The following is a 55,528-nucleotide window of genomic DNA, read 5'->3' as shown; positions in this document are numbered from 1 at the left end:
GCATCGAGCAGGTGATCACCAACCTGCTGACCAATGCGCTGCGCTACGGCCAGGGCAAGCCCGTCGCGGTCGCGGTCGGCTTGCGCGAGGAAGTCCCCGAGGCCTTCGTGTCCGTCCGCGACCAGGGCATGGGCATCGCGGCGGCCGACCAGGAGCGCATCTTCGAGCAGTTCGAGCGCACGGAGGGCGCGGCCCAGGTCGCCGGCCTGGGCCTCGGGCTGTACATCGCGCGCCAGATCGCGCAGGCGCACCACGGACGCCTCGAGGTGCGCAGCGCGCCCGGCGAAGGCGCCGAATTCGTGCTCTCGCTGCCTCTGGCCGCACCGGACGCGTCCGCATGAGAAAATCACGGACAACTCAAGGACACGACACACCATGGACGCAGAACGCATCAACCTGATCGGCACCTCCCTGCAGGACCTGCAGGCCCGGACAGTCGATCTCCGGAGGTATCTTTGACTTCGATGCCAAGTCGGAGCGCCTGAGGACCGTCACCGCCGCGCTGGAAGATCCCACGGTCTGGAACGATCCCAAGAAGGCCCAGGAGCTGGGCAAGGAAAAGAAGCAGCTCGATGGCATCGTCCTCGTGCTGCAGGACCTCGAGCGCGAGCTCGCCGACAACCTCGAGCTCTACGAGATGAGCAAGGAGGAAGGCGACGAGGCCGGGCTGCAGACCATCGAGGCCGAGAGCCAGAAGGCAGAAAACATCGTCAAGGACCTGGAGTTCCGGCGCATGTTCAACCAGCCCGCGGACCCCAACAACTGCTTCCTCGACCTGCAGGCAGGCGCGGGCGGCACCGAGGCCTGCGACTGGGCCAGCATGCTGCTGCGCCAGTACATCAAGTACGCCGAGCGCAAGGGCTTCAAGTACACCATCGAGGACGAGACGCCCGGTGACGTCGCCGGCATCAAGAGCGCCACGATCAAGATCGAGGGCGACTACGCCTTCGGGCTGCTGCGCACGGAAACGGGCGTGCACCGGCTCGTGCGCAAGTCGCCGTTCGACTCCTCGGGCGGGCGGCACACCAGCTTCGCCAGCGTGTTCGTCTACCCCGAGATCGACGACTCGATCGAGATCGACATCAACCCGGCGGACGTGCGCGTGGACACCTTCCGCGCCTCGGGCGCGGGCGGCCAGCACATCAACAAGACCGACTCGGCGGTGCGCCTGACGCACATTCCGACGGGCATCGTCGTGCAGTGCCAGGACAGCCGCAGCCAGCACAGCAACCGCGACGTCGCCTGGCGGCGCCTGCGCTCGCGCCTGTACGACTTCGAGATGCGCAAGCGCATGGAGGCGCAGCAGGCGCTGGAGGCGACCAAGACCGACGTGGGCTGGGGTCACCAGATCCGCAGCTACGTGCTGGACCAGAGCCGCATCAAGGACCTGCGCACCAACGTCGAGATTTCCAATACCCAGAAGGTGCTGGACGGCGACCTCGATCCCTTCATCGAGGCCTCGCTGAAGCAGGGCGTGTGATGGCGCAGGCACTCGCCGGCCCGCGCGTGCCCGCATCGCGGGATTTCGAAGAGCTGATGAAGAACGATTTACCGGAGAGCCTCCATGCGTGAAGGGACTTCCAAGGTGATCCACCGGGCGGACTACCAGCCGCCCGCGTTCTGGATCGACACCGTCGAACTGTGCTTCGACCTCGACCCCGCGAAGACGCGCGTGCTCAATCGCATGCGCATCCGCCGCAACCCCGACGTGGTGCCGCAGCCGCTGCGCCTGGACGGCGAGGAACTGAACCTGGCCCGCGTGCTCGTCGGCGGCCAGGGCACCTCCTTCAAGATGGAGGACGGGCAACTGGTGCTGGAGAACCTGCCGGAGGGCAACGACCCGTTCGAGCTGGAGATCTTCACGACCTGTGCGCCCGCGAAGAACACCAAGCTGATGGGCCTCTATGTCAGCAACGACTCCTTCTTCACGCAGTGCGAGGCCGAGGGCTTTCGCCGCATCACCTATTTCCTGGACCGTCCCGACGTGATGGCCAGCTACACGGTCACGCTGCGCGCCGACAAGCAGAAGTACCCCGTGCTGCTGTCCAACGGCAACCTGGTGGACCACGGGGATCTGGCCGAAGGCCGCCACTTCGCCAAGTGGGTGGACCCCTTCCGCAAGCCGTCGTACCTGTTCGCGCTGGTGGCCGGGCAGCTGGTCTGCCGCGAGCAGCGCATCAGCGCACGCAGCGGCAAGGAGCACCTGCTGCAGGTGTACGTGCGTGCCGGCGACCTGGACAAGACCGAGCATGCGATGAACTCGCTGATGGCGTCCATCGCCTGGGACGAGGCGCGCTTCGGCCTGCCGCTGGACCTGGAGCGCTTCATGATCGTCGCGACCAGCGACTTCAACATGGGCGCGATGGAGAACAAGGGCCTGAACATCTTCAACACGAAGTACGTTCTCGCCAGCCAGGCCACCGCGACGGACACCGACTACGCCAACATCGAGTCGGTGGTGGGCCACGAATACTTCCACAACTGGACCGGCGACCGCGTCACGTGCCGCGACTGGTTCCAGCTCTCGCTGAAGGAAGGCCTCACCGTCTTCCGCGACCAGGAGTTCAGCCAGGACCTGGCGGGGCAGCCTTCGGCGCGCGCGGTCAAGCGCATCGAGGACGTGCGCGTGCTGCGCACGGCGCAGTTCCCCGAGGACGCCGGCCCGATGGCGCACCCGGTGCGCCCCGACCAGTACCTGGAGATCAACAACTTCTACACCGTCACGGTCTACGAGAAGGGCGCGGAGGTCGTGCGCATGATGCAGACCCTGGTGGGCCGGGAAGGCTTCGCCCGCGGCCTGACGCTGTACTTCCAGCGCCACGACGGCCAGGCCGTGACCTGCGACGATTTCGCGCAGGCCATTGCCGATGCCAACCCCGAGTCGCAGCTCGCGCAACGGCTGGAGCAGTTCAAGCGCTGGTACAGCCAGGCCGGCACGCCGCACGTGCGCGTGCAGACCCACTTCGACGCCGCCTCCGGCATCTACACGCTGACGCTGTCGCAAAGCTGCGCACCCACGCCGGGCCAGCCGGACAAGCAGCCGTTCGTGATCCCGGTGGCGCTGGGGCTGCTGGACGCGGAAGGCCGCGAACTCACCAGCGGCCTGCACGTGCTGACGCAGGCCAGCGAGACGCTCACCTTCCCCGGCTACGCCGCCGAGCCCGTGCCCTCGCTGCTGCGCGGCTTCAGCGCGCCGGTGATCCTGGACTACGAGTACAGCGACCAGCAGCTGCTGGCGCTGCTCGCGCACGACACCGATCCCTTCAACCGCTGGGAGGCCGCGCAGCGCCTGGCGACCGGGCGCGCCCTGACCTTCCTGCGCAGCGACAGCGCCGTGCAGCTCGACGCTCCCTACGTCGAGGCCATGCGCAGCGTGCTGCGCCACCCGGCGCTCGATGCGGCCTTCAAGGAACTGGTGCTCACGCTGCCCGGCGAGACCTACATCGCGGAGCAGCTGGACGTGGTCGATCCGCAGCGCGTGCACGCGGTGCGCGAGTCCATGCGCGCGCAGCTGGCGCAGGCGCTCGCGCCCGACTGGGAATGGGCGTACGAGGCGCACAAGGACACCGGCGCCTACAGCCCCGACCCGGCGTCGGCCGGCCGCCGCGCGCTCACCGGCCTGGCGCTCACGCAGCTGTGCCTGGCCGCGCGCGCCTCGGGCGACACGGTGTGGCCCGGCAAGGCCTACCAGCGCTTCAAGGACGCGTCCAACATGACGGACCGCTTCAACGCGCTCGCGGCCCTGGTGAGCGCCGGCAGCGATCTCGCGGCTGCGGCGCTGCAGCGCTTCCATGCGATGTTCAGGAACGAGCCGCTGGTGCTGGACAAGTGGTTCGCCCTGCAGGCCGGCGCGCCCGACCGCGGCGGCAACGTGCTGCCCATCGTGAAGCAGCTGATGGCGCACCCGGACTTCAACATCCGCAACCCGAACCGCGCGCGCAGCGTCATCTTCAGCTACTGCAGCGCCAACCCCGGCGGCTTCCATCGCAGCGATGCGGCGGGCTACGTGTTCTGGAGCGATCGCGTGATCGAGCTGGATGCGATCAACCCGCAGGTGGCGGCGCGGCTCGCGCGCGCCCTGGACCGCTGGAAGAAACTCGCCGAGCCCCTGCGCGGCGCCGCGCGCGAAGCGATCGCCCGCGTGGCGGCGAAGCCGGATTTGAGCAACGACGTGCGCGAGGTGGTCTCGCGTGCACTCGCCGATTAGAGTTCCGACATGAGCAATACCTCCCTCACCCGTTACCTGGTCGAGCAGCAGCGCACGCACGGGCACATTCCCGGGCAGCTTCGCCTGCTGATCGAAGTGGTGGCGCGCGCCTGCAAGCGCATCAGCCATGCCGTGAACAAGGGCGCGCTCGGCGACGTGCTCGGATCGGCCGGCACCGGCAACGTGCAGGGCGAGATCCAGAAGAAGCTGGACATCATCGCCAACGAAGTCCTGATCGAGGCCAACGAATGGGGCGGCCACCTCGCCGGCATGGCCAGCGAGGAAATGGAAGGCATCTACGTGGTGCCCAACCGCTTCCCCAAGGGCGAATACCTGCTGCTATTCGACCCGCTCGACGGCTCCTCCAACATCGACGTGAACGTGAGCATCGGCACCATCTTCAGCGTGCTGAAGATGCCCGAGGGCGACCGCGGGGTCGACGAGGGCGACTTCCTGCAGGCCGGGCACAAGCAGGTGGCGGCGGGCTACTGCGTGTACGGGCCGCAGACCACCCTGGTGCTGACCGTGGGCGACGGCGTGGCGATGTTCACGCTGGACCGCGAGCAAGGCTCCTTCGTGCTGACGCAGGAAGACGTGCGCATCCCGGAGGACACCAAGGAATTCGCGATCAACATGTCCAACATGCGGCACTGGGACGCGCCGGTGAAGCGCTACATCGACGAATGCCTGGCCGGCAAGGAAGGCCCGCGCGGCAAGGATTTCAACATGCGCTGGATCGCATCGATGGTCGCCGACGTGCATCGCATCCTCACGCGCGGCGGCATCTTCATGTATCCGTGGGACAAGCGGGAGCCGGACAAGCCGGGCAAGCTGCGCCTGATGTACGAAGCCAACCCGATGTCGTGGCTGGTGGAGCAGGCAGGCGGCGCCGCCACCAACGGCAAGCAGCGCATCCTGGACATCCAGCCGAAGAAGCTGCACGAGCGCGTGAGCGTGATCCTGGGCTCGAAGAATGAAGTGGAGCGGGTGACCGCGTACCACCGGCAGTAAGGCGGAAGGGCGCGCGGCTGGCGGCGGGAGCGGGGACACTGGCCGGACACGGCCAGCACCCACTGCCGCCGGAGGTGCCAGCGTCGGGCAAACCAGATCCCCTATAATCCGAGGCTTCGCCGGAGTAGCTCAGTCGGTAGAGCAGCTCATTCGTAATGAGAAGGTCGGGGGTTCGATTCCTCTCTCCGGCACCAGACGCCACGAAAAGGGTTTGCTACCAGATGGGTAGCGAACCCTTTTCCATTTCTGCCATGTAGCCAGCATGTAGCCGGTTGCCCGGTGGAGCCACAGACAGGACCCGGGTGCGCACGACCTTCTAGACAGGGTCGTCCGGCGCCGCCGGGACCTGCCGGCCGGTTCTGCGCTCGTACAGCCTCATGGCTTTGCGCGCAATCAGATTCGCAGCGATGCGCCGCGCCAGTTCTTCGCGCTCCGGCGGCTGCAGCGGTTCCGAAGCCCTCCTGCGCACCCCCTGCACGCAAGGACCAGAAGCGGCTGGAGCGTCGCAGCCTGCCCTGTCCGACTGCATTTCCGGCTGCGTGCCGTCCTCCGATTGCATATCCTTCTCCTTGCGCGCCGTTGTACTCGCGGTGTGCGCGTGATCGCCAACATTAGCACGCAGTACGCGCGCGCAGCACGAACACCGTTTCCACGCGGCGCGCGCTCCCGCACTGAGGAGCTGAGCGTCGTTCCCCTCGGCCCCGGCGTCAGCCTGCATCCGGCGGGGCGAATGAGCGTATCCTCAAATCGATGCAGATCGGCGACTTCATAGAGCAGCAAATCGGGCCCATCGTGGAGGAGTGGGTGGAGTTCGCGAACACCAGGCTGTCGCCTTCCCACCAGTTCACCCGAGAAGAGCTTGCCGATCATGCGAGAGTGCTCCTGCTGGCCATTGCCGCGGACATGAAGCACACCCAGGGCGCGCAGGCAACGCACGACAAGGCCCAGGGCAACAAGCCGGATAACGCGCCTGACATCACGCGCATTGCGCAGAACCACGCCGCACAGCGGTTCGATCAGGGGTTCTCGCTGGACGACCTGATCTCGGAGTTCCGCGCCCTTCGTGCGTCCGTCATCCGCGGGTGGACCAGGCAGCTCCAGCAGCCACAACCCGAAAACCTGGAGCAGCTCACGCGGTTCGGAGAGAGCATGGACCAGGCCCTCTCCGCGTCCGCCTCCCTGTACTCGAAGAAGGTGGACGATTCGCGCAACCTCCTGCTCGGGGTGCTTGGGCACGACTTGCGCACACCGCTGGGTGTCGTGCACATGAGCGCGCACTACCTGCTGCGCGCGGACACTCTCACGGGTGCGCAGACGAAGGCGGTGGCGCGCATCCTGACTGCTGCAGAACGAATGAAAGGGATGGTGAAGGACATTCTCGACTTCACGCAGACCGCCCTGGGTGTCGCACTGCCCATCACGCCGGCGCCCGGCGACTTCGGCGAAATCACGCAGGACATCGTCGCTGAAGTCGCAGCGCTGCATCCGGATAGCCGGATAGAGCTCACCCGGGAAGGCGTCCTCACAGGGCGCTGGGACGCCGCCCGGGTCGGGCAGATGCTCGCCAATCTGGTCGCAAACGCGGTCCAGCATGGCGCGTCAGGGGAGCCGGTGCTCGTGACGGTCGACGGAGACACGGATGCCGTGCGCGTTCAGGTGAGGAATGGCGGCAACCCGATCCCTGCGGAAGCACGAGAGAACCTGTTCTCCCCGCTGCGGCAGAAGCCCACGACCGAGCAGGAAAGGAGCCCTGGCTCCTCGGGCCTCGGCCTCGGCCTGTACATCACGAAGGAGATCGCGGTCGCGCACGGAGGCACAGTGGACGCGACGTCGAATCACGAGGGCACCACGTTCACCGTCCGGCTGCCCCGGATACCGCCCTTGGCTGCAGACCGCAGGGCGAAGACGGTCGGCGATCGCCAACCCCGAAGCTGACGAAGCGCGCCGGCGAATTGCTCCTCTCGCGTGGCGCGACCTGATCACGCGGGTTGAGCCAGGTGGCTGGTGAGAGGACCTGAGCGGGCCGGGCCGGCGGCCGCTGTCGTAGCATGGCAGGCGTGTCACCGAATCAAGGACCGGGTCCGTCCGAGGCCACCCGGGCGGGGTCGACGACATCGAGCGCTCGATCGGGCCGATCGATACGAACGCGCTCTCCCCTCAGCGACCCAGGACTTCGAGGTTGGCGGGAGGAAACGGCGCCGGGAGCGGGCCGCCCATCACGCAGACGGCGTACGCGAGCAGGTAGTGCCCGTCCTCTCCTCCGCCCACGGCCACGCCGGGTTGCGTCGGGCCGGAGCACCCGGTGCCCGAGACCACGTTGACCAAGGACAGGGTCCTGGTGGTCTCCGTGCTGTCGAGGAGCTCACCGGCCCCGCCAATCTCCAGGATCGTCGTGTAAGCCTCGGTCGTCCGGTAGTTGGTCAAGTTGGATTCGGCGACGATGCGGAAGCCCGTCGCGGCAGGAATCACTTGCACGGAGTCGAGGAAGCTGTCGTTCCGGAAGCTCGCGCTCGCAGGAGAACTGGAGGAAGTCGCGGGAGTTCCGAGCGCGTCGAACAGCTGCCAACGCACCTGGAGGCTCGGTCCACCATCGTAATAGGCCCAGGCGAACAAGGCCGCGCCCCGGGACAGGGACGCAGCTCCCAGCAGGCTGTAGCGGTGAAGCCCGCCGGACGGCTGCAGACCCGCGGGCTGCAGCAGCTGTTCCGGTCCAGCGGCATCCAGCGCTGCATCCAGCCGCCGCGCCAGCACGCTCTCCATGCCGTCGGGGTTGCGTTGCACCCACGCGGCGAGGAAATTGCCGTCTGGCATGGGCGTGACCTGCAACGCGGCCTGCGCGCCCGCGCTGTTGCTCAAACCGACTCGGGCGGTGACCGCAGTCCCTGCAGCGCTGAAGCGACGCAGGTGGGCGCGTGGCGGGCTGGCCCCTTCGGACGCAACCCATGCGACCACGAAGCCACCATCCGCCAGAGCCCTCGCCTGGATGCCCAGTGTCTTTGTGTATGCGGTCGCGTCGGCCGACGCGGCGGCTGCGACGGGCGCGCCCGATGCGGCATAGCGCCGGAACAGCACGCTGTGATCGGCCGCGATCCAGGCGAGCAGCCAGCCGCCGTCCGCGGTCGCCACGACGGAGAGACGAGTGCTCACATCGGGGTCGCCCATGAGGACCGTGCCCGCCGCTTGCGCGGCACCGACGGCATCGCCCTCTGCGTCAAGCGGCTGCACCAGCAGGGACGTTCCGGCCACCCATGCCACCACGGAGCCTCCACCGGTCAGGCGCGCCGTGGACGTCAGATTCTTGTTGGCTGAAGCCGCGATGTTCGACGCCAGGACTGTGGGACCGAACGGCGCAAATGCCCCCGGCTGGAGGATGTCGGTCGGTGCGGGTGCGGGTGCAGGGGCCGGCGCCGGTCCCGGAGCAGGAGCGGGAGGCGGCGCATTGCTGCTGCTGGCATCCGTCGTCGGCGAACCACTCCCCCCGCCGCCGCAAGCCGATAACAGCATCGCCAGGACCAACGGGATCGCCACTGTCGCGTTCTTGTTCATGCGCAGCCCTCCGGTCGGCTGTCCACGCCGCCGACGGTTGAATGGATGACGCGGGGAAGACCACACGAGGTTTCCGGAAAAGCTCCCGTGCTCCGGCGGGAGCGCATGCCGTGCGGTTGTAGGGTTCGCGCGGGTGCACACGCGCGGAACGACCTACATCGAGACCGGTGCGCCGCGCGCCTTGTGGAGCAGCCGTATCGGGCGCCTCTCACCTGTCGAAGAACACCTTTTCAGAGTCGTCGTCCGGCAGGTTCCTGTCGCTTGTCCGCCGCAAGAAGGCGGCCGCAACGTCCGGTGGCCACTGTCGTAGCATCGCTGGCGCGCCACCGAACCAAGGACCGGGTCCCATCATGAACATCCTGCAGAAATTCGATCTCCGCGGGCGCATTGCGCTCGTCACGGGCTCCAGCGCCGGCATCGGTCTCGCGCTGGCGCAGGCACTCGGCGAAGCCGGCGCCACCGTCGTGCTCAATGGCCGCAATGCGGACAAGCTGGAACGCGCGGCCGCTGCGCTGGGCGAGAGTGGGCTGAAGGTCCACACGCGCGCCTTCGACGTGACTTCCTCCGAGGCCACCCGGGCGGGCGTCGACGACATCGAGCGCACGATCGGGCCGATCGACATCCTCGTGAACAACGCCGGCATGCAGCGCCGGGGACCGCTCGACCAGTTCGACGAGGCGACCTGGCACGAGCTGATGCGCACCAACGTCGACAGCGTCTTCTACGCGAGCAAGGCGGTGGCCGCGCACATGATCCCGCGCAAGCGCGGCAAGGTCATCAACATCTGCTCGGTGCAAAGCGAGCTGGGGCGGCCCGGCATCGCGCCGTACACCGCCAGCAAGGGCGCCGTGAAGATGCTCACGAAAGGCATGGCGATCGACTGGGGCCCGCACGGCATCCAGGTCAATGGCCTGGGCCCGGGCTACTTCAAGACCGAGCTGACGCAAACGCTGGTCGACAACGCGGAGTTCACGCAGTGGCTGGTCAACCGCACGCCCAGCCGGCGCTGGGGCAACGTGGAGGACCTCGCCGGCGCGGCGGTCTTCCTCGCGAGCCCGGCCTCCGATTTCGTCAACGGCCACATCCTGTACGTGGATGGCGGCGTCACCGCAACGCTCTGAGGACGGAACCATGGACGCTCTCGTCATCCACGCCCCCGGCGACCTGCGCGTCGAGCCGGTGGACACCCCTGCGCTGGAGGCTGGCCAGTTGCGCGTGAAGGTCAGCGCCGGCGGCATCTGCGGCTCCGACCTGCACTACTTCCACCACGGTGGCTTCGGCACGGTGCGCATCAAGGAACCGATGGTGCTCGGGCACGAAGTGGCCGGCGTCATCGCCGAAGCCGGCGCCGAGGTGCGCGGCTTCGCTGCAGGCGAGCGCATCGCGATCAGTCCGAGCCGGCCCTGCGGCCGCTGCCGCTATTGCCAGGAAGGGCTGCAGAACCACTGCCTCGACATGCGCTACTACGGCAGCGCGATGCGCACGCCGCATGTGCAGGGCGCGTTCCGGCAGGAGATCGTGGTGGAGGACTGGCAGGCGCATGCGCTGGCCGACGGCGTGAGCGACCAGGAAGGCGCGATGGCCGAACCGCTGTCGGTCGCGCTGCATGCGGTGCGGCGCGCGGGCCCGCTCCTGGGCAAGCGCGTGCTGGTCACCGGCTGCGGGCCGATCGGCGCGCTGCTGGTCGTGGCGGCACGCAGGGCGGGCGCGGCGCAGATCGTGGTGACGGACATCGGCGAGTTCCCCTTGCGCAAGGCGCTGCAGGTGGGCGCCGACGAGGCCCTCAACACCGCCGAACAGCCGGACGCGCTGCAGCGCTTCACCGTCGACAAGGGCCACTTCGACGTGCTGCTCGAAGCGAGCGGGAACGAGCGCGCCCTCACCGGTGCACTCGACGCGCTGCGCCCGCGTGCGGTGATCGTGCAGGTGGGCCTGGGCGGCGAGATGAAGCTTCCGATGAACGCGCTGGTCGCGAAGGAGTTCGACCTGCGCGGCGCGTTCCGCTTCCATGAGGAGTTCGCGATCGCGGTGGAACTGCTCAACAAGGCGCTCGTCGACGTGAAGCCGCTGATCTCCGCGACCGTCCCTTACCGCGACGCGGCGCGCGCGTTCAAGCTCGCGTCGGACCGGTCGCAGGCGATGAAGGTACTGCTGAGCTTCGACTGAAAGGATTTGTGCGGAGCTTCGTGTGGCTCACCCCGGCGCAATGAGTACCAACGATTTAATTCAAACGCTCCTTTGCGCGCGTTGCCCTCTTTTTCGTCAGTATCGTGACAGTATGAGTAGGCAGAATCCTTAACCAGCGGTCTGCCTGGAGCGAGCACTCCCGAGACCGCAGGGCGAGACCCAGTCCCCGCCGCAACCAACAAGAAGAGCAGTAGACGGTGAACTCCTTTCCTGAGCCCCAGCTAGTCGCGGAAGGCCCGCCTCGCAGCGCGAGGGCGGAGGCCGTCGAGCGCGAGCGCGAGCGCGAGCAGATCATCATGCGGTGGTCCGTCGTCGGCCACGACCGGCTGCTCGGGACCATCTTCGGTCCCCTCGGACAAGGGGGCGCTCCCAGGACCGTCATGACCTCCCCCGTGGTGCAGGTGCGCCTCGTGGGCTCGTCGGGGCGCCCAGTGGCATTCACCGAGTCGGGCAGCGCCTACCGCCTGGGCGAACCGTCCGAGATGTTCGGCCAGGCACGCGCCGAGAAGTTCGTCGTCGCCAAGGCGCGGCCGCCCGGCGCGCCCGTGGTCCCCCATCCCGAGATGACGAGCTCGTCCGTCGCGCTCGACGACTGAGCTGCGCTGGCGCCTAGCCGGGCTGCCCGAGGACTTCGCGGAAGAGGCCCAGGACGGACGAAGGCTCGCCCTTCCACACCAGGTGCGTGCTGCTGCGGCGGATGCGTGCCGGCAATTCGTGTTGCGCCACGTCCCTCGCGGCGCGCAGGGCCAGCAGCAGCGAGCGCGGAACCGCCGCGAAGCCCGTGCCCGCCGCCACGCACGCGATCATCGCCTGGTACGACGCGAGCTCCAGCGTGCGCGCCGGCGCGATGCCGGCCGCGCCCAGCCATTCCTCCAGCTTGCGCCGATACGAGCAGCCGGCGGCGAACGCGACCATGGTGGCGCCTGCGAGGTCGCCTGGCTGCTTCACGCGCGCAACGGTGCGTGCGGTGATGAGCACAAGCTCTTCGTCGAACACCCTGATCGCCTCGAAACCACGGGCATTGAACGGCTCGGAGACGAAGGCCGCCTCGAGCTCGAAGTTCGCCACGCGATCCAGCAAGGCGCCCGTGGTCCCGGTGGCCAGCTCGACCTCCACGCCCGGGTATGCGCGGTGGAAGCGTGACAGCACGGGCGCCAGCCGGCTGCCCGCCGTGCTCTCCAGTGCGCCGATGCGGAACACGCCGGCGGGATGGCCCGAGCGCAGCTGGCTCTCCGCTTCGTCGGCGAGATGGAACAGGCGCTGAACGTACGACAGCAGCACCTGGCCTTCGGCGGAGAGCGCGAGCGAGCGGCCCTGCTTGCGGAACAGGGCGACGCCAAGCTCGCGCTCGAGCTGCTTCACGCGCGTGCTCACGTTGGAGGGCACGCGATGCAGTTTCGCGGCCGCCCGGACGATGCCGCCCTCGCGCACCACCGCGCTGAAGATCTCCAGGGACTCGAGGTCGAGCGTTCTCATTCCGAGAAGGATGCAGCAAGAAAATTCAATTGTCGATGCAGGGAGATTTGGGTCCAATGAAGCCCTATGCACCATCCATGGAACGCAACCGAGGCGTCACGGTGCCGGTGGCGATGGCTGGCGCCGCCGCGGGCCTGCTCGCGAGTGCATCATGGTTGTGGCTGGCCTCGCGCACAGGCGACGCGAGCGGGCCACAGGAGAACATGACATGAACCTCGAAGAACTTCTGGGCATCGAACTGCCCATCATCCAGGCGCCGATGGCCGGCGTGCAGGGCAGCGCACTCGCCGCCGCCGTTTCCGGCGCGGGGGGACTGGGATCCATCCCCTGCGCGATGCTGGGACCGGACGGCATCCGCAAGGAAGTCGAGATCGTGCGCGCGGCAACCTCGCGGCCGTTCAACGTCAACTTCTTCTGCCATGTGGAGGCACCACCCGATGAAGCTGCGGACGCGGCGTGGCGCGAGCTGCTGTCGCCCTACTGCCGCGAACTGGGAATGGCGGAGACGCAAGCACCGGCCGGCGCCGCCCGCGTGCCCTTCAACGCGGCAGCGGCCGACGTGCTGGAGGCCTTGCGCCCGCCGGTGGTCAGCTTCCACTTCGGCTTGCCCGCTCCCGACCTGCTGGCGCGTGTGCGCCGCTGCGGTGCGCGCATCCTCGCCTCGGCAACGACCGTCGCCGAAGCGCTGTGGCTGCAGGAGCGCGGGGTCGACGCCATCATCGCCCAGGGCTGGGAGGCGGGAGGCCATCGCGGCCACTTCCTCAGCACCGACCTCACCGAACAGCCGGGCACGTTCGCGCTGGTTCCGCAGGTGGTGCGCGCCGTGCGCGTGCCCGTGATCGCTGCCGGCGGCATTGCCGATGCCGCCGGTGTCGCGGCGGCACGCGCGCTCGGCGCCGCGGGCGTGCAGGTCGGAACGGCCTACCTGCTGTGCCCCGAAGCGACGACCAGCAGCGTGCACCGCGCCGCGCTCAAGGAGCCTCGGCGCGTGCACACGGCGGTCACCAACGTGTTCACCGGCCGGCCTGCGCGCGGCATCGTCAACCGCATCGTGCGCGAGCTGGGTCCGCTGAATCCGCAGGCGCCGGCGTTCCCACGCGCTGCGGGTCCGCTCGCGCCCTTGCGCGCCGCCGCGGAGAAACAGGGCAGCGGCGAATTCTCACCGCTGTGGTCGGGACAGAACGCGTCCGGGTGCAGGGAGGTTCCGGCGGCGCAGCTCACGCGCGAACTCGCGGGAGTGCCCGCGCGCTGAACCCGCGACACCGAACCGCTATTCCTTGATGTTGGCCTTGCGAACGATCTCGCGGTAGCGCGCGTGCTCCGCCTGCACGAAGCGGCCCAGGTCCTCCGCCGATCCCGAGCCGGGCAGCGCGCCCTGCTCGCCGAACCGCGCGCGCACCTCGGGCTCCTGGAGCACCGCATTCAATTCCTCGTTGAGGCGGTGCACGATGGCAGGCGGCGTTCCCGTGGGCGCGAAGATGCCCGTCCAGCTCACCATCACGTGCCCCTTGAGGCCCGGCATTTCCGAGAACGCCGGCACGTTGGGCAACGAGTCCAGCCGCGCGGGACCCGTGACGCCCAGCGCCCGCATGCGGCCACCCAGCACCTGCGGCACGGCCGTGGTGCTCACGAGCATGGCGACGTCGACCTGGCCGCCGATCACGTCGGTGGCGATCTGGCCGCCGCCGCGATAAGGCACGTGCGTCACGTAGATGGCGCTGCGCTCCTTGAGCAGTTCCATCGCCAGTTGCAGCACCGTGCCGACGCCGGACGTCGCGTAAGTGAGCTGGCCCGGTTTCGCCTTGGCGAGCTGCACGAAGTCCGCATAGGTCCGGGCCGGCATCTTCGGGCCGGCCACGAGCACCAGGGGCGCCGTGTTCAACATCGCCACAGGCGTGAGGGCCTGCAGGGGGTCGAAGCGATAGGCCGCGGGGTTCACCAGCTTGCCGATCGCGATCGCGCTGTCCGTGCCCGCCACCAGCGTGTAGCCATCGGGCGCCGCCGCTGCTGCCTTGGCGAGGCCGACGGCGCCACCCGCGCCGCCGATGTTGTCGATCAGCACGGTCTGCTTCAGCCGCTGGGACAGGCGCTGCGCCACCAGGCGCGCGTTGTAGTCGACGCTGCCGCCCGCGGTGTACGGCACCACCAGGGTGATGGGCTTCGCGGCAGGCCAGCCGGCTTGCGCCGACGCCAGCACGGGAGCGAGGAGAGCGGCGGCCAGGAGGAGGTTCCTGGGCATGGCGGTGCTCACTTTCCGGGACCGGCGGAGCCGGCGAAGAAACGCGCACGCAGCGCGTCGAACTCGGCGGCCCAGTCCGCCTGCCAGCGCTCGCGTGTTTCCTCCGGCAGCCAGGCGCCCGCAATGCCGTTCAGCATGAAGGAGCGCAAGTCGTCGAGGCCGAAGCCGAAGTCCCTCACCATTCTGGCCCAGGTCTCCGTCGGCGTGACATGGTGCAGCGTCGGGTCGTCGGTGTTGGGGTGGATGCGCAGCCCCAGGGCCGGCATGCGCCGGATCGGATGATCGAGTGCCCAGCGTTCGGGCGGCAAGGTGCGCAGGTAATAGGAGTTGGTCGGCACCACCGTGAAAAGCACATTGCGTGCCGCGCACTCGGCCGCGAACTGCGGGGCGTCGACGACGGTGTAGCCGTGGTCGATCCGGTCGACCTTCAACACGTCCAGCGCTGCCAGCACGTTGGTCCACGGCATCCCGAACTCGCCCGCATGCGCCGTGGTGCGCAGCCCGCCCGCACGCGCGAGCGCGTACGCCTGCTCGAACAATTCCGGCGGGTGGTCCACCTCGCGGTAGTCGATGCCTATCCCCGCCACTTCCTCGCAGCGGTTGTGCAGCACCCATTCCACCATGTCGACGGCGGCTTTCGGTCCCGCCTCGCGGTCGATCGCCGCGATCAGCCGCCCCGAGATGCCGAACTGCGCGCGCGCATCACGGATGGCGCGCACGATCGCATCCTGCGCCTCGCGATAGGGGATGCGCGACACGCGCACGGTCCCGGTCGGGTTCCAGGAAAACTCGGCGTGGCGGACGTTCTGCCCTGCCGCGTCCAGCAGGTACTCGATGGCCATGCGGTACAGGTCCTCGGGGCCGCGCACCAACATGGCGTCGAGTGCACGCAAGACGCGCAGCACCCCGACGGGCTTGTCGCCGCGCGTGTAGAAGCCGTCGATCTCCTGCGCAGCCAGCGGCGAGCCCGCGCGCCGGTTCAGGTCCTCGAAGGTGGCCTTGCGCACGCTGCCGAACAGGTGGCAGTGCAGCTCCACCTTCGGCATGGCATGGAGGAAGCTCTCGAGTGCTGGCGTGGCGACGCTCATGCAGGGAATGCTACTTATGGGGGGCGATAAACTGAAGTGATTACTGCTTATGTGCTGAAAAGAAACTCTGATGAGCCTGCCCGCCTCCCGCAACCCGTCCATCCGCCAGCTGCGCGCCTTCGACGCCGTCGCGCGGCACGGCAGCTTCCGCGGCGCCGCGGAGGCGCTGGCGCTCACCCAACCGGCCGTGTCCGCGGCCGTGCGCGAACTCGAAAGCCTGCTGGGCGCGACCCTGTTCGAGCGGGACACCCACCGCGTGGCGCTCACGCCCGCGGGCTCCGCGGTGCTCGAGGAGGCGCAGTGGGTGCTGCACGGCTTCGAGCAAGGCGTGGCCGGCATGCACCGCGCGCTCGCCAGCGAGGCACAGCGCGTGCGGCTGGCGGTCATCCCCTCCGCGATGCACCTGGTCGCACCGCGCGTGGCGCGCTGGCGCAAGTGGTCTCCGGCGGTGGAGGTCGAAGTGCGCGACGTGCTACACGACGAGCTGATCGCGGCGCTGGTCGCGGGCGAAGTGGACATCGGGCTCGGGACGGAACTGGACCTGCCGGCGAGCATCGATGCCGTGTTCCTGCGCCAGGATCCCATGGTCGCGGTCATGGCGAGCGCGCATCCGCTGACCACGCGCCGCACCGTGCGCTGGCGGGATCTGCGCAGCGAGCAGTTGGCGCTGTTTGCACGCGGCGCCTTGTACGAACTGGCGCTGCAGACGCTGCGCCAGGCCGGTATTTCCGCGGACCCCGCGTACCGCCTGCTGTACAGCGAACCGCTCTACAGCCTGGCGCGGGCGGGACTGGCCGTCGGCGTCATTTCGCGCCTGTACACGGAAACTGCATTGCAGCGCGGTCTCGCCGTGGTGCCCCTGCGCGAGCCCGTGGTGCACCGCCGGCTGATGCTGCTGCGGCGCTCGCACCGGCGCCCCGCCGACGCGCTGGTGAATCGCTGCTTCGACGACCTGGTGGAGTTCATCCGGACCTGAACGGAGCCGGCGCCGCCTGACACCGGCCTCAGGACAATGCCTCGCCCGACGCGACCCGGACCACGTCCGCCCCGAGCTGCAGCGGGCACATCGGCCCCTCCACGTCCTGCTGCTGGCGCGCGGGGATTGCGTCCGTCCAGGTCTGCACGTCCTCGGGCGTCATCGTGCTGGCCGGGGTGAGGCGGCCGTCCACGTAGCCCAGGCGTTCCACGTCGTGCAGGTACTGCTCGCGCGAGAGCAGCGTGCCTGCGCACACGTGCAGGTCCTCGCGCGGCGGCTGCCGCGTTTCCGCCACCAGCCGGGCGGCGAGTTCCTGCATCACCCACTCGGGGATGCGGTGGCGCTCGCCGGGATAGATGAAGCCGAACAGCGTGAGGTGCGCGAGCAGCACGCGCCAGTGCGCACCGAACCGCCGCACCAGCTTGTGCCAGTCGATGCGCTCCGCGTTCGCCTGGATGGTGTGCGCGACATCGGCGCCGTCGTAGCGTTCGCGCTCCATGATGAAGGCCTTGGACATCAGGCCGTCTTCCATGTTGGCCACGCGAACCGGCACGCCCAGGATCTCCGCCTGCGCGTTGTCGTCGAACCAGCGGTCGTCCACGGGCGTGACGCCATTGCCCGAGTTGAAGATCAGGTCGATGAAGTCTTCGCCCGCGTAGACCTTGCCCAGCCAGTGCGGAAAGGTCAGCTCGGTGCGCCAGCCTTGCGCATCCATCAGCTGCGTCACGCGTTCGTAGTCCTGGCGCCGGATGAAGAGGTCCAGGTCCTTGGTCGAGCGCCGGATGCCCGTGAAGCACGCATGCGCGAAGGCGCCGCCCACGAGGAAGGGAACTTCCGCGTCGGCGAGCACGCGCAGGGCGCGGCGGTAGAAGTCAGCCGTCTCTGGCTCGACTTCTTCCTCGAGCGACGGGGCGAGCGGAATGGTGGAACACATGGCCTGAAGCTTAGGAAGCCCTGCAGATCGGTCCTCTCGGAAGACATGCCTTCGCGCCGGGGCAAGCAACCTCACGCAACGTCAGCACCCACCTACAGGCGTCAGCGGTCAATCGCGGCAGTATGTCCGCGTCTCATCCGGAAAGCCTCCATGCCCCGCTCCGCCAGCACCGTCCGTTTCGCCGCCGTCGGCGACCTTCACGTCACCAAGGCTTCCGCCGGAACCTTGCGCGCGCTGTTCGCCGAAGCATCGGAAAAGGCGGACGTGCTGTTGCTGTGCGGCGACCTCACCGATTACGGCACCGCCGAAGAAGCCCACGTGCTGGCCGACGAACTCTCGGTGGTGAAGGTGCCGATCGTGGCCGTGCTGGGCAACCACGACTTCGAATCCGGCACGCCCGAGACGGTGATCGAAGTGCTGACGAAGGCCGGCGTGCGGGTGCTCGATGGCGAGGCGGTGGAGATCGAGGGCGTGGGCATCGCCGGCGTCAAGGGATTCGCGGGCGGCTTCGGCCGCGGTTCCCTGGGTGCGTGGGGCGAGCCCGCGATCAAGCTGTTCGTGCAGGAGGCGCTGCAGGAAGCTCTGAAGCTCGAATCCGCTCTTGCCAAGCTGCGCACGCCGCGGCGCGTGGCGCTGCTGCACTACGCGCCGATCTGCGCGACGGTGCAAGGCGAGCCGGTCGACATCTTCCCCTTCCTGGGCAGCAGCCGGCTGGAGGAGCCCCTGCTGCGCTACCCCGTGGACGCGGTCTTCCACGGCCACGCGCACCGCGGCACGTTGGAAGGCAAGACCATCAATGGCGTGCCGGTGTTCAACGTGGCCAGGCCGCTGCTGCTGCGCACGCGCCCGGACCAGGCGCCGTTCCGGCTGTTCGAGCTGCCGCGCGAGACCGGCGACGCCGCGGAACCGGACGCCGCGCGCGCGCAGGGGGTGCACGAGCCGTCGGTGCCTTGAGCTGCCAGGGCAGCGGCCGCAGCCGGCGAACTGTCAAGAGGACATTTCGGCGCGGCCGGGGTGCTGCCTGCGCAATGCTCACCGTGGTGCGAACCCAATGCTGGCGCGGCCCTGCGCGCTTGGTCACCTGCTTGTCCACAGCCTTCTCCACCGAACCTGTGGGAATCCTCCTACGATTGGTTGCAGCTTTCCCCAAGGACGCGCGACTGTGGACCTGCTCTATCTGGATGACCGCCTGGCCGCCGTGGCCAAGCCCGCGGGGCTGCTGGTCCACCCTACCGGACTCGACGCGCACGAAGCCGTGAGCGCGCTGAAGCTGTTGCGCGACCAGCTGGGGCGGCGCGTGTGGCCCCTGCATCGCCTGGACAAGGCCACCAGCGGCGTGCTGCTGTTCGCGCTGGATCCCGACGCTGCACGCGAGTGGGGACTCGCCTTCGAGCAAGGGCGCGTGCGCAAGCGCTATCTCGCGCTGGTGCGCGGCTGGCCCGAGGCCGACGGCGAGATCGCGCAGGCGCTCGCGCGGGACCCCGAGCGGCCGTCCGAAGGACAGGAGCGCGTGCCGGCGCTCACGCGCTATCGCCGGCTCGCGCGTTTCGAGTGGCCGTTCCGCGTGGACGAACGTCATGCGACAAGCCGCTATGCGTTGATGGAAGTCGAACCCTTGACCGGCCGGCGCCACCAGATCCGCCGCCACTTCAAGCACATCGCGCATCCGCTGGTGGGCGACACCACGCACGGCAAGGGCGCGCACAACCGGGCCGTCGCAGCGTGGCTTGGCACGCCGCGCCTGTGGCTGCACTGCGAGTGGATGGAGCTGCCGACCGCGCAAGGGCCGCTGCGGATCACGGCGCCTTGCGGCCCCGAATGGGAGCCGTTGCTGCGGTGAGGTCCGGTTTGAAGCCTGGGAGGTGATCGAAGCAGTAGAACGCAGAGTGCGCAGAGGTGACGCAGAGGACGCAGAGAAGACATTCAGGAGGATTTCTTTGCGTCCTCTGCGCAACCTCTGCGTCCTTTGCGTTCTCCTTCCCGATAGCGCACCCCCCGCACTACCGGGCACTAACGCTGTCAGGCCGCGGCGGCCTTCGCCGGCGCCTGCACCGCCTCGAGTCCGCCGAGGAACAGGTCGGCCACCACGGGCGCCATGTCCTCGTAGGCGAGCGCGCCCCGCGGCTTCATCCACGTGAACATCCAGTTCACCATGCCGAACAGCAGCATGGTGAGCGGCTTGCTCATGGCGGATTCGCGCAGGTCGGGGCGCAGCAGGGCGACGACACGCGCGAAAGCCGTGACCACCTCGCGTTCCTTCGCGAGGATGCGCTCGCGGTCCTTGGCCTCCAGGAACTTCACGTCCTCGGTCAGCACGCGATGCTCGTTCTGCGCGTTCGCGTATTCCTCCACCAGCCGCGCGATCAGGGCGCGCAACTGGCCGTGCGGATCATCGGCCTGGGCCAGCGCCACAGCGACGATGCCTTGCAGGCGCGAGACGTGCGTGTCCGCGATGCTCACCAGCAGCTCGTACTTGTCGCGGTAGTAGTGGTAGAGCGTGGCCTTCGACAATCCGCAGGCCTTCGCGACCTGGTTCATCGACGTGCCCGGGTACCCGCCGCGCGCGAACAGGGCGGCGGCCTGCGCGAGGATCAACTCGCGCTGGTCTTCGTAGCCGGCGTGGCGACCTCTGCCCATCAGCGTTCGTCGAAGGAGAGGACCACCCGCTCGGTGGTCGGGTGCGCCTGGCAGGTGAGCACGAAGCCGGCGGCGACTTCCTTCTTGTCCAGCGCGAAGTTGCGTTCCATGCGGACCTGGCCTTCGACCAGCTTGGCGCGACAGGTGCCGCACACGCCGGAAGTGCACGAGAACGGCACCTCCATGCCCGCGTCGGACGCGGCATCGAGGATGCTCGCCTGCTCGCGCGAGAAACGGATCTCGCGCTGCAGGCCGTCGCGGATGATCGTGATGCGCGCCTGGGCCGCGTCGCCGGGCTGCGCCTGGTGCACGACCGCACCCACCTGTCCCGCACCCGCTTGCGCGATGCCGAAGCGCTCGATGTGGATGCGGTCCTCGGGCACGCCGGCTTGCAGCAGGGCGGCTTCGGCCTCGTCGTTCATCTGGAAGGGGCCGCAGATGTACGCGTGGTCGATGCTGCCTGCAGGCACCAGGCCGGCCAGGAACTCTTCGATCTTGGCGCGGCTCATCACGCCCCTGTTGATGTCCGCTTCCGTGTGCTCGTCGGAGAACACGTGGTGGATCACCAGCCGCGAGAGGTATTTGTCCTTCAGGTCCTCGAGCTCCTCCTTGAACATCGTGGAGCGCAGCTTGCGGTTGCCGTAGATGAGCGTGAAGCGGCTGCCCGGCTCGCGCGCCAGCACCGTCTTCATGATCGAGAGGATCGGCGTGATGCCGCTGCCGCCGGCGATGCCGAGGTGGTGGCGATGCGCCTGCGGCTCGATCGGCACGAAGAAGCGGCCCTGCGGCGCCATCACGCTGATGGTGTCGCCGGGCTGGAGCTGCTCGTTGATCCAGTTGGAGAACACGCCGCCGGAGACCTTGCGCACGCCCACGCGCAGCTCGCCGTCGTCCACGCCCGCGCAGATGGAGTACGAACGCCGCAGGTCCTGCCCGGCGATCTCCTTGCGCAAGGTGAGGTACTGGCCCTGCGTGAAGCCGAAGACGGGCCGCAGCTCCGGCGGGACGTCGAAGGACACGATGACGGCCTCGGACGTGTCCGGCTGCACCGAGCGCACGCGCAGGGGATGGAAGATGACGCTCATGCTCAGATCGGCTTGAAGTATTCGAAGGGCTCGCGGCAGGCGAGGCAGCGGTACAGGGACTTGCAGGCGGTGGACCCGAACGCCGACGTGCGCTCGGTCTGCGCGCTGCCGCAGTGCGGACAGGCGACCGCGGGCGCGCGGCGCAGGATGCGGATGGGCACGCCGGCCTCCGGCACCACCGCGTGCGGCGGGGCGATGCCGTACTCGCGCAGCTTGCGCTTGCCGTCCTCGCTCATCCAGTCGGTGGTCCACGCAGGGGCGCGGCGCAGCGTCGCGCGCGCGGGGCCCAGGCCTTCGGCTTCGATCGCGGCGAGCACGCTCTGCTCGATCACCTCGGTGGCCGGGCAGCCGGAGTAGGTCGGCGTGAGCACGACTTCCAGTTCGGCGCCGTGGTCGATCACGTCGCGCACGATGCCCAGGTCGCATACCGACAGGGCCGGCACCTCGGGATCCGGCACGCCGCCCAGCACCGCCCAGGCCCGCTCGGCACGGGTCACCACACGCCTCCGGGATAGGCGCGCTGCAGCTGCTGCATCTCGGCCAGGATGAAGCCCATGTGCTCGCTGTGCACACCGTTCTTGCCGGTGGAGAGGAAAGCCACCGGCGCGGGCAGCACGAGCCCCGCTTCGTCGAACACCTGCGCCATCTCGGCGAGCCAGGCATCCTTCAGGTCGCCCCAGCGCGGGCCCAGGCCGGTGTCGTGCGCGGACTGGTCGACGGCGTCGGAGGTGAACAGCTCGGCGTGATAAGGCCACAGCTGCGCGACGGCCTTGTCGACGCGGCGGCGCGATTCCTCGGTGCCGCCGGCCAGGCGGACCAGCCAGTCGGCCGCATGCTGCTGGTGGTAGCGCGCCTCCTTGATCGCCTTGCCCGCGATCGCGGCGAGCTCCGCATCGCGCGAGTCCACGAGCTTGCCCCACAGCAGCTTGAAGAAGGTGGCCATCATCGTGTTGCGCACGATCGTCATGGCGAAGTCGCCGCGCGGCAGTTCGACCAGCGTCACGTTCCGGTAGTCCCGCTCCTCCCGCAGGAAGGCGAGCTGGTCCTCGTCGTGGCCCGCGCCTTCCAGCGCACCGGCGTGCGTGAGCACCGCTCGGCATTGCCCGATCAGGTCCAGCGCCATGTTGGCCAGAGCGATGTCCTCTTCCAGCACCGGCGCATGGCCGGTCCATTCGCCCAGCCGCTGCGCGAGTATGAGGGCCGTGTCACCGATGCGCAGCAGGTACTGCACCTGCGGTTGCGTGCTGACCTGGATCGACGCTTGCATGGCGGCGCTCACATGTGGTCCACGGACTCGGGCAGCTGGTAGAAGGTCGGGTGGCGGTACACCTTGTCTTCCATCGGGTCGAAGTACATGGCCTTCTCGCCGGGATCGCTGGCGACGATCTGGTCGGACCGCACGACCCACACGCTGGTGCCTTCCTGCCGCCGCGTATAGACATCGCGCGCCATCTGGATCGCCATCTTCGCATCCACCGCATGCAGGCTGCCGCAATGCTTGTGGTCCAGCCCCGTCTTGCTGCGCACGAACACTTCCCACAGGGGCCATTCGTTGTTCACGTTGCTCATCTTGTGACACCTTTCTGATCGAAGAAGGGAACGCAGAGGACGCAGAGGTTTCGCAGAGGACGCAAAAGGACAGCCATCCTCATGAATGTCTTCTCTGCGAACTCTGCGTCACCTTTGCGTCCTCTGCGTTCACCTGCCAGCGCTCACGCGGCCTTGGCTTCGCCCTGCTGCTTGCGCGCATACGCCATCGCGGCGTCGCGCACCCAGGCGCCGTCTTCCCATGCGTCCACGCGGGCGGCGAGGCGCTCGCGGTTGCAGGGGCCGTTGCCGGCGATGACGTTCCAGAATTCGGACCAGTCGATGGCGCCGAAGTCGTAGTGCTCGCGCTGCTCGTTCCACTTGAGCTCGGGGTCGGGCAGCGTCACGCCCAGCACCTCGGCTTGCTGCACCGTCGCGTCCACGAAGCGCTGGCGCAGGTCGTCGTTGGAGACGCGCTTGATGCCCCAGCGCATGGACTGCGCCGTGTTGGGCGACTGGTCGTCCGGCGGGCCGAACATCATGATCGACGGCCACCACCAGCGGTTCACCGCGTCCTGCACCATCGCTCGCTGCGCATCGGTGCCCTCGCGCATCATCGTGAGCAGGCTCTCGTAGCCCTGCCGCTGGTGGAAGCTCTCCTCGCGGCAGATGCGGATCATCGCCCGCGCATACGGCCCGTAGCTGCAGCGGCAGATCGGCACCTGGTTCATGATGGCCGCCCCATCCACCAGCCAGCCGACCACGCCGACATCGGCCCAGGTGAGCGTCGGGTAGTTGAAGATCGAGCTGTACTTCGCCTTGCCGCTGTGCAGCGCTTCCAGCATCTGGTCGCGCGAGGTGCCCAGAGTCTCGGCGGCGGAATAGAGATAGAGGCCATGGCCGCCTTCGTCCTGCACCTTCGCGAGCAGGATCGCCTTGCGTTTGAGCGTGGGGGCGCGCGTGATCCAGTTGCCCTCCGGCAGCATGCCGACGATCTCCGAATGCGCGTGCTGGCTGATCTGCCGCACCAGCGTCTTGCGATAGTGGTCCGGCATCCAGTCCTTGGGCTCGATGAATTCGCCCGAGGCGATGCGCTCCTCGAAGCGCTCCTCGCCCTGCATCTCCTCGGCGGACCGAACCGGCTTGCGCGCCTCGCCGTCCTTGCCCTGCGTGTCCATGGCCTGCGTGTACATGCGGTCTCCTGGGCCGGATCTTTTACCGACCGATCGGTCGATGATAGAGTCTGGCCGCGCTTCGCGCAAGCTGGGCGCAGGGACGTCGCCCGCATCCGCCGCGTCGCGGAGCTAAGGAACGTTGCTCTGCCTTGCGGCTTCGGCGCTCAGGCGCGGCGTATCCGCCGGCGCGCCACCGGTTGCGCGCCGCCACCCTCCAGCGGCAGCCGCGTCTCCGCCTTCACTTCCTTGAGCACGACGCTGGAGCGCACGTGCGTCACCCCCGGCAGCTTGAACGCGGTTTCGTGCAGGAAGGTCTCGTAGCTCTTGATGTCCGGCACCAGCACCTTGATCACGTAGTCGGCCTGGCCGGTGGTCGCGTAGCAGCTCACGATCTGCGGCGCCGTGGCGACGGCCTGCTCGAAGCGGCGCACGTCGTCCTCGTTGTGCCGGGTGAGGTTCACCTCCGCCAGCACGCACAGCGCCAGCCCGACCTTCTCGCGGTCCACCAGCGCCGTGTAGCCGCGGATGATGCCGGTGGCCTCCATCTCCTTCACGCGTTTCCAGCAGGGCGTGCTGGACAGGCCGACGGCCTCGGCGAGTTGCTGCACGGTCTGGCGCGCGTCGCGCTGCAGCTCGGACAGCAGCAGCACGTCATGGCGGTCGAGTTGTTCCATTCCCCGATTCTGCTGGATGCGAGAAGGAAATTCTCGCGGGCCAGCGTTCCTGGAGAAAAGAGGAAGCACTTTTTCCGCCGCTCACCCTAAGCTCTGCTCCGGGAGACAAACACCATGGCCGCCACCGCAGCAGACCTCGCCGCACCCATCGTCCGACCCGACTACCAGCTGAGCGACAGCTTGTGGGCGAACGGCGGGTCCATCTACCTCACGGGCACCCAGGCGCTGGTCCGCCTCATGCTGATGCAGCGGCAGCGCGATGCGGCCGCCGGCCTGGACACGCGCGGCTTCATCAGCGGCTACCGCGGCTCGCCGCTGGGCATGGTCGACCAGGCCGTGTGGAAAGCCGGCAAGAAGTTCGAGCAGGCAGGGCTGCGCTTCCTGCCTGCCATCAACGAGGAACTCGGCGCCACCGCGGTGCTGGGCACGCAGCGCGTGGAGGCGGATCCCGAGCGCACCTGTACCGGCGTGTTCGCGCTCTGGTACGGCAAGGGCCCGGGCGTGGATCGCGCGGGCGACGCCCTCAAGCACGGCAACGCGTATGGCGCCTCGCCGCATGGGGGCGTGCTGATGGTGGCGGGCGACGACCACGGCTGCGTGTCCTCGTCGATGCCGCACCAGAGCGACCAGGCCTTCCAGGCCATGCACGCGCCCATCGTGTCGCCGGCGAACGTCGCGGAGTACCTGGAGTTCGGCCTCTACGGCTGGGCGCTGTCCCGCTTCTCCGGCAACTGGGTCGGCTTCACCGCCCTGTCCGAAGTAGTCGAAAGCGCGGCGACCGTGGACCTCGACCTGGTCAACGCGCGAGTGGCCGCCTGGCAGGACGCGGACACGGTGCGCCAGGTCACCGGGTACGTGCCGCCCGCGGGCGGCCTGCACTACCGCTGGCCCGACCTGCCCTCGCTCACCATCGAGCAGCGACTGCACGCCAAGCTGGACGCCGTGCGCGCCTTCGCGCGCGTGAACAGCATCGACCGGCACGTCGTCGCGAGCGAGGGTGCGCGCGTGGGCATCGTCACCGCCGGCAAGGCGCACTACGACTTCATGGAAGTCCTGCGCCGCCTGGACATTCCGCTCGAGACGCTCGCCGCGCACGGCGTGCGCATCTACAAGCTGGGCCTGACCTATCCCATCGAACCGACGCGCATGCAGGCGTTCGCGCAAGGCCTGCAGGAAGTGCTGGTGATCGAGGAGAAGGGGCCGGTGGTCGAGGAGCAGCTGCGCTCGCTGTTCTACAACGCGGCGGAGCGGCCCGTGATCGTCGGCAAGCGCGACGCACACGAGCGCCCGCTGGTCTCCGCGCTCGGCGAACTGCGGCCGTCGCGCCTGATCGAGATCGTCGCGCAATGGCTGGTGGGTCATTTCCCCGACCTCGACCGGCGCCACCTCGTGCGCGACTTCACGCTGCCCGGGCTGCTCTCCAACGAGAGCGACAGCGTCAAGCGCCTGCCCTACTTCTGCGCCGGCTGCCCGCACAACACCTCGACCAAGGTGCCCGAGGGTTCGCACGCGCAGGCCGGCATCGGCTGCCACTTCATGGCGAGCTGGATGGACCGCGACACCGAAGGCCTGATCCAGATGGGCGGCGAAGGGGTCGACTGGGTCTCGCACGCGATGTTCACGAAGGTGCCGCACGTCTTCCAGAACCTGGGCGACGGCACCTACTACCACTCGGGCTATCTCGCGATCCGCCAGGCCGTCGCGGCGCGCGCCACGCTCACCTACAAGATCCTCTTCAACGATGCCGTCGCCATGACCGGCGGCCAGCCGGTGGACGGCATCATCAGCGTCGACGGCATCGCGCGGCAGGTGGAGGCCGAGGGCGTGAAGAAGGTCGTCGTGCTCTCGGACGCCATCGGCAAGTACGACGCCATCCGCAACCGCTTCCCGGCCGGGACCGAGTTCCACGACCGCGCCGAACTCGACGCCGTGCAGCGGCGCTTGCGCGAGATGCCCGGCGTGACGGTGCTGATCTACGAGCAGACCTGCGCGGCGGAAAAGCGGCGGCGGCGCAAGAAGGGGGAGCTGGTGGATCCGGCGCGGCGCCTGTTCATCAATGACCGCGTCTGCGAGGGCTGCGGCGACTGCTCGGTGCAGAGCAATTGCGTCGCGGTGCAGCCGCTGGAAACGCCCCTCGGCCGCAAGCGCAAGATCGACCAGAGCAGTTGCAACAAGGACTACTCCTGCGCCAAGGGCTTCTGTCCGAGCTTCGTGGGCGTGCTGGGTGGCCAGCCGCGCAAGCGCGCCGGCGCCCTCGCGGAGAGCGCCGACGACTTCCAGAGGCGGGTCGCGGCGCTGCCCCGTCCCGCTGCGCACACCTGGACCGGCCCGTACGACCTGCTGGTGACCGGCGTCGGCGGCACGGGGGTGGTCACCGTCGGCGCGCTGGTCGCGATGGCCGCGCACCTGGAAGGCAAGAGCGCCAGCGTGCTGGACTTCATGGGCTTCGCGCAGAAGGGCGGCTCGGTCCTGAGCTTCGTGCGCTTCGCCGATCGCGCGGAGCGGCTGAACCAGGTGCGCATCGACACGCAGCAGGCCGATGCCCTGCTCGCCTGCGACCTCGTGGTGGGCGCATCGCCCGATGCGCTCGCCACCGTGCGCCACGGCCGCACGCGCATCCTCGCCAACACGCACGAAGTGCCGGTGGCCGAAAGCCTACGCAATCCCGATGCGTCGCTGAAGGTGCCGCAACTGCTGGAGAAGCTGCGCTTCGCCGCGGGCGCGGAGCGCGTCGAGACGCTGGACGCGCAGGCGCTCGCCGAGGCCTTCCTGGGCGACTCGATCTTCTCCAACATCGTGGCACTGGGCGCTGCGTGGCAGCGGGCGCTGGTGCCCCTGAGCCTGGAAGCGCTGCTGCGCGCGATCGAACTCAATGGTGTGGCGGTGGACCAGAACAAGCTGGCGCTCTCGCTCGGCCGGCTGGCCGCCGCCGAGCCGGAGGCCATCGCGGCCTTGCTGCGCGGCGAGGCGGTGCAAGCTCCTGCGCCCGACACGCTGGACGCGATCGTCTCGCGAGGCATGGCGCACCTCACCGCGTACCAGGATGCGGCCTACGCACGCCGTTATGCGGACTTCGTCGCGAAGGTGCGTACGCGCGAGCAGGCGCTGGGCGCGGACGCCAGCCTGCCCTTCACGCGCACGGTGGCCCAGGCCTTGCTCAAGCTGATGGCGTACAAGGACGAATACGAGGTGGCGCGGCTCTACACCGACGGCGAGTTCGTCCGCTCGCTCAAGCAGCAGTTCCAGGGGCAGGTGCAGCTGGAGTTCTACATGGCGCCGCCGGTGATCAGCCGGGCCCGCGCGGGACAGGCGCCGAGGAAGGTGCGCCTGGGCGGCTGGATGCTGCCCTTCATGAAGCTGCTGGCGCAAGGCCGCCGCCTGCGCGGCACGGCGCTCGACCTCTTCGGCCGCACGGCGGAGCGGCGACTGGAACGCGAACTGGTCGCGGCCTACCGCGCGCGCATCGAGGCGCTTCTGCCCGCGCTGGATGCTTCACGCATCAAGACCGCGACCGACATCGCGGCCCTGCCGCTCTCGATGCGCGGCTACGGCCACGTGAAGCTCGCCAACGTCGTGCTGGCGCGCGTGCGCGAGGCGGAGCTGCTGCACCGGTTCGACCCGGCGACCTATCCGCGGCCGGAGGCCAGGCGCGAGGCGGGGCAGATCCGCGGCATTGCCGTCACGAGCGTTGCGTCGTCATAGGCTGGCAGGGAGCGACGCGAACCCTGGCGATCCGGCGGACCGCCGCGAGCTGGGGTTCGCCTGCGGCTCACCACCAGCCTACAGTTTTCGCTTCACTCCCCGTGTCCGGGTGTCGTAGGCTGGCGGTGAGCAACGCGAACCCCAGCGATCCAGCGTAGCGCAGCGAGCTGGGGTTCGCCTGCGGCTCACCACCAGCCTACGAGAACGCCTTCGCCTTGTCGTCCCACCAGGCCGATTCGGGAATGGCTCCCATGCCCGCGTTCGCGTTCTGCGCCATGTGCTCCGGCGATCCGCTGCCGGGAATGACGCAGGTCACGGCAGGATGCGACAGCACGAACTTCAGCAGCACTTGCGACCAGGTGGTGCAGCCGATCTCCGCCGCCCACGGCGGCAAGGGCTTGCTGCGCAGGCGCCGCATCAAGCCACCGCCGCCGAAGGGCCGGTTCACGAGCACCGCGACGCCGCGCTCGGCCGCGAGCGGCAGCAGGCGGTGCGCAGCCTCGCGCTCCTGCACCGAGTAGTTGATCTGCAGGAAGTCCAGCGGCTCGCTGCGCACCACGGCCTCGACCTCCGCGTAGGCGGACGACGTGTAGTGCGTGATGCCGGCGTAGCGCACCCTTCCCGCGCGCTGCCACTCGCGCACGCTCGCCAGCTGCGTGCGCCAGTCCACCAGGTTGTGCACCTGCATCAGGTCCAGCGTGTCGGTGCGCAGCAGGCGGAGCGAGTTCTCCATCTCGCGCAGGCCCGCCGCGCGCCCGCTGGTCCACACCTTGGTGGCAAGGAAGGCGCGCGGCCGCAGGCCGGTGTCGGCCAGCACCTGTCCGAGTGCCGCCTCGGCCTGGCCGTACATGGGCGAGCTGTCCAGGACGGTGCCGCCCGCATCGAGCAGCGCCGAGACCACGCCGCGCAAGGCGGCGAACGCCGGGTCGGACGGCGCGAGATCGAAGCCGACGTAGGTCCCGCAGCCGATCACGGGCAGCGGCTCGCCGGTGGAAGGGATGGTTCGCGTGTGCATGGATTGGATTCCGGTCAGGTTTGCGGCGAATGTCTGTAGGAGCCCGCCGACTCCTCGCTGCAAGCGGCGTTCCGCTCGCGTAGCATCGCCGGGTGAGCGAAGAAGAGCAAACCCAGGCGGCCGCCGACGCTGCGGACACGGAGGCGCCGGACCTGGTCTCGGAGGGCAGCCTGCCTTCCTCGACGACGGGCCACGAAGACTCGCACTTCGGCCCGCAGGCCGCCGAGCAGCCCACGGCCGCGCCCACCGAACTGACGACCTTCACCGCGCTGTTCAGCGCGGTGATGCTGCCCATGTTCATGGGCGCGGTGGACCAGACGCTGCTGGTCACCGCCACGCCGCGCATCGCGCAGGAACTGGGCGGGCTGAGCGAGACCTCCTGGATCGCCGCGGGCTACCTGCTCGCCGCGACCATCACGGCGCCGCTGTACGGACGGCTCGGTGACCGCTTCGGCCGCCGCAACGTGATGCTGCTGGCCCTCACGATCTTCGCACTCGGCTCGCTGGCCTGCACCGTGGCGCCCACCATGCGCCTGCTGATCGCGGCACGCGTGCTGCAGGGACTCGGAGGCGGCGGCCTGATGGTGCTGTCGCAGTCGCTGATCGGCGAACTCGTTCCGCCCTGGGAGCGGCCCCGCTACCAGGGCTACTTCGCGCTGATCTTCACGGTGTCCAGCGTCGGCGGACCCTTGATCGGCGGCTTCGTCGTGCACCACGGCGACTGGCGCTGGCTGTTCCTCGCCAACCTGCCGCTCGCCGTGCTCGCCGCGTGGCGGATCACCCGCCTGCCCAAGCCCCAGCCATCGCCTGCGCGGCACGCGCCGTACGATCCCGCGGGTTTCGCCCTGTTCGTGGTCTGCGCGGCCAGCGCGCTCCTGTGGTTCGGCGAGGTGGGCCATGGCTTCCCCTTCGTGTCGATCGCGAGCGCGGCCTTCGCCGCCGTGGCGCTGGTGTCCGGCGTCCTGCTCGCGGGCCAGCAGCGCCGCCATCCGAACGCCTTTTTGCCCCTGGCCATCCTGCGCTTGCCGAGCGTGCCCTGGATCTGCGCCTCCGTCGTTGCCTTCGCAGGCACCATGTTCGGCCTGCTGTTCCTGCTGCCGATCTACCTGCAGGTGGCGCATCACTCGAACGCGCTCGACGCCGGCCTGCAGCTGCTGCCGCTCACGGGCGGCCTGGTCGCGGGATCGACCCTCAACAGCCGCGTGAGCGCCCGCACCGGCATCAGCGGCAAGCTGCCGCCCTGGGGCATGGGCGCCGCTGCGCTCGCGGTGCTGGCGCTGGCCCTGCTGCCGCCGGTGCCGTGGATCATCACCGTGGCGGCGGCCGTCTGCGGCCTGGGCTTGGGCACCGTGATGCCGAGCGCGCAGCTCGCCACCCAGATCCTCGCCGGGCGGGAGCGCCTGGGCGCGGCATCGGCCCTGCTGTCGCTCACGCGGTCCACCGGTGCGACACTCGGCACCGCGGCGTTCGGCGGGCTGGCCTTCATCCTGCTGCGCCCGCAAGGCAGCGCGATCGGCGAAAGCCTGCATCTGCAGGGCCTGGACCCCGCACACGTGGCGCACGCGTTCCGGATCGTCTTCGGCGCCCTGGCAGTGTTCGCCGGGCTGGGGGCCCTGGCCGCCGCGCGCGCGCCTTGCATGGACCTGCGCAAGCACGCCGCCCAAGCGAATCGTTGACCCTGGAGAAAAAAGAGACCATGCCCTCTGTGCAAGCTTCCACGCCCTGGCGCTATTCCACTCCTGCGATCGTCCTGCACTGGGTGCTGGCCGCGCTGATCGTCTTCATGGCCGGCCTGGGCTGGTGGATGATGACGGTGGAACACGAGCCGGGCGGCCGCGCCTGGATCAACCTGCACCAGTCCGTCGGCCTGATCCTGGCGACGCTGGTGCTGCTGCGCGTGCTCTGGCGCATCTTCCACCGGCCCGAGCCGCTGCCCGCCGGCGTGCCGCCGTGGCAGGCCAGGCTCTCGCACATCGTGCAGTGGCTGCTCTACCTGGTCATGGTGCTGCTCCCGCTGACCGGCATCATCGGTTCGGTGTACAGCAAGGCGGGCCTGCATTTCTTCGGCCCGTCGACGAACGCCGGCCTCACGCCCGTGCGCGACACGGCCGAACAGTTCTTCGGCTTCCACGAGATCCTGGTCTGGACCCTGGTGGTGCTCGTGTCGCTGCACGTGCTGGGCGGCTTCAAGCACCTGCTGGTCGACCGCGACCGCGTGTTCGATCGCATGTGGCCGCGCCGCGGCTGACCAGGCGGCGCGCGCCGGACCGCGTCGGCTTCACGACGCCGAACGCGGACGCCCTCGCCTGACGCGCGGGGCTGCCCCGGGCCGGCGCGCGCTCCCATAATGTGCGCCCTGATGCCCCATCCTTTCACAGAGCGCCCGCAGCTGACGGGAAGCCCGCGATGACGTCGAAGCCCGCGGAACGCAAGCACGCCCGCCTCTGGCCGGCCCTGCGGGCGCGGCCACGCCTGCTGTCCTCGGTGGTCTTCGGCCTCGCCGTGTACGTGATCGTCGCCATGTCGGGACGGCTCTCCGGCGCGGCATCCACGCTGATCGCCTGGAACGCCGGCGCGCTGATGAACCTGGCGCTCACATGGCAGCTGGCGCACACCACGGACATCGACGCCATCAAGCGCCGCGCCCTGACGCAGGACCAGGGACGCGTGACCATCCTCGTGGTGGTCGTGCTCGCGGCCGTCGCAGTGATGCTGGCCGTCGGCACCCAGCTCACGCTGGTGAAGAGCCAGCACGGCAGCACGCGCGTGCTGCACATCGCGCTGTCGGCGCTGACCATCGTGAGCTCCTGGCTGTTCACGCAGACCGTCTTCGCGCTGCACTACGCGCACGACTTCTACCTGGCGCGGCTCAGCGGCGCACCCGACCCGCTGGACTTCCCCGGCACGCCCGATCCCCTGTACGCCGACTTCTTCCATTTTTCCTGCGTCATCGGCACCTCCGCGCAGACCGCCGACATCAGCTTCGAGGGGTCGACCCTGCGCCCGGTCGGCACCGTGCACTGCATCGTCTCGTTCTTCTTCAACGCGAGCCTGCTGGCGCTGTCGATCAACGTCGCCGCGGGCGCGATGGGCTGATCGCAGCGCCGGCGCCGCCGGCGTAGCCTGCGCGACAGCCTGCGGGAAAACACCAGCCGCCGGCTCCGGCTTTGCGTGGAAGCATGCAGGCCTCTCCCGCCGTCCCGAGGTCCGCACATGCAGGTACACGAGGAAGCGCGTTTGGTTGCCGCCGCCCCCGCGGAAGCGCCGCTGCTTTCCGTGCGAGACCTCTGCGTGCGCTTCGGCGGCATCACCGCGCTCGACGGCGTTTCCTTCGACGTGCAGCGCGGCCAGGTCGCGGGCCTGATCGGCCCGAACGGCGCCGGCAAGACGACCCTGTTCAACTGCCTGTCGCGGCTCTACGGCTACAGCGAGGGCCGCATCCGCTTCGACGGCCAGCCGCTGGAATCCGTGGCGCGCCACCAGGTCGCCGGCCTGGGCATCGGTCGCACCTTCCAGAACCTCGCTCTCTTCGGCAGCATGAGCGTGCTCGACAACATCAAGGTCGGCCGCCATGCGCGCACCCGCAAGGGCTTCCTCGCCAACGCGCTGCGGCTGCCCGGCGTCGCGGCGGAGGAAGAGGATTCGTCCCGCCGCGCTCGCGAGCTGGTGCGCTTCCTCGGGCTGGAGCCGGTCGCCGACACGCGCGTGGCGGAGCTGCCCTTCGGCTCGCGCAAGCGCGTGGAATTGGGCCGGGCGCTCGCGAGCGAACCCCGGCTGCTGCTGCTGGACGAACCCGCGGCCGGCCTGAACCACGAGGAAGTCGGCGCGCTGGGGACGCTCATCCGGCGCATCCGCGACCAGTTCCACCTGACCGTGCTGCTGGTCGAACACCACATGGGCCTCGTGATGAGCGTGTCCGACCACGTCGTCGCCCTGAACTTCGGACGCAAGATCGCCGAGGGCACACCGGCGCAGGTGCGTGCGCACCCCGAAGTGATCCAGGCCTACCTGGGGACCGAGAGCTGATGGCCGCCCCGCTGCTCGAAGTGCGCCAGCTGCGTGCAGGCTACGGTCCCACCGAGGTCCTGCATGGCCTGGACTTCGCCATTCCCGAGGGCAGCATCACCGCGCTGCTGGGCGCCAACGGCGCGGGCAAGACCACGACCTTGCGGGCGCTGTGCGGCATGGTGCGCACCAGCGGCGAAGTGCTGTTCGAAGGCCAGCGCATCACCGGCAAGTCCACCGAGGACATCGTGCGCCTGGGCGTCGCGCACGTGCCGGACGGGCGCGGCACCTTCACCGACCTCACGACCGAGGAGAACCTGCGCCTGGGCGCCTACGCCCGCCGCGACCGTGCCGGCATCGCGCAGGACTACGAGCGCATGTACCGGCTGTTCCCAATCCTGGCGGAGCGGCGGCGGCAGCAGGCCGGCACGCTGTCCGGCGGACAGCAGCAGATGCTGGCCGTCGCGCGTGCGCTGATGCTGCGCCCGCGCCTGCTGCTGCTGGACGAGCCGTCGTTCGGGCTCGCGCCGCTGGTAGTGAAGGAGATCTTCGAGGTCATGCGCGAGATCAACCGGTCGCAGCAGGTCACCATCCTGCTGGTGGAACAGAACGCCGCCATGGCCCTGCGGCTGGCGGACCACGCGCACCTGCTGGAGACCGGCACCATCGTGCGCTCGGGCGCCAGCCGCGAGCTGATGGACGACGACGCGGTGCGCCGCGCCTACCTCGGATACTGAAGGAGCCGCATGGAAGCCTTCCTGCACCAGGTCGTCGCGGGACTCGCCACCGGCGGCATCTATGCGAGCCTGGCGCTCGCGCTGGTGATGATCCACAACGCCACCCGGCTGGTGAACTTCGCGCAGGGCGAGCTCGCGATGTTCGCCACCTACCTGTGCTGGACGATGATCCAGGCGGGCTGGCCGTACTGGACGGCGTTCTTCGCGACGGTCGTCCTCTCCTTCGTGCTGGGCGTCGCGATCGAACGCATCCTGATCCGCCCGGTCGAACGCGCGCCCGTGCTCACGGTGGTGGTGGTGTTCATCGGGCTGATCCTGATCCTCAACAGCCTGGCCGGCTGGATCTTCACGTACACGATCAAGTCCTTCCCGAGCCCCTTCCCCAGCGCGGCGCCGTTCGGGCTGCACATCGTCTCCGCCCACGAGCTGGGCTCCATCTGCGTGACCATGGTGGTGCTCCTGCTGGTGTACGCCTTCTTCCGGTTCACGCCGCTCGGGCTCGCCATGCGCGCGGCGGCGCAGAACCCGGACTCGAGCCGGCTGGTGGGCATCCGCGTCGGCTGGATGCTGGCGCTGGGCTGGGGCCTCGCCTCCGCCATCGGTGCGACGGCCGGGATGATGGTCGCGCCCGTGGTCTTCCTCGACCCGAACATGATGACGGGCGTGATCCTGTACGCGTTCGCAGCGGCGCTCGTGGGCGGCATCGACAGCCCCGGCGGCGCCGTGGCGGGCGGCTTCATCGTCGGCGTGCTGGAGAACCTGGTGGGTGCCTACGTCATCGGCACCGAGCTGAAGCTCACGGTCGCCCTCGTGCTGATCGTGGGCGTGCTGGTGGTGCGGCCCGCGGGCCTCTTCGGCCGCGTGATCGTGCAGCGGGTCTGAGATGAGCACCGTCACGCCCTCCCCCGAGCTCGCGCCGCTGGCGCCGCCACAGGCCGCGGGCGCGGTCCGCGGCTGGTCGCCTGCATGGACCGTCGTCGCCGTGCTGGTCGTGCTCGCGGCCGCGGCCCTGCCCTTCCTGGTGAGCAACTACCGGGTGTTCCAGTTCTCGATGGTGCTGACCTACGCGATCGCCTTGCTGGGACTCAACATCCTCACCGGTTACAACGGCCAGATCTCGCTGGGGCACGGCGCGTTCTATGCCATCGGAGCCTACGTCACGGCCATCCTGATGGACCAGCACAACGTGCCTTACTGGCTGTGCGTCCCCGCGGCCGGCCTGGTGTGCCTGGTGGTGGGCTTCCTGTTCGGGCTGCCCGCTCTGCGGCTGGAAGGCGTGTACCTCGCGCTGGCCACCTTCGCGCTGGGCGTGGCGCTGCCGCAGGTGCTGAAATACAAGCACCTCGAGCAATGGACCGGCGGCGTGCAGGGCATCTCGCTGATCAAGCCCGACCCGCCGATCGCCTCGCTGTTCGGACTCAAGCTCAATCCCGATCGCTGGTTCTACCTGTTCGCGCTGTTCGTCACGGTGCTGATGTTCATCCTCGGCTGGAACCTGCTGCGCGGGCGCGTGGGCCGCGCGCTGATCGCGATCCGCGACCAGCCCATCGCGGCCGCGACCATGGGCATCGACACTGCGCTGTACAAGTCGCTCGCCTTCGGGGTCAGCGCGATGTTCACGGGTGTTGCGGGCGCGCTGGGCGCGATCGCGGTGGCCTTCGTCGCGCCGGACAGCTTCACGATCTTCCTGTCCATCTCGCTGCTGGTGGGCATGGTGGTGGGCGGCCTGGCCTCCATCACCGGTGCGATCTGGGGCGCGATGTTCATCCAGTTCGTGCCCAACGTCGCCGACCAGGTCTCGAAGGCGGCGCCGTGGGCCATCTACGGCGCGCTGATGATCCTCTTCATGTACGTGATGCCCACCGGCATCGCGGGCGCCTTGCGCCTGGCCTCGCAGCGCTGGCGGCGCCGCGCGCGCCGGCATCCTCCCGCGGCGTGATTGCCGTACCCGTGTCCCAGAAAGGAAGCTCCATGTCGATCAAGAACTGCATCGCACTGGCCGCCGTCGGGCTCGCGCTCGCGGCGGCGCCGGCCTTCGCCCAGAAGCAGTACGGGCCGGGTGCCAGCGACACCGAGATCAAGATAGGCAACACCATCCCGTACAGCGGTCCGGCGTCCGCCTACGGCTCGATCGGCAAGGTCGAGGCCGCGTACTTCAAGATGCTCAACGAGCAGGGCGGCATCAACGGCCGCAAGATCAACTACATCAGCCTGGACGACGGCTACAGCCCGCCCAAGACGGTGGAGATGATCCGCAGGCTGGTGGAGCAGGACGAGGTGCTGTTCACGGTCAGCACGCTGGGAACGCCGTCGAATTCGGCCATCCACAAGTACATGAACCAGAAGAAGGTGCCGCACCTCTTCCTCGCCACCGGCGCCTCCAAGTGGAACGACCCGAAGGACTTCCCCTGGACCATGGGCTTCAATCCCAACTACCAGAGCGAGGGCCGGCTGTACGCGCAGGACATCCTGCGCAACCACCCCAACGGGAAGATCGCGATCCTCTACCAGAACGACGACTACGGCAAGGACTACCTCAAGGGCTTCATGGACGGCCTGGGCGACAAGGGCAAGACGATGGTCGTGAAGACCGTGACCTATGAAGTCACGGACCCGACGGTCGACTCGCAGATCGTGACGCTGCAGGGTTCCGGGGCCGACATCTTCTTCAACATCACGACGCCGAAGTTCGCGGCGCAGGCGATCCGCAAGGTGGCCGACGTCGGCTGGAAGCCGGTGCACTACCTGAACCAGGTCTCGGCCAGCGTGGGCTCGGTGCTCAAGCCCGCCGGCCTCGACAAGTCCGTCGGCCTGATCTCGATGCAGTACATCAAGGATCCGACCGATCCCAAGTGGGCGAACGACCCCGCGATGAAGGACTACCTGGCGCTGCTGAAGAAATACGCCCCCGACGTCGATCCCCTGGACGGCAGCGCGGCGTACGGCCTGGCGGCGGCGCAGCTCACGGCGCAGGTGCTCAGGCAGTGCGGCAACAACCTCACGCGCGAGAACGTGATGAAGCAGGCCGCCAGCCTGAACTACCAGATTCCGATGGCGCTGCCGGGCGTGGTCGCGCAGACGGGGCCGAACGACTACGCCCCGTTCCAGACCATGCAGCTGGTGAAGTTCGACGGCAAGACCTGGGAGGGCTTCGGCGAGCCCATGGCGGTGAAGTAGCAGCCGCGCAGCACCGGCCGACGCCGACGCGCTCAGCCGACGCGCACCGTGCGGAAGCCGGCGAAGACGTCGCGCCGCTGCGGCTCGAAGAAGTTGCGGTAGCGCGCATGCGCCAGCGCCGCCGCTGTCGCCGGCGCGGCGCCGCGCAGCACCCGCCGCGATCCGAACCAGGGCTGCGAGTAGTCGCGGTACGGGTGCGGCGTGAAGCCCGGGTACGGCTCGAAGCGGCTGGCAGTCCACTCCCACACCTGCCCCCAGCGGAACCCCGGCGCCTGGAAGGCCGCGCACTCCCACTCCGCTTCGGTGGGCAGGCGCCGGCCCGCCCAGTGGCACCACGCCTGCGCTTCGTGCGCATTCAGGTGCACCGCCGCCTCGTCCTCGCGCAGCGGCTGCCAGGCGCCCCCGCGAATGCGCTCCCAGCCGGTGGCGCTGCGGCGCAGTGCCGCCGGCCGCCGGTGCGCCTGCTCCTCCAGCCAGGCGCGGCCTTCGCCCGACCACCACTGTAGCTCCTCGTAGCCGCCCGCTTCCACGAACGGCAGGAACGCGCCCCAGGTCAGCGGCTCGGCGTCGATGGCGAACGCGGCGAGCTCCACGTCGTGCGCACCCAGCTCGTTGTCGAACGCGAAGCCGCCCGGCCCGCTGCCGACGCGGAACACCTGGGCCGGCACTTGCAACTCGCCGCCGTGCGGCGCGAGCGGCGGCGCGCCGCTTTCGCCGACCGGGATGCCGAGGGCCTCGGCCATGTACACCGCGGCCTCCGCATGCATCTGCTCGTGCGCGGCCACCAGCCGGAAGAAGTAGAGCTCCGCATCGTCCGCTCGCTCCGGCAAGGTGTCCAGCAGCTCCAGCGTTCCGTGCAAGGTGCTTTCCAGGTAGGCCGCCGTGCCGGCGGCATCGGGCAAGGGCAGCTCCCAGCGGGTGCGATGCGCCACCCGGCTGGAGTCGTACCAGGCATCCGCCCGGGCGAGCAGCGATGCGGCGCGCGCGACCTCGGGATTCGCAGCCGCGCCGAGGTGCCGCTCGGGATTGCGCGCGATCCACCATTCCTGGAACCAGGCGATGTGGCCCAGCTCCCACAGCGGCGGATTCAGCCCGGGCGCATACGGCACGTGCGGCTCGGGCCCGAGCGCCGCGCGATAGTCCTGCGCCAGCTGCAAGGTGCGCTCGCGCGCCGCCAGCAGGGCCTCGCGCACGGCCGAACGCGGGCCCTGGCGCAAGGCCAGGGATTCGCGCGGCCCGGGCGCGCTATAAATCGGTGATGTCCCGTTCCCCATCGGTCGTCATCGTAAGCCCGGCGCAGGCGCAGGCCAACAATGGCAACTGGCGCACCGCGCAACGCTGGCAGGCGCTGCTCTCGGAGCGCGCGGCGGTGCGCATCACGGCGGCCTGGCCCGACGCGCAGGCCGGCGAGGACACCGTGATGCTGGCGCTGCATGCGCGCCGCTCCGCTGCGGCGATCGCCGCGTGGGCGCAGGCGCATCCCGGGCGCGGGCTCGCGGTGGTGCTCACGGGCACCGATCTCTACCAGGACATCGCCTCGGACGCATCGGCGCAGCGCTCGCTGGCGCTGGCCCAGCGGCTGGTCGTGCTGCAGGAGCAGGGCCCCTCCGGCTTGCCGGCGCAGCACCGGGCCAAGGCGCGCGTGATCTTCCAGTCGACGCCGGCGCGCGAACCGCTCGCCAAGCCGGGCGATCGCCTGCAGGCTGTCATGGTGGGCCACTTGCGTGCGGTCAAGGCACCCGAAGTCCTCTGGGACGCGGCTCAACTCGTGCGGGAACGCAGCGACATCGGCATCACGCAGATCGGCGACGGCGAAGCCGAGCCCGCACTGGCCCGGCAAGCCCGCGCAACCGCCGAGGCGTGCCCCGGCTTCACCTGGGCCGGCGCCCTGCCCCACGAACAGACGCTGGAGGCGATCCGCGCCGCCCACGTGCTGGTGCACACCAGCGCCATGGAAGGCGGGGCGCACGTGGTCATGGAGGCCGTGCGCTGCGGCACGCCGGTGCTGGCCAGCCGCGTGCCGGGCAACGTCGGCATGCTCGGGACGGGCTACACGGGGTATTTCCCGGCCGGCGACGGGCGTGCGCTGGCGGAATTGCTGCTCGCCTGCCGCGACACGCAGCAAGACCCCGCACAAGGCCTGCTGGCGCAGCTCGGCGCACAATGCGCCGAGCGCGCGCCGCTCTTCGATGCGGCCGCCGAGCGCACCGCGCTCCTGTCGCTGTTGGACGAACTGGAACCTGCTGCATGAACGCTGCCCTCCCCCGCACGGAACCCCGCCTCACCTCGCTGTCGCATGGCGGCGGGTGCGGCTGCAAGATCGCACCCGGCGTGCTGTCCGAGATCCTCAAGGGCACGGCGCGCCTGCCGGTGCCGCCGGAGCTGCTGGTCGGCATCGAGACTGCCGACGACGCCGCCGTCTACAAGCTGAACGACGAACAGGCCCTGATCGCCACGACGGACTTCTTCATGCCGATCGTGGACGATCCCTACGACTTCGGCCGCATCGCCGCGACCAATGCGATCTCCGACGTGTACGCCATGGGCGGCAAGCCCATCCTCGCGCTGGCCCTGGTGGGCATGCCGATCAGCGTGCTGAGCACCGCCACGATCGCCCGCATCCTCGAAGGCGGCGAATCGGTGTGCAAGGCGGCCGGCATCCCGATCGCCGGCGGCCACACGATCGACTCGGTCGAGCCGATCTACGGGCTGGTGGCGCTGGGCCTGGTGCACCCGCAACGCGTGAAGCGCAACGCCGATGCGCGTCCCGGTGACGTGCTCGTGCTGGGCAAACCGCTCGGCGTAGGCGTCCTGTCCGCCGCGCTGAAGAAGGAACAGCTGGACGCCGCCGGCTACGAACGCATGATCGCCACGACCACGCGCCTGAACACCCCCGGCCCCGAGCTGGCGGCGCTGGCAGGCGTGCATGCGCTCACGGACGTCACCGGCTTCGGCCTCGCCGGCCACGCGCTGGAGCTCGCGCGCGGCGCCGGCCTGTCCGCGGAGATCGACTGGTCGCAGGTGCCGCTGCTCGAGGGCGTGCGGGCGCTGGCGCAGGCCGGCTTCGTCACCGGCGCGTCGGGCCGCAACTGGGCCGGCTACGGCATGGACGTGCAGCTGCCCGCTGCGTTCGACGAGGCGGACCGGGCGCTGCTCAGCGATCCGCAGACCAGCGGCGGCCTGCTGGTGTCGTGCACACCCGACAGCGTGGACGAGGTGCTGGCCGTGTTCCGGCGCCATGGCTTCGGCCAGGCCGCCGTCATCGGACGCACCGTCGAGGGCGGCCCGCCCCGCCTGGTCATTCGCTGACGCCCAGGCGCCGCGCTCAGCCGAAGCGCGGCGCCCTGTTCTCCATCCCGGCCGCCACGGCCTCGCGCTGGTTCGGGCTGCCGAGCAGGCGTTGCTGTTCGTGCGCTTCGGCCAGCAGCACGCGTGGCGCATCGACCGGCGATGCCGTATTCAGCAGGCGCTTGGCCGCGCGGACCGCGTCCGGACTGCGCTCGGCGATCTGCCGCGCCATCGCCCGGGCTTCGGCCAGCGGGTCCTCGCTCTCCCGCGTGGCGAGCCCCAGCGTGACCGCCTCGCTGCCGCCCACGATGCGCCCGGTGAAAGTGAGCTCGCGCGCCACATCCGGGCGCACCAGCTCGGTGAGCAGCACGCAGCCCGCCATGTCGGGGACCAGCCCCCACTTGATCTCCATGACGGCCAGTTGCGCCTGCGGATGCACGATGCGCACGTCCGCGCCCAGTGCGATCTGCAGGCCGCCGCCGAAGGCCACGCCGTGCACGGCGGCGAGCACCGGGACCGGCAGCTCGCGCCAGCCCCACGCGACCTGCTGCCACGCGTTGGCCAGCCCGTGTGTGCGCGCGGCAAGCTCGCCGGTGCCGGCCGCCCCGCCGCCGGCGATGCCCTGCAGGCTGGACTTGTCCAGCCCGGCGCAGAACGCGCGGCCCTCGCCATGCAGGACCACCGCCCGCAAAACCTTGTCGCCACGCAGCCGCGCGATGGCATCGACCAGCGCCTGGAACATCGGCCCGTCCAGTGCATTCATCTTGTCGGCGCGGACGAGGGCGACCTCGGCCACCCCCTGGTCATCCATGCGCACGCGGACGCGGTCGTCGCTCATCGGCTTCCCCTGTCGTGGCCAGCCCGCATTCTGCGCGAGGTCAGGGTTCTGCAAGCCTGCCTCGGAGAGGGAAAACGGGGTCCGGGAACGCACCCACGTAGTACCACCTAGGGCTTTCCCCCCTTTCTGCGCTGCAGCATGCCCACCACCATTGCGCCTTCGACGGGACCCGGCAGGTCCCGCGTCGCGCCACGCATGCCGGAGAAACATTTGTCCGAAGAGATCATCCTGGAGACCCGGGGCCTGACCAAGGAATTCAAGGGATTCGTCGCCGTGAACGGCGTCGACCTGAAGGTCCGCCGCGGCGACATCCATGCACTGATCGGTCCGAACGGGGCGGGCAAGACGACCTTCTTCAACCTGCTGACGAAGTTCCTGCTGCCAACGCGGGGCACCATCCTGTACCGCGGGACCGACATCACGCACGAGAAGCCGGCGCAGACGGCGCGCCGCGGCCTCGTGCGCTCCTTCCAGATCTCGGCGGTGTTCCCGCACATGACGGTGCTGGAGAACGTGCGCGCCGCGCTGCAGCGCGGCCTGGGCACCACCTTCCACTTCTGGAAGCCCGAGAGCTCGCTGTATGGCCTGCACGACCGCGCCCGCCAGTTGCTGGCGCAAGTGGGCCTGCAGGACTTCGCCGACGAACTCACCGTGAACCTACCCTATGGCCGCAAGCGCGCCCTGGAGCTCGCGACCACGCTGGCCCTCGAGCCGGAGCTGATGCTGCTGGACGAGCCGACGCAGGGCATGGGCCACGAGGACGTGAGCCGCGTGACGCAGCTGATCAAGAAGGCCTCCGAGGGCCGCACCATCCTGATGGTCGAACACAACATGAACGTGGTCTCGTCGATCGCCGACCGCATCACGGTGCTGCAGCGGGGCACCATCATTGCCGATGGCCCGTATGCCGAAGTCTCGAAGAACCCGCAGGTGATCGAGGCCTACATGGGCAGCGCCGACACCGAACTGCAGGGAGCCCATTGATGCCGACAGAGATGCTGCGCATCGAGGACCTGCAGGCCTGGTACGGCGAGTCGCACATCCTGCACGGCGTGAACCTCACGGTGAACGAAGGCGAGGTGGTCTGCCTGCTCGGGCGCAACGGCGCCGGCCGCACGACGACACTGCGCGCCATCGTGGGCCTGACCGGCGCGCGCAAGGGCTCCATCCGCATCCGCGGCGAGGAAGCCATCCGGCTGGCCTCGCACAAGGTGGCGCGCCTGGGCGTGGGCTACTGCCCCGAGGAGCGCGGCATCTTTTCCTCGCTGTCCACGCAGGAGAACCTTCGCCTGCCGCCCGTCACCGCGCAGGGCGGCATGAGCGTGGACGAGATCTACGCCATGTTTCCCAACCTGAAGGAGCGCGCCGCCAGCCCGGGCACGCGCCTGTCCGGCGGCGAGCAGCAGATGCTGGCGGTGGCCCGCATCCTGCGCACCGGCGCGCGCCTGCTGCTGCTCGACGAGATCTCCGAAGGCCTGGCGCCCGTGATCGTGCAGAAGCTGGCGGAGACGATCCGCACCCTGAAGGCCCGCGGCTACACGATCATGCTGGTGGAGCAGAACTTCCGCTTCGCCGCCCCCCTCGCCGACCGCTTCTACGTGATGGAGCACGGCCGCATCGTCCAGCAGTTCGAGCAGCGCGAGCTCGCCGACAAGATGGACATGCTGCACGAGTTCCTCGGCGTCTGACCTGATTTCCGTTCGCATCCAACCAAGGAGACTTCCCATGAAAAAACGTCTTTCCCTGTCGGTCCTGTCCCTCGCGCTCGCGGGCGCCTTCGCCGCTTCCAGCGCGGCCGCCGCGCCCAATGAAGTCGTGATCGGCGACATCGACGACATGTCCGGCGTCTACGCCGACGTGATCGGCCAGGGCGGCGTCGAGGCGATCAAGATGGCCATCGCCGACTTCGGCGGTTCCGTGCTGGGCAAGAAGATCACCATCCTCACGGCCGACCACCAGAACAAGCCGGACGTGGGCGCCTCCAAGTTCCGCGAGTGGGCCGACCAGAACGGCGTCAACATGATCCTGGGCGGCTCCAACACCGGCGTGTCCATCGCGATGTCCAAGGTGGCCGGCCAGAAGAAGGTCCCCTTCATCGCCATCGGCGCCGCGGGTGCTTCGCTCACCAACGAGGACTGCACGCCCTACTCCGTGCACTACGCGTACGACACCACGTCGCTGGCCAACGGCACGGCGTCGGCGATCGTGCAGCAGGGCGGCAAGAGCTGGTACTTCCTGACCGCCGACTATGCGTTCGGCACGCAGCTGCGCACCGCCGCGACCGAAGTCGTCGAAAAGCACGGCGGCAAGTCGCTCGGTGAAGTGCGCGTGCCGCTGGGCACGACCGACTTCTCGTCCTTCCTGCTGCAGGCGCAAGGCTCCAAGGCGCAGGTGCTGGGCCTGGCCAACGCCGGCGCGGACTTCACCAACTCGCTGAAGGCGGCGCAGGAATTCGGCATCACCAAGCAGATGAAGCCGGCGGCGCTGCTCGCCTTCATCAGCGACATCCACTCCCTGGGCCTGAAGACGGCGCAGGGCCTGTACCTCACCACCGGCTGGTACTGGGACCTGAACGACGCCACCCGCGCGTGGTCCAAGCGCTACTTCTCCGTGATGAAGAAGGAAGCGACGATGAACCAGGCCGCGTACTACTCCGCCACGCTGCACTACCTGAACTCGGTGAAGGCCGCCGGCTCCACCGACCCGGACAAGGTCATGGCGGAGATGAAGAAGGAGAAGATCAACGACATGTTCGTCAAGGGCGGCTACATCCGCGCCGACGGCGTGATGATCCACCCGATGTACGTGATGCAGGTGAAGACGCCGGCCGAGTCCAAGTACCCCTGGGACTACTACAAGCTGGTGAAGACGATGTCCGGCGAGGAGGCCTTCGGCCCGATCACCGGCAAGTGCCAGTACGCCAAGAAGTAAGCCCCGGCCGGTGCGGCGGCCCTCGCCGCCGCACCGGCCTGCCACGCCCGCGACCTCATGACCGAAATCTTCGGCTATCCCATTCCCGTGATCCTGGGCCAGCTCATGCTGGGCCTGGTGAACGGTTCCTTCTACGCCATGCTCAGCCTGGGGCTGGCAGTGATCTTCGGTCTGCTGGGCGTCGTCAATTTCGCCCACGGCGCCTTCTACATGCTCGGGGCGTTCGCCGCCTACATCGGGCTGGAAGCGCTGGGCATCAATTACTGGGTCGCTCTGGTGCTGTCGCCGCTCGTGGTGGGCGGCGCCGGCATCGTGCTCGAGCGCCTCTTCCTCAAGCACCTGTACAAGCTCGATCCGCTGTACGGCCTGCTGCTGACCTTCGGACTCGCGCTGATCTTCGAAGGCGTCATGCGCTACTTCTACGGCTCCTCGGGCAACACCTATCCGGTGCCGGACGCGCTGCAGGGCGTATTCAACCTCGGCTTCATGATCCTGCCGATCTATCGCGCGTGGGTGATCGTCGCGTCGATGACCATCTGCTTCGCGACCTGGTTCATCATCGAACGCACCAGCCTTGGCGCGACGCTGCGCGCGGCCACCGAGAACCCGCGCCTGGTGCAGGCCTTCGGCATCAACGTGCCGCTGATCGTGATGCTCACGTACGGCGCCGGCGTCGGCCTGGCGGCGCTGGCGGGCGTGCTGTCCGCCCCGGTGATCCAGGTGTCGCCCCTGATGGGATCGTCGATCGTCGTCGTGGTGTTCGCCGTCGTCGTCATCGGCGGCATGGGCTCTATTCTCGGCTCCATCGTCAGCGGCCTCGCCCTGGGCATGATCGAGGGTTTCACCAAGGTCATCTACCCGGAAGCATCCAACGTGGTGGTGTTCGTCATCATGGCCATCGTGCTGGTCCTGCGGCCGGCCGGCCTGTTCGGACGGGAGTGAACATGCAGCGTTCCGTCGTCCTCCTCTATGCGGTGCTCGTGCTGGCCGGGCTCGTCGCGCCGTGGCTCGACATCTATCCCGTCTACCTGATGACGCTGTACTCGTTCGCGATCTTCGCGTGCGCGTTCAACCTGCTGCTGGGATTCGGCGGCATGCTGTCCTTCGGGCATGCGGCCTACTTCGGTCTCGGGGCCTACACCACCAGCTGGCTGGTGACGGCGCAGCACTGGGGCACGCTGCCCGCGATCCTGGCCGGCATGGCCGTTGCCGCGCTGGCCGGCGTGGTGATCGGCGGGCTCGCCATCCGGCGCTCGGGCATCTACCTGACCATGATCACGCTCGCGCTCGGGCAGCTGGTGTACTTCGTCTGCCTGCAGGCGCCCTTCACCGGCGGCGAGAACGGCATCCAGGGCGTGCCGCGCGGCACGCTGCTGGGCCTGCTGCCGCTGCGCCCGGACATGACGATGTACTACTTCGTCTTTGCGCTGCTCGTGCTGGTGTTCCTCGGCATCCGTCGCATCGTGTCGTCGCCCTTCGGCCAGGTGCTCAAGGCGATCCGCGAAAACGAGCCGCGCGCGATCTCGCTCGGCTACGACGTGAACCGCTACAAGCTGATGGTGTTCGTGCTGTCCGCCGCCATCGCCGGTCTGGGCGGCTCGCTGAAGGCACTCGTGCTGGGCTTCGCGACGCTCACCGACGTGATGCAGGGCAATTCCGGCGAGGTGATCCTCATGACGCTGCTGGGCGGCGCGGGTACCTTCCTGGGCCCGGTGGTCGGCGCCGGGGTGGTCGTCACGCTGCAGGACGTGCTCTCCGATCGCGTCGGCTCCTGGGTGACCGTGATCATCGGCTGCGTGTTCGTCGCCTGCGTGCTGGCGTTCCGCAAGGGCATCGTGGGCGAGTTCCTCGCATGGCGCGCCCGCCGCAGCGTCCGCGCGCAGGCCGGCGGCAGCGCCGATACGCCCGCGGGCGAAGCGGCGCCGGCGGCCGGCGAGGCGGCGGTGTCCTCCAGGTGATTGGAGAACGCCCGCAGCGGCGCTAACCTGCCTGCCTCGCACAGGAGAGGCTGATGAAAGATCTGTTTTCCCTCGAGGGCCGCGTGGCCCTGGTCACCGGCGGCTCGCGCGGCATCGGCCGCATGATCGCGACCGGGCTGCTGCACCAGGGCGCGAAGGTCTACATTTCCGCGCGCAAGGCGGCGGCCTGCGATGCGACCGCGAAGGAGCTGTCGTCCATCGGGCCGTGCATCTCGCTGCCCATCGACGTGTCCACCGTCGAAGGCGCGCGCCAGCTCGCGGGAGAGATCATGCGGCGCGAACCGGCGCTGCACATCCTGGTGAACAACGCCGGTGCCGCCTGGGGCGAGGACTTCGACACCTTCCCCGAGAACGGCTGGGACAAGGTGGTGGACCTGAACATGAAGACGCCGTTCTTCCTGACGCAGGCGCTGCACGGCGCGCTCAAGGAAGGCGCGAAGCAGCGTCCCGCGAAGGTGATCAACATCGCCTCGATCGACGGGATCTCGGTGAATCCGTGGGAAACCTACTCGTACAGCGCGAGCAAGGCGGGCCTGATCCACCTGACGAAGCGAATGGCGCTGCGGCTGGCCCGGGACAACATCGTGGTCAGCGGCATTGCGCCGGGCCCGTTCCCCTCCGACATGAACAAGGAAGCGCGCGACCACGGCGACCAGGTGGCCGGCCACGTGCCCGTCGGCCGCATCGGCAACACCGAGGACATGGCCGGCGCCGCGATCTACCTCGCCTCGCGCGCCGGCGACTACGTGGTCGGCGAAACCATCGTGGTCGACGGCGGCGTCACGATTGCCCGCGGCTGACCGATCTGCGCGCTTGCCGCGCTCCGCATTGCGCGGGATAGCATGCAGCGCGATGCCACCTGTGAAGAGGATCCGGCTTTGCCGGTCCTCTTCACACATGCTGGGGCCACTCTGAAAAATCGCCCTGGCGATTTTTCAGAGTGAAGGCAACGTGTAATTCTGCGGACCGCGGCTGGCGATCTTGATGGCGCCGACCTTGTTGCCCAGCTGCGCGCAGCGCGTGAGCGACCAGCCCTGCTCCAGCCCATGCAGCAGCGCGCCGCGCCAGGCGTCGCCGCACCCGGTCGGGTCGACGATCGCCGCGGGGCGTTCGGGCGGCACCAGCGTCACCTCGCCGTTCACCCACACCTCGCAGCCGTCGCCGCCCAGTGTGACCACCAGGCCGTCGACGCGCTTCGAGATTTCCGCGCTGCTCCAGCCCGTGCGCTCCGACAGCATCTTGCCCTCGTAGTCGTTGACGGTCACCCAGGTCGCCTGGTCGATGAACCTGGCGAGCTCGTCGCCGCCGAACATCGGCAGGCCCTGCCCCGGGTCGAACACGAAGGGGATGCCCGCCGCCTTGAACTGCGCCGCGTGCTGCAGCATCGCGTCGCGACCGTCGGGCGAGATCATGCCCAGCTTGATGTCCGGGCGCGGCTGCACCTTCACCTCGTGCGCCTGCATCATCGCGCCGGGGTGGAAGGCGGTGATCTGGTTGTTGTCGCGGTCGGTCATGATCATCGCCTGCGCCGTGTAGGTGTCGTCCACCCGCAGCACGAAGCGGCTGTCGATGCCGAGCGATTCGAGCCGCTGCAGGTAATCGCCGCCGTCGCTGCCCACCGCCCCCATGGGCAGCGGCGTGCCGCCCAGCAGCTTCAGGCTGTACGCGATGTTGCCCGCGCAGCCGCCGAAGTCCCGCCGCAGGCTGGGAACCAGGAAGGACACGTTCAGGATGTGCAGCTGGTCCGGCAGGATCTGCTCGGCGAAGCGGCCCTCGAAGCTCATGATGGTATCGAAGGCGAGGGATCCGCAGATGACGGCGGCCATGGTTCTCTTTCTCAGGGTCAGGGGTAGAAGGCAAGCAGGCGGTAGCCGGCCACGCGCGCGGCGCTGCCGGGGTCGACGCGCACGCCCACGGTGCGCGACCACTCGCCGGCCGCGGGGATCACGCCGTCGGCGGAGCCGAGTTCCGCCGGGCTCAGCACGCGGCGCACCACGGTCTGGTCCTGCGAGTCGGTGATGGTCAGCTCCATCGCCGGCGCGGCGACCTGCGTGGGCGCCGTGTTGCGCAACGTGAAACTCAGGCGATAGGTGTCGTTGCGCAGGCGATTGAAGGCGGAGCTGTCGATCAGGATGGCATCGATCTGCCGCGGCGGGCCTATCGTGCAATGCAGCGCATCGCACATGTGCTGCAGCGCCGGACGCAGCATCGGCTGCGCGAGCGCGAGCCGGTCGCGGTCCTGCCAGGCGACCTGCAGCGCGAGCAAGAGGCCGAGCACCAGCGCCAGCAACGCAAGCACCAGCCGCACGCCCGGCCGCGTCCACCACGCTTGGCGCCGGGCCTTGCGGACGAAGGAGACGTTCGGCACGTCCTCGTCGTCGTCCTCGTCCTCCTCGCGGTCGAAGTCGCCGGACAGCGCCTGCCCTTCCCGGCCAGTCTCCGGGCCGAGGTCCGACAGCGTGATCTCCGAGCGCCGGAACACGAAGGGGGCGTCGAGCGGGGAAGGCTCCAGCGCCGGGTCCGCCTCGTCGGCCAGGAAGAAGTCGGACGGATCGGTGGAGCGGCTGTCGGCCTGGTCTTCGGCGCCCGCGGTCGGTCGCGCATACAGGTCGGCGGGCCGCGGCTGCAGTGTGTCGGGCGTCGTGGCCTGGTCGTCCGGTGGGGACGGCGGCGGCAGCGGCGCGTGGGTCGTGGCCTTTGCTTCCGGCAAGTTGCCCAGCACGGATTCGTCGGTGAGGTGCGCCGTGGCGTCGAACACCTCGCTGCAATGGCCGCAGCGCACCCAGCCCTCGGAGATCTTCAGCTGGTCCGGCACGACACGGAACATCGTGCCGCAGGCGGGACAGCTGGTGATCAGGCTCATGGGCGTATTTTCACCCGGAACAACGGCGCGCCATCCGGAGCCCGTCTTCGCCTGCGGGGGCGGCCACGTCCCCGGGTCCGCGCCAGGAGGGACTCAGGGCGCCGCCGGCCCGGTCAGCACTGTGCCGTCATCAGGATCCAGCCGTCTTCCTCGTCGCTCACCTGCAGCGCCGCATAGGGAGCGTAGGCCTCCTGCAGCTCGCTCGCCTGGCGCGCGAGGATGCCGGCGAGCACCAGGTGTCCGCCCGGTGCCACGTGGCCGCACAGCAGCGGAGCGAGCACCTTCAGCGGCGTCGCCAGGATGTTGGCGAGCACGGTGTCGTAGCGGCCGCTGGCGCGGTCCGGCAGTCCCGCCGCGAGCTGCACGCCGTTGGCGCGCGCGTTGTCCTCGGTGGAGCGCACGGCCGCTTCGTCGATGTCGACGGCGTCCACAGCCGCGGCGCCGAACTTCGCCGCGCCGATGGCGAGGATGCCGGAGCCGCAACCGTAGTCCAGCACGCGCTGGCCCTGGGGCGGATGGTGGGCGATCCACCGCAGGCACATGCGCGTGGTGGGATGCGTGCCGGTGCCGAAGGCCAGGCCGGGATCGAGCCGGATCACCTGCTGCGCGGCGGCCGGCGGTTCATGCCAGGTCGGCACGATCCAGAAGCTGGGCGTCACCTGCACGGGCTCGAATTGCGATTGCGTGAGGCGCACCCAGTCCTGGTCGGGAACGGCTTGCACGCCGAGGATCCGGCAGTCGACGAAGAAGTCCTGCGGCGCGAGCAACTGCGCGGCTTCCCTGGCCTGGGCTTCGTCGGCGAACAGCGACACCACCAGCGAGCGCTGCCAGCCTTCCTTGGGCGGAGGCAGGCCCGGCTCGCCGAACAGCGCCTGTTCGGCCGGGGTCTGCGCGTCGGCGTCCTCGACCGAGACGCTCAGTGCGTCGAGCGCCTCGAGTGCGTCGGTGACGGGCTCGACACGCTCTTCAGGGCACAGCAGGCGCAGTTCGAACATGGAGATCTCCGGGGCTGTTCCCGCGCGGCGCGTGGCGGCGCCGCTGCCGGGTCGCGATCACCTCTTGTGATGCGAGAGCCACTCTTCCAGGTAGTGGATGTTGGTGCCGCCGGCCATGAACTTGGCGTCGACCATCAGCTCGCGGTGCAGCGGGATGTTGGTCTTGATGCCCTCGACCACCGTCTCGCCGAGCGCACCGCGCATGCGGGCCAGCGCCTGCTCGCGCGTGTCGCCGTGGACGATGATCTTGCCGATCATGCTATCGTAGTTGGGCGGCACGAAGTAGTTGTTGTACACGTGCGAGTCCACCCGCACGCCGGGGCCGCCGGGCTGGTGCCACATGGTGATGCGTCCCGGCGAGGGCACGAAGTTGTACGGGTCCTCGGCGTTCACGCGGCACTCGAGCGCGTGGCCGCGCAGCACGATGTCGCCCTGCTTGAACGGCAGCCGCTCGCCGGCAGCGACGCGGATCTGCATCTTCACGATGTCGATGCCGGTGATCAGCTCCGTCACCGGATGCTCCACCTGCACGCGCGTGTTCATCTCGATGAAGTAGAACTCGCCGTTCTCGTAGAGGAACTCGAAGGTGCCCGCGCCGCGGTAGCCGATCTTGCGGCAGGCCGCGGAGCAGCGCTCGCCGATCTTCTCGATCAGCTTGCGGGGGATGCCGGGCGCCGGCGCTTCCTCGATCACCTTCTGGTGCCGGCGCTGCATGGAGCAGTCGCGCTCCCCCAGGTACACCGCGTTCTTGTGCTTGTCGGCCAGCACCTGGATCTCGATGTGGCGCGGGTTCTGGAGGAATTTCTCCATGTACACGGCCGGATTGCCGAACGCGGCCTGCGCCTCGGCCTTGGTCATCTGCACCGAGTTGATCAGCGCCGCTTCGGTGTGCACCACGCGCATGCCGCGGCCGCCGCCGCCGCCCGCGGCCTTGATGATCACCGGGTAGCCCACGCTGCGGGCGATGCGGCGGATCTCCGCCGGGTTGTCGGGCAGTTCGCCCTCCGAGCCGGGCACGCAAGGCACGCCGGCCTTGATCATGGCCTGCTTGGCGGACACCTTGTCGCCCATGGTCCGGATGTTCTCGGGCGTCGGCCCGATGAACTGGAATCCGCTCTTCTCCACCCGCTCGGCGAAGTCGGCGTTCTCGGACAGGAAGCCGTAGCCCGGATGGATCGCCTCGGCGTCCGTGACTTCGGCCGCCGCGATGATCGCGGGCATGTTCAGGTAGCTGTGGGACGACGGAGGCGGGCCGATGCAGACCGCCTCGTCCGCCAGCTTCACGTACTTGGCTTCGCGGTCGGCCTCGGAGTAGACCATCACGGCCTTCACGCCCAGCTCGTTGCACGCGCGCTGAATCCTCAGGGCGATTTCGCCGCGATTGGCGACCAGGATCTTCTTAAACATTCGTGTTCTCGCGGCTCGTCGCCCTGTGTGCGCTGCGCGCCCACGCGCGCTTTGGTGCGTGCTCACATGCGCTGCGCGCAGATGTGAGCGCGCCCCCCGGCCTGCGGCCCGCGCCGCAATTGGCGACCAGGATCTTCTGGAGCATTTCTTATTCGATGACGAACAGCGGCTGGCCGTATTCGACGGCCTGCCCGTTCTCGCAAAGGATCTTCGCGATCGTGCCGGCCTTGTCGGCCTCGATCTCGTTGAGGATCTTCATCGCCTCGATGATGCAGATGGTCTCGCCTTCCTTGACCACGCTGCCGACCTCGACGAACGCCTTCGCGCCCGGCGCCGAAGCACGGTAGAACGTGCCCACCATGGGCGACTTGACCGTGTGGCCCTTCTCCGCTTCGGGCGCCGCAGGCACGGTCGCAGCCGGTGCCAGCATGGGTGCCGGTGCGGCGTTCCCGGCGGGCATGGGTGCCGGGGCGTAATACGCCTGCGCGGCCGCAGGGCCGCCCTTCACGATGCGGACCTTGCCCTCCGCTTCGGTGATCTCCAGTTCGGACACGTTCGATTCCGACACGAGGTCGATCAGCGTCTTGAGTTTGCGCAAGTCCATGGAGGTTCTCCTGCCTCGTCTTCAAAGAGGACGCGAATTTACAGCAAAAATCGCGTTCTTCCGGCTTTTTGCAGGAACGATGGCTCAATCAATCGGATCCGCTCCAGATTCCAGAACGGATGCAAGCGCCGGCGCAAGCGCCCCGCGCCGCTCAGGAGAAGCCGGACCAGGTCTTCAGGTCGGCGTCGCTGAGCCGGCCCATTCTACGCTGCAGCACGCGGCCATCGGCCGCAAAAAGCACCGAAAACGGCAGGCCGCCGGCATCGTTGCCCAGGTCGCGGGTCAGTTCCGTGCCCTGCAAACCGGCCAGTCCGATGGGATAGCCGATGGGGGTGCGTTCCAGGAACTTGCGCACCGCGGAGGGCTGGTCGATCGCAAGTCCGACCGTTTGCCATCCGTTCGCTGCATGTTGGCGGTAGAACGCATCGAGCATCGGCATCTCCTCGACGCAGGGCGCGCACCAGGTCGCCCAGAAGTTCAGCAGCAGCGGCTTGCCGCGGAATGCGGACATGGCCAGCGGCGTGCCTTGCGGCGTGTCGAAGGAAAGCGGCCACAGGCGTTCGGCCGCGCCGGTGTCGACCGCGCCGGGGCGCAGCTTCCACCACGCAACGCCGGCGCCCGCGGCCGCGGCGGCGGCACCCACCGCAGCGAGCAACCAGCCGCGCCGGCTCGGTCCGGCAGCGGGAGCATCCGGCTCCTGGATCGCTTCATGCATCATGGGTCTCCGCGATGAGGGCGCGCACGGCGGCCAGGTCGCCGCGGGGCGTGCGCCCCTTGTTGTCGGGCTTGAGCGCGCCGCGCAGGTCGTCGTGGTCGTACACCAGCAGGTGCACGCCCACGGGCTCCCCGAGCTCCTTGCTCATGCTGCTGATGCTCAGGGCCTCCACCGCTTCACCGTGGAAGCCCGTGACCGTGCGCGGCGTGTAGTCGACCGCGTGGTCGATCAGGGCGATCTCGGCGGACTTGGGGTCGTCGCAGAACAGTTGCAGGTAGATGTCGGACAGCCGGGTGGCCGTCCCATGCCATACCGCGCCGGCGAGGTAAGGGCGGAACTGCGCCAGCCGTTCCATCCAGGTCAGGGCCAGCCGGCGCAGGGCGGCCAGTTCCGCCGGCTGCGTCTCGGCGCAGAACAGGTCGATGTATTCGCGGACCGCATCTTCCAGCAACTCGTTGTCGGGCAGCGCCGTGCGCGCGCCCAGCCCGAGTTGCCTGGCGGCGCGCCGCTTGGCCGCGCCGTATTCCAGGCCCTCCTCCACCACCAGCCGCGCGGCGGTGGCGGCGATCTCCGACTGCAAGGTGTCCATCAGGTGCATTCTGCATGGACGGGCGCGCCCCGGGTCCCTACAGTGGCTTCTCCACTTCGGGGGTCCGGCATGCAAAGCACGATGATGACCACGCCGCTGTCGCTCAACCACCTGCTCGAGCGCGCCGGCCAGCTGTTCCATCGCAACGAGATCGTCTCGCGGCTGCCGGACAAGTCGCTGCGGCGGCACACCTATGGCGAGTTCTACGAGCGCACCCGGGCCCTCGCATCGGCGCTCGAGCGGCTCGGCCTGCGCAAGGGCGAACGAGTCGCGACGCTTTGCTGGAACCACCACGCCCACCTGGAGTGCTACTTCGGCATCCCCGCCGCCGGCGGCGTGATGCACACGCTCAACCTGCGGCTGTCGCCCGACGAGATCGGCTGGATCGCTGGCAACGCGCAAGACCGCTTCCTGGTCGTCGACGACGTGCTGCTGCCGCTGTACAAGCAGTTCGCGGGCCTGCATCGCTTCGAGAAGGTGATCGTGTTCCCGTTCTCCGGCGCGCCCGTGCCGGCGGAGTTCACAGACTACGAGGCCTTGCTGGCCGACGCGGATGCGCAAGGCTTCCGCTATGCGGAGCACGACGAGAACGACCCGGTCGCCATGTGCTACACGTCGGGCACGACCGGCCGGCCGAAGGGCGTCGCCTACTCGCACCGCTCGACGATCCTGCACACACTCGTCGCGAGCCTGGGTGATTCCTGGGGATTGCGCGGCACGGATGTCGTCCTGCCGGTCACCCCCATGTTCCACGCCAACAGCTGGGGCATCCCCTACGGCGCGGTGATGATGGGAGTGAAGCTGGTGTTCCCGGGGCCGCACCTGCATCCCGAAGACCTGCTCGACCTGATGCAGGTCGAGCCGCCGACGCTCTCGCTTGGCGTCCCGACCATCTGGCTGAGCCTGATCCAGACCTTCGATGCGGCGCAGGCCCCGGACTCGCCGCACCACGGCCGCTGGAAGCTGCCCCGCGGCATGCGCTCGCTGGTGGGCGGCGCGGCGGTGCCCGAGGCCCTCATCCGCGCGTTCGACCGCCAGGGCATCTGGATCGGCCAGGGCTGGGGCATGACCGAGACCTCGCCCGTCTGCACCGTCTCCTATCCGCGGGCCGAGCTCCAGGGCGCGAGCGACGACGAGAAGTACCGCCGGGCGGCCATGGCCGGCGTGCCCGTGCCGCTGGTGGAGCTGCGGGTGATCGGCGACACCGGCGAGCAGCCGTGGGACGGCAAGAGCGTGGGCGAGATCCAGGTGCGCGGCCCCTTCATCACGGGCAGCTACCACGAGGTTCCGCGCAGTCCCGACAAGTTCACCGACGACGGGTGGCTGCGTACGGGCGACGTTGCCAGCGTGGACGACCTCGGTTTCGTGCGCATCACCGACCGCACCAAGGACCTGATCAAGTCCGGGGGCGAATGGATCAGCTCGGTGGACCTCGAGAACGCGCTGATGGGACACCCCGCCGTGGCCGAAGCGGCGGTCATCGCCATTCCCGACGAGAAGTGGAGCGAACGGCCGCTCGCCTGCGTGGTGCTGAAGAAGGGCGCGGACGCGCATGCGGGCCAGCTGAACGAGCACCTGCTGAAGCACGGGTTCGCGAAATGGCAATTGCCCGAACGCTACGAGTTCATCGACGCGGTGCCGCGCACGTCCACGGGCAAGTTCTGGAAGCTGAAGCTGCGCGAGCGCTTTCCGCGCTGACGCGGAAAGCGGGCTACCGGACGCAGAGGTTGCAAAAGGGAACAGCCAAAGTACGCAAAAAAGACATTTCTAGATGGAAGCCCTTTTGCGTCCCCTGCGAAACCTTTGCGTGGCGGATTCAACCGGTCACCGCAACAGTGCCTTGGCTAGTGTATCGGCCGGGGTGCTATAGCCAAGGGTCTTGCGTGGACGGGTGTTGAGCCTGTCGGCCACAGCATCGAGC

53 protein-coding genes and 1 tRNA gene (1 of these 54 cut by a window edge) are annotated in these 55,528 nt (G+C 68.9%); 32 read left to right on the top strand and 22 right to left on the bottom strand.

All coding sequences use genetic code 11. The annotated features are described in order from the left end of the window. From JJB11_RS24120 to JJB11_RS24095, 6 genes are all read left to right on the top strand, one after another. On the top strand, positions 1–341 hold the final stretch of the coding sequence (locus tag JJB11_RS24120) for a hybrid sensor histidine kinase/response regulator (RefSeq protein ID WP_201177608.1). 802 nt of this gene lie to the left of the window's left edge; the window shows 341 of its 1,143 coding nt (coding positions 803–1,143); the start codon falls outside the window, past its left edge; its stop codon occupies positions 339–341. 34 nt (positions 342–375) lie between these two features. Next, positions 376–1,480 (top strand): peptide chain release factor 2 gene (prfB, locus tag JJB11_RS24115; protein WP_201177606.1). Its coding sequence is split into 2 segments (ribosomal slippage): positions 376–456 and positions 458–1,480, totalling 1,104 coding nucleotides; the frame shifts between segments, so codons are not numbered across the junction. An 84-nt stretch (positions 1,481–1,564) separates the two neighbouring features. Continuing rightward, on the top strand, positions 1,565–4,207 hold the full coding sequence (pepN, locus tag JJB11_RS24110) for an aminopeptidase N (RefSeq protein WP_201177605.1): 2,643 nt from the start codon (positions 1,565–1,567) through the stop codon (positions 4,205–4,207). A gap of 9 nt (positions 4,208–4,216) precedes the next feature. Beyond that, positions 4,217–5,218 (top strand): class 1 fructose-bisphosphatase, encoded by a 1,002-nt coding sequence (locus tag JJB11_RS24105; protein ID WP_201177604.1) that lies wholly within the window; start codon positions 4,217–4,219, stop codon positions 5,216–5,218. 118 nt (positions 5,219–5,336) lie between these two features. Next, positions 5,337–5,412, top strand: a tRNA-Thr gene (locus JJB11_RS24100). A 556-nt stretch (positions 5,413–5,968) separates the two neighbouring features. Next, complete coding sequence (locus JJB11_RS24095; RefSeq protein WP_201177603.1) at positions 5,969–7,153, top strand: sensor histidine kinase; 1,185 nt, start codon at positions 5,969–5,971, stop codon at positions 7,151–7,153. A 222-nt stretch (positions 7,154–7,375) separates the two neighbouring features. On the opposite strand, the gene JJB11_RS24090 is transcribed toward JJB11_RS24095, so the two are convergent. Next, positions 7,376–8,764, bottom strand: a complete 1,389-nt coding sequence (locus JJB11_RS24090) for a hypothetical protein (protein WP_201177602.1) — start codon at positions 8,762–8,764, stop codon at positions 7,376–7,378. 350 nt (positions 8,765–9,114) lie between these two features. On the opposite strand from JJB11_RS24090, the gene JJB11_RS24085 reads away from it, so the two are divergent. The 3 genes from JJB11_RS24085 to JJB11_RS24075 all read left to right on the top strand — a co-directional run bounded on the left by JJB11_RS24085 (position 9,115) and on the right by JJB11_RS24075 (position 11,547). After that, a complete protein-coding gene (locus tag JJB11_RS24085; protein ID WP_201177601.1) occupies positions 9,115–9,885 on the top strand; it encodes a glucose 1-dehydrogenase in 771 nt (256 codons plus the stop codon). A 10-nt stretch (positions 9,886–9,895) separates the two neighbouring features. Then, on the top strand, positions 9,896–10,930 hold the full coding sequence (locus JJB11_RS24080) for an L-idonate 5-dehydrogenase (RefSeq protein ID WP_201177599.1): 1,035 nt from the start codon (positions 9,896–9,898) through the stop codon (positions 10,928–10,930). A 218-nt stretch (positions 10,931–11,148) separates the two neighbouring features. Further along, a complete protein-coding gene (locus JJB11_RS24075) occupies positions 11,149–11,547 on the top strand; it encodes a hypothetical protein (protein ID WP_201177597.1) in 399 nt (132 codons plus the stop codon). Positions 11,548–11,560: 13 nt separating this feature from the next. Here JJB11_RS24075 and JJB11_RS24070 read toward each other — a convergent pair whose 3' ends face one another. Beyond that, positions 11,561–12,427: a LysR family transcriptional regulator gene (locus tag JJB11_RS24070; RefSeq protein WP_201177595.1), complete on the bottom strand. Its 867-nt coding sequence runs from the start codon at positions 12,425–12,427 to the stop codon at positions 11,561–11,563. A 77-nt stretch (positions 12,428–12,504) separates the two neighbouring features. Between JJB11_RS24070 and JJB11_RS26470 the strand changes: the two genes are divergently transcribed. Beyond that, positions 12,505–12,639, top strand: coding sequence for a hypothetical protein (locus JJB11_RS26470; protein WP_277988877.1), 135 nt, complete (start codon positions 12,505–12,507; stop codon positions 12,637–12,639). Then, positions 12,636–13,679 carry an NAD(P)H-dependent flavin oxidoreductase gene (locus JJB11_RS24065; protein WP_201177594.1) on the top strand — a complete coding sequence of 348 codons (1,044 nt, stop codon included), beginning with the start codon at positions 12,636–12,638 and terminating at the stop codon, positions 13,677–13,679. Before JJB11_RS26470 ends, JJB11_RS24065 begins: the two co-directional genes overlap by 4 nt. Positions 13,680–13,697: 18 nt before the next feature. Here the strand turns inward: JJB11_RS24065 and JJB11_RS24060 are convergent, their stop codons facing one another. After that, entirely contained in the window at positions 13,698–14,666 is a 969-nt protein-coding gene (locus tag JJB11_RS24060) for a Bug family tripartite tricarboxylate transporter substrate binding protein (RefSeq protein ID WP_201177593.1), read from the bottom strand. An 8-nt stretch (positions 14,667–14,674) separates the two neighbouring features. After that, positions 14,675–15,754: an adenosine deaminase family protein gene (locus JJB11_RS24055; RefSeq protein WP_201177592.1), complete on the bottom strand. Its 1,080-nt coding sequence runs from the start codon at positions 15,752–15,754 to the stop codon at positions 14,675–14,677. 70 nt (positions 15,755–15,824) lie between these two features. Between JJB11_RS24055 and JJB11_RS24050 the strand changes: the two genes are divergently transcribed. Then, complete coding sequence (locus tag JJB11_RS24050) at positions 15,825–16,730, top strand: LysR family transcriptional regulator (RefSeq protein ID WP_201177591.1); 906 nt, start codon at positions 15,825–15,827, stop codon at positions 16,728–16,730. A gap of 28 nt (positions 16,731–16,758) precedes the next feature. On the opposite strand, the gene JJB11_RS24045 is transcribed toward JJB11_RS24050, so the two are convergent. Continuing rightward, positions 16,759–17,664: a nucleotidyltransferase gene (locus tag JJB11_RS24045; protein WP_201177590.1), complete on the bottom strand. Its 906-nt coding sequence runs from the start codon at positions 17,662–17,664 to the stop codon at positions 16,759–16,761. Between the two features lie 150 nt (positions 17,665–17,814). Here JJB11_RS24045 and JJB11_RS24040 point away from each other — a divergent pair, with 150 nt between their 5' ends. Beyond that, on the top strand, positions 17,815–18,618 hold the full coding sequence (locus tag JJB11_RS24040) for a metallophosphoesterase family protein (RefSeq protein WP_201177589.1): 804 nt from the start codon (positions 17,815–17,817) through the stop codon (positions 18,616–18,618). A 208-nt stretch (positions 18,619–18,826) separates the two neighbouring features. Further along, a complete protein-coding gene (locus JJB11_RS24035; protein ID WP_201965078.1) occupies positions 18,827–19,504 on the top strand; it encodes a pseudouridine synthase in 678 nt (225 codons plus the stop codon). Between the two features lie 179 nt (positions 19,505–19,683). Here the strand turns inward: JJB11_RS24035 and JJB11_RS24030 are convergent, their stop codons facing one another. From JJB11_RS24030 to JJB11_RS24005, 7 genes are all read right to left on the bottom strand, one after another. Next, positions 19,684–20,301 (bottom strand): TetR/AcrR family transcriptional regulator, encoded by a 618-nt coding sequence (locus JJB11_RS24030; protein ID WP_201177586.1) that lies wholly within the window; start codon positions 20,299–20,301, stop codon positions 19,684–19,686. Beyond that, on the bottom strand, positions 20,301–21,386 hold the full coding sequence (paaE, locus tag JJB11_RS24025) for a 1,2-phenylacetyl-CoA epoxidase subunit PaaE (protein ID WP_201177585.1): 1,086 nt from the start codon (positions 21,384–21,386) through the stop codon (positions 20,301–20,303). The genes JJB11_RS24030 and paaE overlap by 1 nt, the downstream gene beginning before the upstream one ends. Before the next feature lie 2 nt (positions 21,387–21,388). Then, positions 21,389–21,886 (bottom strand): 1,2-phenylacetyl-CoA epoxidase subunit PaaD, encoded by a 498-nt coding sequence (paaD, locus tag JJB11_RS26250; protein ID WP_340643180.1) that lies wholly within the window; start codon positions 21,884–21,886, stop codon positions 21,389–21,391. Beyond that, complete coding sequence (paaC, locus tag JJB11_RS26245) at positions 21,880–22,653, bottom strand: 1,2-phenylacetyl-CoA epoxidase subunit PaaC (protein WP_242529100.1); 774 nt, start codon at positions 22,651–22,653, stop codon at positions 21,880–21,882. Before paaC ends, paaD begins: the two co-directional genes overlap by 7 nt. 8 nt (positions 22,654–22,661) lie before the next feature. Next, positions 22,662–22,955, bottom strand: coding sequence for a 1,2-phenylacetyl-CoA epoxidase subunit PaaB (paaB, locus tag JJB11_RS24015; protein WP_201177584.1), 294 nt, complete (start codon positions 22,953–22,955; stop codon positions 22,662–22,664). 143 nt (positions 22,956–23,098) lie between these two features. Further along, positions 23,099–24,106: a 1,2-phenylacetyl-CoA epoxidase subunit PaaA gene (gene paaA, locus JJB11_RS24010; protein ID WP_201177583.1), complete on the bottom strand. Its 1,008-nt coding sequence runs from the start codon at positions 24,104–24,106 to the stop codon at positions 23,099–23,101. A 146-nt stretch (positions 24,107–24,252) separates the two neighbouring features. Continuing rightward, positions 24,253–24,762 carry an Lrp/AsnC family transcriptional regulator gene (locus JJB11_RS24005; RefSeq protein WP_201177582.1) on the bottom strand — a complete coding sequence of 170 codons (510 nt, stop codon included), beginning with the start codon at positions 24,760–24,762 and terminating at the stop codon, positions 24,253–24,255. Positions 24,763–24,876: 114 nt separating this feature from the next. Between JJB11_RS24005 and JJB11_RS24000 the strand changes: the two genes are divergently transcribed. Beyond that, positions 24,877–28,464 (top strand): indolepyruvate ferredoxin oxidoreductase family protein, encoded by a 3,588-nt coding sequence (locus tag JJB11_RS24000; RefSeq protein WP_201177581.1) that lies wholly within the window; start codon positions 24,877–24,879, stop codon positions 28,462–28,464. Positions 28,465–28,660: 196 nt separating this feature from the next. Here the strand turns inward: JJB11_RS24000 and JJB11_RS23995 are convergent, their stop codons facing one another. Next, positions 28,661–29,479 carry an aldo/keto reductase gene (locus JJB11_RS23995; RefSeq protein WP_201177579.1) on the bottom strand — a complete coding sequence of 273 codons (819 nt, stop codon included), beginning with the start codon at positions 29,477–29,479 and terminating at the stop codon, positions 28,661–28,663. A gap of 92 nt (positions 29,480–29,571) precedes the next feature. On the opposite strand from JJB11_RS23995, the gene JJB11_RS23990 reads away from it, so the two are divergent. From JJB11_RS23990 to JJB11_RS23955, 8 genes are all read left to right on the top strand, one after another. Further along, positions 29,572–31,155 carry an MFS transporter gene (locus tag JJB11_RS23990; RefSeq protein ID WP_201177577.1) on the top strand — a complete coding sequence of 528 codons (1,584 nt, stop codon included), beginning with the start codon at positions 29,572–29,574 and terminating at the stop codon, positions 31,153–31,155. A gap of 20 nt (positions 31,156–31,175) precedes the next feature. Next, positions 31,176–31,727 carry a cytochrome b gene (locus JJB11_RS23985; protein ID WP_201177575.1) on the top strand — a complete coding sequence of 184 codons (552 nt, stop codon included), beginning with the start codon at positions 31,176–31,178 and terminating at the stop codon, positions 31,725–31,727. Between the two features lie 158 nt (positions 31,728–31,885). After that, positions 31,886–32,575: a DUF1345 domain-containing protein gene (locus JJB11_RS23980; protein ID WP_201177573.1), complete on the top strand. Its 690-nt coding sequence runs from the start codon at positions 31,886–31,888 to the stop codon at positions 32,573–32,575. 117 nt (positions 32,576–32,692) lie between these two features. After that, positions 32,693–33,505 carry an ABC transporter ATP-binding protein gene (locus JJB11_RS23975; RefSeq protein ID WP_201177571.1) on the top strand — a complete coding sequence of 271 codons (813 nt, stop codon included), beginning with the start codon at positions 32,693–32,695 and terminating at the stop codon, positions 33,503–33,505. After that, positions 33,505–34,221 carry an ABC transporter ATP-binding protein gene (locus tag JJB11_RS23970; protein WP_201177568.1) on the top strand — a complete coding sequence of 239 codons (717 nt, stop codon included), beginning with the start codon at positions 33,505–33,507 and terminating at the stop codon, positions 34,219–34,221. The genes JJB11_RS23975 and JJB11_RS23970 overlap by 1 nt, the downstream gene beginning before the upstream one ends. 9 nt (positions 34,222–34,230) lie before the next feature. Then, positions 34,231–35,103 (top strand): branched-chain amino acid ABC transporter permease, encoded by an 873-nt coding sequence (locus tag JJB11_RS23965; RefSeq protein WP_201177566.1) that lies wholly within the window; start codon positions 34,231–34,233, stop codon positions 35,101–35,103. A gap of 1 nt (position 35,104) precedes the next feature. Beyond that, positions 35,105–36,160 (top strand): branched-chain amino acid ABC transporter permease, encoded by a 1,056-nt coding sequence (locus JJB11_RS23960; protein WP_201177564.1) that lies wholly within the window; start codon positions 35,105–35,107, stop codon positions 36,158–36,160. Positions 36,161–36,192: 32 nt separating this feature from the next. Then, on the top strand, positions 36,193–37,398 hold the full coding sequence (locus JJB11_RS23955; protein WP_201177562.1) for an ABC transporter substrate-binding protein: 1,206 nt from the start codon (positions 36,193–36,195) through the stop codon (positions 37,396–37,398). Positions 37,399–37,430: 32 nt separating this feature from the next. Here JJB11_RS23955 and senA read toward each other — a convergent pair whose 3' ends face one another. Then, the gene (gene senA / locus JJB11_RS23950) at positions 37,431–38,672 is read right to left on the bottom strand and encodes a selenoneine synthase SenA (RefSeq protein ID WP_201177560.1); all 1,242 of its coding nucleotides are present in this window, start codon (positions 38,670–38,672) and stop codon (positions 37,431–37,433) included. Between senA and senB the strand changes: the two genes are divergently transcribed. Beyond that, a complete protein-coding gene (gene senB, locus JJB11_RS23945; protein ID WP_201177552.1) occupies positions 38,657–39,649 on the top strand; it encodes a selenoneine biosynthesis selenosugar synthase SenB in 993 nt (330 codons plus the stop codon). The genes senA and senB overlap by 16 nt on opposite strands. Beyond that, complete coding sequence (selD, locus tag JJB11_RS23940; RefSeq protein ID WP_201177550.1) at positions 39,646–40,707, top strand: selenide, water dikinase SelD; 1,062 nt, start codon at positions 39,646–39,648, stop codon at positions 40,705–40,707. Before senB ends, selD begins: the two co-directional genes overlap by 4 nt. 16 nt (positions 40,708–40,723) lie before the next feature. On the opposite strand, the gene JJB11_RS23935 is transcribed toward selD, so the two are convergent. Next, entirely contained in the window at positions 40,724–41,524 is an 801-nt protein-coding gene (locus JJB11_RS23935) for a crotonase/enoyl-CoA hydratase family protein (RefSeq protein ID WP_201177548.1), read from the bottom strand. Positions 41,525–41,734: 210 nt separating this feature from the next. Here JJB11_RS23935 and JJB11_RS23930 point away from each other — a divergent pair, with 210 nt between their 5' ends. Genes JJB11_RS23930 through JJB11_RS23905 form a run of 6 tightly spaced genes read left to right on the top strand, consistent with a single transcriptional unit; the run spans position 41,735 to position 47,234 of the window. Continuing rightward, entirely contained in the window at positions 41,735–42,508 is a 774-nt protein-coding gene (locus tag JJB11_RS23930; RefSeq protein WP_201965076.1) for an ABC transporter ATP-binding protein, read from the top strand. Further along, positions 42,508–43,212: an ABC transporter ATP-binding protein gene (locus JJB11_RS23925; protein ID WP_201177545.1), complete on the top strand. Its 705-nt coding sequence runs from the start codon at positions 42,508–42,510 to the stop codon at positions 43,210–43,212. Before JJB11_RS23930 ends, JJB11_RS23925 begins: the two co-directional genes overlap by 1 nt. A 37-nt stretch (positions 43,213–43,249) precedes the next feature. Then, positions 43,250–44,455 carry an ABC transporter substrate-binding protein gene (locus JJB11_RS23920; protein WP_201177544.1) on the top strand — a complete coding sequence of 402 codons (1,206 nt, stop codon included), beginning with the start codon at positions 43,250–43,252 and terminating at the stop codon, positions 44,453–44,455. 57 nt (positions 44,456–44,512) lie between these two features. After that, positions 44,513–45,397: a branched-chain amino acid ABC transporter permease gene (locus JJB11_RS23915; protein ID WP_201177543.1), complete on the top strand. Its 885-nt coding sequence runs from the start codon at positions 44,513–44,515 to the stop codon at positions 45,395–45,397. A gap of 2 nt (positions 45,398–45,399) precedes the next feature. Then, positions 45,400–46,413 carry a branched-chain amino acid ABC transporter permease gene (locus tag JJB11_RS23910; RefSeq protein ID WP_201177542.1) on the top strand — a complete coding sequence of 338 codons (1,014 nt, stop codon included), beginning with the start codon at positions 45,400–45,402 and terminating at the stop codon, positions 46,411–46,413. 53 nt (positions 46,414–46,466) lie between these two features. After that, entirely contained in the window at positions 46,467–47,234 is a 768-nt protein-coding gene (locus JJB11_RS23905) for an SDR family oxidoreductase (protein ID WP_201177541.1), read from the top strand. 135 nt (positions 47,235–47,369) lie between these two features. On the opposite strand, the gene JJB11_RS23900 is transcribed toward JJB11_RS23905, so the two are convergent. The 7 genes from JJB11_RS23900 to JJB11_RS23870 form a co-directional block, all read right to left on the bottom strand. Further along, entirely contained in the window at positions 47,370–48,260 is an 891-nt protein-coding gene (locus tag JJB11_RS23900) for a carbohydrate kinase family protein (RefSeq protein WP_201177540.1), read from the bottom strand. A gap of 17 nt (positions 48,261–48,277) precedes the next feature. Continuing rightward, positions 48,278–49,297 carry a DUF3426 domain-containing protein gene (locus JJB11_RS23895; RefSeq protein ID WP_201177538.1) on the bottom strand — a complete coding sequence of 340 codons (1,020 nt, stop codon included), beginning with the start codon at positions 49,295–49,297 and terminating at the stop codon, positions 48,278–48,280. A gap of 113 nt (positions 49,298–49,410) precedes the next feature. After that, positions 49,411–50,292 (bottom strand): 50S ribosomal protein L11 methyltransferase, encoded by an 882-nt coding sequence (prmA, locus tag JJB11_RS23890; RefSeq protein WP_201177536.1) that lies wholly within the window; start codon positions 50,290–50,292, stop codon positions 49,411–49,413. Between the two features lie 57 nt (positions 50,293–50,349). Further along, on the bottom strand, positions 50,350–51,699 hold the full coding sequence (accC, locus tag JJB11_RS23885) for an acetyl-CoA carboxylase biotin carboxylase subunit (protein ID WP_201177534.1): 1,350 nt from the start codon (positions 51,697–51,699) through the stop codon (positions 50,350–50,352). Between the two features lie 148 nt (positions 51,700–51,847). Further along, entirely contained in the window at positions 51,848–52,303 is a 456-nt protein-coding gene (gene accB, locus JJB11_RS23880) for an acetyl-CoA carboxylase biotin carboxyl carrier protein (RefSeq protein WP_201177532.1), read from the bottom strand. A gap of 151 nt (positions 52,304–52,454) precedes the next feature. Continuing rightward, positions 52,455–53,021, bottom strand: a complete 567-nt coding sequence (locus tag JJB11_RS23875) for a TlpA family protein disulfide reductase (RefSeq protein ID WP_201177530.1) — start codon at positions 53,019–53,021, stop codon at positions 52,455–52,457. Then, positions 53,011–53,607: a hypothetical protein gene (locus tag JJB11_RS23870; protein ID WP_201177527.1), complete on the bottom strand. Its 597-nt coding sequence runs from the start codon at positions 53,605–53,607 to the stop codon at positions 53,011–53,013. Before JJB11_RS23870 ends, JJB11_RS23875 begins: the two co-directional genes overlap by 11 nt. 69 nt (positions 53,608–53,676) lie before the next feature. Between JJB11_RS23870 and JJB11_RS23865 the strand changes: the two genes are divergently transcribed. After that, positions 53,677–55,305, top strand: coding sequence for a long-chain fatty acid--CoA ligase (locus JJB11_RS23865; RefSeq protein ID WP_201177525.1), 1,629 nt, complete (start codon positions 53,677–53,679; stop codon positions 55,303–55,305). Positions 55,306–55,528 lie beyond the last annotated feature (223 nt).

Origin of the sequence: Ramlibacter ginsenosidimutans, from assembly GCF_016654015.1 — a bacterium.
Taxonomy (GTDB): Bacteria; Pseudomonadota; Gammaproteobacteria; order Burkholderiales; family Burkholderiaceae_C; genus Ramlibacter; species Ramlibacter ginsenosidimutans.
This window is presented reverse-complemented; position numbering and strand designations above follow the sequence as displayed.

Excerpts from the sequence above, each read along its gene's own strand:
- JJB11_RS23910 (WP_201177542.1), top strand. The coding sequence starts at position 45,400 with ATGCAGCGTTCCGTCGTCCTCCTCTATGCGGTGCTCGTGCTGGCCGGG.
- JJB11_RS24000 (WP_201177581.1), top strand. The coding sequence starts at position 24,877 with ATGGCCGCCACCGCAGCAGACCTCGCCGCACCCATCGTCCGACCCGAC.
- JJB11_RS24095 (WP_201177603.1), top strand. The coding sequence starts at position 5,969 with ATGCAGATCGGCGACTTCATAGAGCAGCAAATCGGGCCCATCGTGGAG.
- JJB11_RS24050 (WP_201177591.1), top strand. The coding sequence starts at position 15,825 with ATGAGCCTGCCCGCCTCCCGCAACCCGTCCATCCGCCAGCTGCGCGCC.
- JJB11_RS23920 (WP_201177544.1), top strand. The coding sequence starts at position 43,250 with ATGAAAAAACGTCTTTCCCTGTCGGTCCTGTCCCTCGCGCTCGCGGGC.
- JJB11_RS23925 (WP_201177545.1), top strand. The coding sequence starts at position 42,508 with ATGCCGACAGAGATGCTGCGCATCGAGGACCTGCAGGCCTGGTACGGC.
- JJB11_RS24090 (WP_201177602.1), bottom strand. The coding sequence starts at position 8,764 with ATGAACAAGAACGCGACAGTGGCGATCCCGTTGGTCCTGGCGATGCTG.
- senA (WP_201177560.1), bottom strand. The coding sequence starts at position 38,672 with ATGGGGAACGGGACATCACCGATTTATAGCGCGCCCGGGCCGCGCGAA.
- JJB11_RS23900 (WP_201177540.1), bottom strand. The coding sequence starts at position 48,260 with ATGGCCGCCGTCATCTGCGGATCCCTCGCCTTCGATACCATCATGAGC.
- JJB11_RS24085 (WP_201177601.1), top strand. The coding sequence starts at position 9,115 with ATGAACATCCTGCAGAAATTCGATCTCCGCGGGCGCATTGCGCTCGTC.
- JJB11_RS23970 (WP_201177568.1), top strand. The coding sequence starts at position 33,505 with ATGGCCGCCCCGCTGCTCGAAGTGCGCCAGCTGCGTGCAGGCTACGGT.
- selD (WP_201177550.1), top strand. The coding sequence starts at position 39,646 with ATGAACGCTGCCCTCCCCCGCACGGAACCCCGCCTCACCTCGCTGTCG.
- JJB11_RS23870 (WP_201177527.1), bottom strand. The coding sequence starts at position 53,607 with ATGGACACCTTGCAGTCGGAGATCGCCGCCACCGCCGCGCGGCTGGTG.
- prmA (WP_201177536.1), bottom strand. The coding sequence starts at position 50,292 with ATGTTCGAACTGCGCCTGCTGTGCCCTGAAGAGCGTGTCGAGCCCGTC.
- JJB11_RS24105 (WP_201177604.1), top strand. The coding sequence starts at position 4,217 with ATGAGCAATACCTCCCTCACCCGTTACCTGGTCGAGCAGCAGCGCACG.
- JJB11_RS23935 (WP_201177548.1), bottom strand. The coding sequence starts at position 41,524 with ATGAGCGACGACCGCGTCCGCGTGCGCATGGATGACCAGGGGGTGGCC.
- JJB11_RS24070 (WP_201177595.1), bottom strand. The coding sequence starts at position 12,427 with ATGAGAACGCTCGACCTCGAGTCCCTGGAGATCTTCAGCGCGGTGGTG.
- JJB11_RS24040 (WP_201177589.1), top strand. The coding sequence starts at position 17,815 with ATGCCCCGCTCCGCCAGCACCGTCCGTTTCGCCGCCGTCGGCGACCTT.
- JJB11_RS23895 (WP_201177538.1), bottom strand. The coding sequence starts at position 49,297 with ATGAGCCTGATCACCAGCTGTCCCGCCTGCGGCACGATGTTCCGTGTC.
- senB (WP_201177552.1), top strand. The coding sequence starts at position 38,657 with ATGTCCCGTTCCCCATCGGTCGTCATCGTAAGCCCGGCGCAGGCGCAG.
- accC (WP_201177534.1), bottom strand. The coding sequence starts at position 51,699 with ATGTTTAAGAAGATCCTGGTCGCCAATCGCGGCGAAATCGCCCTGAGG.
- JJB11_RS24080 (WP_201177599.1), top strand. The coding sequence starts at position 9,896 with ATGGACGCTCTCGTCATCCACGCCCCCGGCGACCTGCGCGTCGAGCCG.
- JJB11_RS24060 (WP_201177593.1), bottom strand. The coding sequence starts at position 14,666 with ATGCCCAGGAACCTCCTCCTGGCCGCCGCTCTCCTCGCTCCCGTGCTG.
- JJB11_RS24005 (WP_201177582.1), bottom strand. The coding sequence starts at position 24,762 with ATGGAACAACTCGACCGCCATGACGTGCTGCTGCTGTCCGAGCTGCAG.
- JJB11_RS24065 (WP_201177594.1), top strand. The coding sequence starts at position 12,636 with ATGAACCTCGAAGAACTTCTGGGCATCGAACTGCCCATCATCCAGGCG.
- pepN (WP_201177605.1), top strand. The coding sequence starts at position 1,565 with ATGCGTGAAGGGACTTCCAAGGTGATCCACCGGGCGGACTACCAGCCG.
- paaA (WP_201177583.1), bottom strand. The coding sequence starts at position 24,106 with ATGTACACGCAGGCCATGGACACGCAGGGCAAGGACGGCGAGGCGCGC.
- JJB11_RS24055 (WP_201177592.1), bottom strand. The coding sequence starts at position 15,754 with ATGAGCGTCGCCACGCCAGCACTCGAGAGCTTCCTCCATGCCATGCCG.
- JJB11_RS23980 (WP_201177573.1), top strand. The coding sequence starts at position 31,886 with ATGACGTCGAAGCCCGCGGAACGCAAGCACGCCCGCCTCTGGCCGGCC.
- JJB11_RS26470 (WP_277988877.1), top strand. The coding sequence starts at position 12,505 with ATGGAACGCAACCGAGGCGTCACGGTGCCGGTGGCGATGGCTGGCGCC.
- JJB11_RS23975 (WP_201177571.1), top strand. The coding sequence starts at position 32,693 with ATGCAGGTACACGAGGAAGCGCGTTTGGTTGCCGCCGCCCCCGCGGAA.
- JJB11_RS23995 (WP_201177579.1), bottom strand. The coding sequence starts at position 29,479 with ATGCACACGCGAACCATCCCTTCCACCGGCGAGCCGCTGCCCGTGATC.
- JJB11_RS23955 (WP_201177562.1), top strand. The coding sequence starts at position 36,193 with ATGTCGATCAAGAACTGCATCGCACTGGCCGCCGTCGGGCTCGCGCTC.
- JJB11_RS23905 (WP_201177541.1), top strand. The coding sequence starts at position 46,467 with ATGAAAGATCTGTTTTCCCTCGAGGGCCGCGTGGCCCTGGTCACCGGC.
- JJB11_RS23985 (WP_201177575.1), top strand. The coding sequence starts at position 31,176 with ATGCCCTCTGTGCAAGCTTCCACGCCCTGGCGCTATTCCACTCCTGCG.
- paaB (WP_201177584.1), bottom strand. The coding sequence starts at position 22,955 with ATGAGCAACGTGAACAACGAATGGCCCCTGTGGGAAGTGTTCGTGCGC.
- accB (WP_201177532.1), bottom strand. The coding sequence starts at position 52,303 with ATGGACTTGCGCAAACTCAAGACGCTGATCGACCTCGTGTCGGAATCG.
- JJB11_RS23865 (WP_201177525.1), top strand. The coding sequence starts at position 53,677 with ATGCAAAGCACGATGATGACCACGCCGCTGTCGCTCAACCACCTGCTC.
- JJB11_RS23960 (WP_201177564.1), top strand. The coding sequence starts at position 35,105 with ATGAGCACCGTCACGCCCTCCCCCGAGCTCGCGCCGCTGGCGCCGCCA.
- JJB11_RS23875 (WP_201177530.1), bottom strand. The coding sequence starts at position 53,021 with ATGATGCATGAAGCGATCCAGGAGCCGGATGCTCCCGCTGCCGGACCG.
- JJB11_RS23915 (WP_201177543.1), top strand. The coding sequence starts at position 44,513 with ATGACCGAAATCTTCGGCTATCCCATTCCCGTGATCCTGGGCCAGCTC.
- paaE (WP_201177585.1), bottom strand. The coding sequence starts at position 21,386 with ATGAGCGTCATCTTCCATCCCCTGCGCGTGCGCTCGGTGCAGCCGGAC.
- paaC (WP_242529100.1), bottom strand. The coding sequence starts at position 22,653 with ATGCAAGCGTCGATCCAGGTCAGCACGCAACCGCAGGTGCAGTACCTG.
- JJB11_RS23965 (WP_201177566.1), top strand. The coding sequence starts at position 34,231 with ATGGAAGCCTTCCTGCACCAGGTCGTCGCGGGACTCGCCACCGGCGGC.
- JJB11_RS24030 (WP_201177586.1), bottom strand. The coding sequence starts at position 20,301 with ATGGGCAGAGGTCGCCACGCCGGCTACGAAGACCAGCGCGAGTTGATC.
- JJB11_RS24045 (WP_201177590.1), bottom strand. The coding sequence starts at position 17,664 with ATGTGTTCCACCATTCCGCTCGCCCCGTCGCTCGAGGAAGAAGTCGAG.